This is a genomic window from Streptococcus sp. 27098_8_148 (assembly GCF_041432105.1).
Classification (GTDB): Bacteria; Bacillota; Bacilli; order Lactobacillales; family Streptococcaceae; genus Streptococcus; species Streptococcus parasanguinis_AE.
The window spans coordinates 1-40921 of the sequence record NZ_JAPVYY010000014.1 but is presented as its reverse complement, the minus strand read 5'-3'; the positions used below and the strand labels follow the sequence as shown (position 1 = coordinate 40921).

Here is a 40921-nt window from a genome sequence, read left to right as displayed (position 1 = left end):
ATTATCCAGCCTCTTTTTTATCCAGTGGATCTGCGCCAAATGTGGTATAATGGAAGGTAAGAATTTATTGGATAGCGGAGAGTTTCCATGCAGCATTCACCCTGGCATGAAGCCATCAAATCCCATCTTCCAGAAGGGTATTTTCACCAGATCAATGACTTTATGAATGAAGTCTACAGCAAAGGAGTGGTTTATCCACCGCGTGACAAGGTCTTTAAGGCCTTGCAGATGACAGAGATGGATCATGTCAAGGTCTTGATCTTAGGGCAAGATCCCTACCATGGACCGGATCAAGCGCAGGGCTTAAGTTTTTCTGTTCCAGATCATGTACCAGCGCCGCCTTCTTTGCAAAATATTCTCAAAGAATTGCGCTCAGATATCGGAGAGAAGCGTTCCCATGATCTGACCTCTTGGGCAGAGCAAGGCGTGCTCTTGCTCAATGCCTGTTTGACAGTGCCAGCTGGTCAGGCCAATGGTCATGCAGGCCAAATTTGGGAGCCTTTCACAGATGCTGTGATCAAGGTGGTCAATGAGTTGGACGAGGCAGTTGTCTTTATCCTCTGGGGATCTTATGCCCGTAAGAAAAGGCCTCTGATTACCAACGATCGACATTTAGTCCTTGAATCAGCTCACCCAAGTCCCTTATCGGCCTACCGAGGATTCTTTGGTTCCCAACCCTTTTCAAAAACCAATCAATTTTTGAAAGAGGCGGGACGCGAGCCGATTGATTGGTTAAGATAGGAGAAAGAAATGCCACAATTAGCAACGATTTGTTACATTGACAATGGGAAAGAATTTCTCATGTTGCATCGCAATAAAAAGCCCAATGATGTCCATGAAGGTAAATGGATCGGAGTTGGAGGAAAATTAGAACGCGGGGAAACCCCACAGGAGTGTGCTGCGCGTGAGATTTTTGAGGAGACCGGCCTTAGAGCCAAGCCAGTTTTGAAAGGGATTATTACCTTTCCGGAGTTTACTCCAGATTTGGACTGGTACACCTATGTCTTCAAGGTAACAGATTTTGAGGGAGAACTGATCGAGTGTAACGAAGGGACCTTGGAGTGGGTGCCTTATGATCAAGTCCTCTCAAAACCAACCTGGGAAGGGGACCACACCTTTGTTGAGTGGTTGTTGGAGGATAAACCCTTCTTTTCAGCAATGTTTCGCTATGACGGCGACCGCTTGTTAGAGTCGCATGTTGATTTTTATGAATAAAGGAGAATGCAATGGTTGTCATTAAAAATGGTCGCGTAATGGATCCCAAAACTGGCTTGGATCAAGTCTGTGATCTTCGCATTGAAGGAAAGAAAATTGTAGAGATCGCTGAAAACCTCCCAACGGATGGACAAGAAGTCCTTGATGCTACTGGTCTGGTTGTAGCTCCTGGATTGATCGATGTACACGTGCATTTCCGTGAACCCGGTCAAACTCATAAAGAAGACATCCATACGGGTGCCTTAGCCGCGGCTGCTGGTGGTTTTACCAGAGTGGTCATGATGGCCAATACCAATCCGACCATTTCAGATATTGCGACCTTAGAGGAAGTCTTAGCTTCTGCAGCCAAGGAAAATCTTCACATTCATACAGTTGCGACAGTGACTAAGAACTTTGACGGTCAACACCTGACAGATTTTGAAGGACTGCTTAAGGCTGGTGCAGTAGGGTTTTCAGATGACGGGATTCCCCTTCAAAGCACTAAGGTTGTCCGCCAAGCCTTGGAAGAAGCTAAGCGTTTAGGAACCTTTATTAGTCTGCATGAAGAAGACCCTGAGTTGAATGGTATTCTTGGTTTGAATGAGAACATTGCCAAGGAACACTTCCATGTCTGTGGTGCGACGGGTGTAGCCGAATATTCAATGGCTGCGCGTGATGCCATGATTGCTCATGCGACAGGTGCCCACCTCCATATCCAACACCTTTCCAAGGAAGAAAGTGTCAAGGTGGTGGGATTTGCCCAAGGATTAGGAGCTCATGTAACGGCAGAAGTGGCACCTCAACACTTTTCGAAAACAGAAAGTCTGCTCTTGACTAAAGGAAGCAATGCTAAGATGAATCCACCTCTTCGCTTGGAATCTGACCGTCTAGCAGTGATTGAAGGCTTGAAATCAGGCGTTATCTCTGTGATTGCGACGGACCACGCGCCTCACCATGCGGATGAGAAGAATGTCCCTGATATTACCAAAGCACCATCTGGCATGACTGGGCTTGAAACTTCGCTTTCTCTTGGTTTGACCTACTTGGTGCATGCTGGCCATTTAAGCTTGATGCAATTGCTTGAAAAGATGTCCTATAATCCAGCACGTCTCTATGATTTTGATGCTGGCTATATCGCAGTGGATGGACCGGCAGATTTAACCATCTTTGATCCAGAAGCAGATCGTCTGGTATCGGATCATTTCGCTTCAAAAGCTGGAAATTCACCATTTGTGGGCGAAACATTAAAAGGGAAAGTTGCTTATACAATCTGTGATGGACAAGTGATTTTTCAAGGATAAGCGATCGTATTTATATGAATTTTAAAAAAATGATGCAAGGCTTGGTTTTCTTTTTAACCAGCCTTCTTGTCTTTGTCTTTCTATTTCGTGCTTTGCTACCAACTGCATCTCCTCGCATGACCAAGCCCAAAACAGCTGCGAAAGAAATCACCTATACTTATGTAGCTCTAGGGGATTCACTGACCGAAGGAGTAGGGGATAGCACCAAGCAAGGGGGCTTTGTCCCCATCCTTGCCCAAAGCCTATCCAATGAAAATGACGGCCAGTATCAGCCTGTCAACTATGGAGTAGCTGGAAATACAAGCGCTCAGATCTTAGATCGTCTCAAGAAGCAAACAGATCTTCAGAAGGATCTCAAAAAGGCGCGTGTCATGACCTTAACGGTTGGGGGAAATGATCTGCGCAAAGTTGTTGTCGATCATCTGAGTGATTTTTCTCTGTCAGATATCCAAAAGCCGCTCAAGAATTATACAGCGAACCTCAAAGAAATTATTACAAAGGCCAGAAAGGACAATCCCCATCTTCCCATTTATGTAGTGGGGATCTACAATCCTCTTTACCTGAATTTTCCTGAATTAACTAGTATCCAGACGGCTGTAGATCGTTGGAATGAGACGACGGAAGAAACCATCGCGCAATATGATCAAGTCTATTTCGTCCCGATCAATGATCTGCTCTATAAAGGAATTGATGGCAAAATGGGCGTATCAGAAATCAGTGACGGGAAGACAACCGTTATCAATGATGCCCTGTATGAAGAGGATAGTTTCCACCCTAACAATACGGGCTATGAAAAGATGAAACAAGCAATATTGGAGAAAATCAATGCCACGAAGAAAACTTGGAGTCAAAAATAATCCCATCAAAGAAAAGGTCCCCTTCCTTCAAAAAATCAATATTTGGAAATGGTTATTTTTAGGTTTGGTCAGCCTTCTCTTAGCCTTCGCTATAGTTGTGCAAGGACGCTTAGCGATGCCAAGAGAAGATGTTAGTCAGCTTCATCAAGCAGTTGGCACCAAAGATGTCAAAGTTGGGACCATGACAACGACTCGGGATCAACTCAATGATACCATCAAATCGCTTCTGAAAAAATATAAGTTGTCCGACTACAAGGTTTATGCAGACAATCAGCAAATCCTCTTAGAAGGGCAGTTGAGTCTCTTAGGGAAGGATTATCCCTTATACATTTACTTTCAACCATCCAAATTGGAAAATGGGAACATCCTCTTGACGGTGAAAGATTTTTCAGTTGGAACCTTTCAAATTCCACAAAGGATGGTCTTGCAGCTCTTGAGTAAAAATAAAAATATCCCAAAATTTGTTCAGATCTCACCCAAGCAGTCTACCATCACCATTGTATTGCCAGAAATTGACAATGACTTTGGAATCTATGTTAAGGCCAATACCATTGATCTCTATAATGACAAGATCGTTTTTGATTTGTATCAGAAGAAGTAGAGTAACAGGCTCTATTCAGATTGATGGAAAATTGTATTTTACATAAAACAACTAGAATGATGCTGAAAATAAAAACGATAGTTACTATTAGGCTTATTCAATAAATATTGAAACTTTCCGCCGTGAGAAAAGTGCTAGAAACACTTTTGTTTCTAGCACTCGGAATTATTGAGACCTTAGGCTCAATAATTAGTCATGGAACTTCTTTGAAGTTCGCTGACGTCCGTCTTCACCTAAGGAAAGTTTTTAAGATGACTTTATCTTCAATCTAATTAGAATTGAAAGCTCTATTTTGTTCTATTCAAAAAATTCAGAATATTGTAGAAAATTCTTGACATTGCTTTTTCCCTATGCTAGAATACTAGACAAGACATTGAACAAAGGAGAAAGTCAAACATGAAAACAGCTAAGTTTATTCAATTTGCTTTGTTGTTGAGGTATAAGGGCTAGTGCAGAAGCATTAGTCCTGTTTGGCTTACCAAGCGGGCAAAAACATCTCGCTTGGTTGACCGAGTGAGATGTTTTTCTTTATATCCACTACATAGAAATGAGGAGACCCTATGCGTAAAGTTGAATTTTTAGATACCAGCCTTCGGGACGGTGAACAGACTCCAGGAGTCAATTTCTCAATTAAAGAAAAGATTGCCATTGCCAAGCAATTGGAAAAATGGGGCATTTCTGCTATTGAAGCAGGTTTTCCTGCAGCTAGTCCTGATTCCTTCACAGCTGTTCAAGAGATTGCCAAGGTCTTGACCAAGACAGCCGTGACAGGTTTGGCCCGTTCTGTCAAATCAGATATTGATGCTTGTTATGAAGCCTTGAAGGATGCTAAGTATCCACAAATTCACGTCTTTATCGCAACCAGTCCGATTCACCGGGAGTTTAAACTCAACAAGACCAAGGAAGAAATTCTTGAAGCGATCAAAGAGCACGTTTCTTACGCTCGCTCAAAATTTGAAATTGTTGAATTCTCGCCAGAAGATGCGACCCGGACGGAATTGGATTTCCTCTTGCAAGTCGTACAGACTGCAGTCGATGCAGGGGCCAGCTATATCAACATTCCTGATACAGTCGGTTTCACGACACCAGCGGAGTACGGTGCCATTTTCAAATACATGATTGACCATGTCAAGACAGATCGCGAGATTATCTATTCCCCTCATTGCCATGATGATCTGGGAATGGCGGTGGCGAATAGCCTCGCTGCTGTTAAAAATGGTGCCCGTCGTGTCGAAGGAACCATTAATGGGATCGGGGAGCGGGCCGGCAATGCGGCACTTGAAGAAGTAGCAGTTGCTCTCAATATTCGCGAAGACTATTTCCAAGTGGAAAGTCCGATTGTCCTTAATGAAACCATCAACACTTCTGAGTTGGTCTCTCGTTACTCTGGGATTCCAATTCCTAAAAATAAGGCGGTTGTTGGTGGCAATGCCTTCTCACACGAGTCTGGGATCCACCAAGACGGAGTTCTTAAAAATCCTCTTACCTATGAAATCATCACCCCTGAGTTGGTGGGTGTCAAGAGCAATAGCCTCCCTCTTGGAAAATTGTCTGGTCGCCATGCCTTTGTCGAAAAACTGCATGAGCTGGGACTGGAATTTACAGAAGAAGACATCAAGCCATTGTTTGCTAAGTTCAAATCTCTGGCAGACAAGAAACACGAGATCACAGATGCCGATATCCGCGCCCTTGTTGCCGGTACAGCAGTGGAAAATCCAGAAGGATTCCAATTTAACGATCTTCGCTTGACAACCAATGCAGACGAAACGATTACAGCAGCGGTTAGCCTCCGCAATGAAGAAGGGGAAGTGCTTGAGTTCCTTGCCAATGGTCAAGGGTCGGTTGAAGCGATCTTTAATGCGATTGATAAATTCTTCAACCAAACTGTTCGCTTGACCTCATACAATATCGATGCAGTGACAGATGGGATTGATGCCCAAGCCCGCGTCTTGGTATCCGTGGAAAATGTCGATACCGATACGATTTTCAATGCCTCTGGTTTGGACTTTGACGTATTGAAAGCCTCTGCCATTGCTTATATCAATGCCAACACGCTGGTTCAAAAAGAGAATGCTGGTGAGATGGGACGAGCTGTCTCCTACCGTGATCTTCCACAAGCCTAAGAGGAAATGAACATGACAAAGAAAATTGTAACACTTGCAGGAGATGGGATTGGCCCTGAGATCATGGCAGCTGGACTAGAGGTCCTCGCAGCCGTTGCTCCCAAAATTGGCTTTGATTATAGCCTAGAAGACAAACCTTTTGGGGGTGCTGGGATTGATGCCGCTGGCCACCCACTTCCCCAAGATACTCTAAAAGCAGCTAAAGGAGCGGATGCTATTCTTCTCGCAGCCATCGGGAGCCCTGAGTATGACAATGCTCCTGTTCGTCCAGAACAAGGCCTGCTCGCTATTCGCAAGGAATTAAATCTTTTTGCCAATATTCGTCCTGTACGGGTTTTCGACGCCTTGAAACACTTGTCTCCTTTGAAGCCCGAGCGTATCGAGGGGGTCGACTTCGTGGTCGTGCGTGAATTGACAGGTGGGATTTATTTTGGAGAGCATATCTTGAAAGAAGATACAGCACGCGATATCAATGATTACAGTGCAGAAGAAATCCGTCGGATTATGCGCCAAGCCTTCAAGATTGCGCAAGGACGTGGTAAGAAAGTGACCAGTATCGATAAGCAAAATGTCCTTGCAACTTCTAAATTGTGGCGCCAAGTGGCAGAAGAAGTTGCCAAAGAATTTCCAGATGTGACTTTAGAGCACCAGCTTGTCGATAGTGCGGCCATGATCATGATTACCAATCCAGCCCGCTTTGATGTTGTAGTGACAGAGAATCTATTTGGAGATATCCTATCTGACGAATCCAGCGTCCTTCCTGGAACACTAGGCGTGATGCCGTCTGCCAGTCATTCTGACCAAGGACCAAGCATGTACGAACCGATTCATGGTTCAGCACCTGATATTGCTGGTCAAGGCATTGCCAATCCGATTTCCATGATCCTGTCCGTTGCCATGATGCTCCGAGACAGTTTTGGAGAAACAGCAGGTGCAGAAATGATCGAAGAAGCTGTCAATCAAACCTTGAATCAAGGAATCTTGACGCGAGATCTAGGTGGTCAGGCTTCTACTGCTGAGATGACTGCAGCCATTATTGGGAATCTCTAAGATGACTTGGAGAGATCGCTGTTTAGTTGTTATTGCTATTTGGAATAGTATCGTATTTCTGACCTATGGTTTAGATAAACGAAAAGCTATCCAAAACAGGTGGCGGATTCCTGAAAAGGTCCTGTTAGTCGAGAGCTGGGTGCTTGGTGGATTCGGAGCTCTACTAGGTGGATATCTCTTTCACCACAAGGTGCGGAAATGGTATTTTCAAGCCACCTGGTGGGGCAGTAGCCTTCTTTTAGCAGGTGCCCTCTTTCTAATCCTTCAATGGATTTCTTAACAAGAAGATAAATGGAGAAAGACGATGAGTGGAAAATCAATCTTTGATAAACTTTGGGACCGCCACGTGATTACAGGAGTGGAAGGGCAACCCCAACTCATGTATGTGGACCAACACTACATCCACGAAGTGACGAGTCCGCAAGCCTTTCAAGGATTACGGGATGCAGGACGCAAGGTCCGACGACCTGATTTAACCTTTGGAACCTTTGATCACAATGTTCCAACGGTCAATATTTTTGATATCCGAGATGTGATTTCAAAAGCCCAGATTGATAAATTAGCTGAGAATGTGGTGGACTTTGGGATTGATCATGCTGCCCATGGTTCTGCTAAGCAAGGAATCGTTCATATGGTGGGCCCTGAAACCGGTCGGACCCAGCCTGGGAAATTTATTGTCTGTGGAGACAGCCATACCGCAACCCACGGAGCCTTTGGTGCCATTGCTTTTGGAATTGGAACCAGTGAAGTGGAGCATGTCTTTGCTACCCAAACCATCTGGCAAGTCAAACCAAAGAAAATGTTGGTTGAATTCACTGGAACCCCACAAAAAGGGATCTATTCAAAGGATTACATCCTAGCTTTGATAGCGCGCTACGGGGTTGCTTGTGGAGTTGGCTATGTCGTAGAGTATCGGGGAGAAGCAATTGATCGCTTGACCATGGAAGAACGCATGACCATCTGCAATATGTCGATCGAGTTCGGGTCCAAAATGGGGATCATGAATCCAGATGAGACGACCTTTGACTACCTCCGGGGACGCGAATGTGTGCCAGATGATTTTGAGACCGCAGTAGCTGATTGGAAGACTCTGGTTAGTGATGACGACGCCGTTTATGATAAGGTCATCCGTATGGATGTATCTGATCTCGCTCCGATGGTGACTTGGGGGACCAATCCTTCTATGGGAGTGGACTTCGAGACTCCTTTTCCAGAGATTCGCGACATGAATGATGAACGGGCTTATCATTATATGGATCTAGAACCTGGTCAAAAACCAGCAGACATTGAATTAGGCTATATCTTTATCGGTTCTTGTACCAATGCGCGTCTCAGCGATTTGGAGTTGGCAGCCAAGTTTGTGAAAGGCAAAAAAATTGCGCCAAACTTAACTGCTATTGTGGTACCTGGCTCTCGTCCGGTTAAGCAAGCCGCTGAAAAATTAGGTTTAGACAAGATCTTCATGGATGCGGGCTTTGAATGGCGTGATCCAGGATGCTCCATGTGTCTAGGAATGAACCCAGACAAGGTTCCAGATGGGGTCCACTGTGCTTCTACTAGCAACCGGAACTTTGAAGATCGTCAAGGATTTGGAGCCAAGACCCATCTCTGTAGCCCAGCAATGGCCGCTGCAGCAGCAATCGCCGGTCGCTTTGTCGACGTGCGCCAAATGCCAGAAGTCGAGTAAATGGAGGAAGCATGGAGAAATTTACCATTTATACGGGAACAACAGTTCCTTTGATGAACGATAATATTGATACCGACCAAATCCTCCCCAAGCAATTTTTAAAGTTAATTGATAAAAAAGGTTTTGGGAAATACCTCATGTATGCTTGGCGCTATTTGGATGACCAGTATACCGAGGATCCAGATTTTATCTTTAACAAACCAGAATACCGCAAGTCGACCATTTTGATCACTGGTGACAATTTTGGGGCTGGTTCCTCTCGGGAGCACGCGGCCTGGGCTTTAGCTGATTATGGCTTTAAAGTCGTTATCGCCGGATCTTTCGGAGATATCCATTACAATAATGAGCTTAATAATGGCATGCTGCCGATTGTCCAACCGCTAGAGGTTCGTCAAAAATTGGCAAGTTTGAAGCCGACAGATCTAGTGACGGTGGATTTGGAAGAGCAGAAGATCATCTCACCTGTTGGAGAGTTTCGCTTTGAGATCGATCAAGATTGGAAGCACAAATTGCTCAACGGCTTGGATGATATCGGGATTACGCTTCAGTACGAAGACTTGATCGCAGCTTATGAGAAGAACCGGCCAGCTTACTGGCAATGATAAAATTGTATACTGAATTACGAATTTTCTGAAAATATATTGAATTTGAGACTATTTTTTGATACAATACTAAAAAGAATAGAAAAGGAAAGAGACTTATGACAAAACACATTCAATGGGACGGACAACTTTCACAAGAAGGATTTGACATTCTTAAAGGAGAGGGTGGCTGTATCGTCTGCCCTACCAAAGTTGGCTACATCATCATGACCAGTGACAAGGCTGGCTTGGAACGTAAATTCGAAGCCAAAGAACGCAACCGCAACAAACCAGGTGTGGTTCTTTGCGGAAGCATGGATGAACTTCGTGCCCTTGCGCAATTGAATCCTGAAATCGAAGCCTTCTACCAAAAACATTGGGATGAAGATATCTTGCTTGGTTGTATCCTTCCTTGGCGTGAAGATGCTTATGCAAAATTGCAAGCTTTCGGAGATGGACGTGAAGAACTCATGACAGACGTTCGTGGAACTTCATGCTTTGTCATCAAATTTGGTAAAGCTGGTGAGCAAATCGCCAAAGAAATGTGGGAAAAAGAAGGCAAGATGGTTTACGCTTCTTCAGCCAACCCTTCCGGTAAAGGAAACCGCGGGAAGGTCGAAGGAATTGGTGAGCGCATCGAAGGTGCCGTGGACTTGGTCATCGAAGCAGATGATTATGTAGCTTCTATCCAACCAGACAAGACCATTGAAACTCGCTATGAACAAGGTGTGATGGTCTCTATGGTTGATGCCGAAGGAAAACTGATTCCAGAACAAGGAGCAGGTAGCCGTTCTGTCAATACGTGTCCAGTTGTGATCCGTAAAGGATTGGATATCGATAAGATCATGATGCACTTATCTGATCATTTCAACTCTTGGAACTACCGCCAAGGGGAATACTATTAAGAAACAGAAAATAGCATTCCATTTGGAATGCTTTTTTTGTGAAAGGATAAAAGATGGTATAATAGTGTCAAACAATGTTCCGATAAAAGGGGAAGTGGTATGGTCTCCAGAAAAGCATTTATCGATAAAGCCAATCAGGAAGGATTTTCCTTCAACATCCAAATCCCATGGTGGACGTACAATAACTTCAAGTCATTAGTTTGGAGAAAAAGGCTCTCTGAGGAGCAACTCTATCAGATCTTTCTTTTACTTTGTAGAGAGGTAGAAGACCGGCAAATGCAGGCAGTAGCCGATAAGAGAAAGTATCAGACCGGATTTTATATAGTCGCATGCAATGGTCGCGAATTTCGCTTTGAGTTTGCTTTTAAAAAGAACCAACAACTAAGAGTTTATAATCTTTTTGAGACCGTCAATGGTCGCAAGAAACTCACCCTGATGGACCTGCTTGATTACATAATGGATTGACGATGTATAGAAACAATAAGGGTTCACTAAAGATTGATAAAAGAAAGAGTAGTTCTATGATTTCAAGAGATGCATTTTTAGAAAGAATCAATCAGGAGGGATTTTCATTTAGTATTGACATCCCGCGCAGAAATTTTTCGGATTTTACATCATTAGTTCGGAGAAGAAGAATTTCAGAAGAAGACCTCTAACAGCTGTTTTATGACTATTGTCAGGAGCTAGAAAACTGTCTAAAAGAAGCGGGAGATAAGCGACGCTTGCTCTTCAATAAGTTTCCAGTTAGCCCCGTTCATGATAAATATAAAACGATATTTGATACAGTAGCACCCAACGGACGCGAATTCCGCTTTGATTTTGTCTTCAGTAACGACAATCGTTTAAAAGTTTATCACATCATCGAAACTGTTAATGGTCGTAGGAAAAAAACACCTATGGAAATACTGATGGACTTAGTCGATGCTTTATAGTGGATACTGATCTAAGAGAAATCTTATGAGATACCTATTTCTTCTTGATTCCATTGGGCCTAGTGACTATAATGAATGAGTTTAATAAAGCTACAGGTAGACTCTTGTTCCTCTGCTTGTTTGCCCTTACTTTTTTATGTTGGTACTATTTGTAATCATCACTGCTCCAGTAGTTTTATTGAACCGACCTTTCCTATTTGATCGCCTAATAGCTAGTAGTTATTGAAGTACGGTTGGGAAATAGACAAAAGACAAAAGGACTCTATTTTTACGTTAGAGACCTTTTTGACAAGTAGGGGTTGAACTGTAAAGCTGGAGAATGGTAGTAAGAGTTTTCTAACTGGTTGAAATTTGGTACACTAGAGCTATGAAGATAGAAGATACTATAAAAAAAGCAATCATTTTAGGCGCTACAGGAGGGATTGGCCGGCAGCTAGCGAAAGAACTGGCACAACGTTTGGAGCATCTGATCTTAGTGAGTCGAGATGCTGACAAACTCTCCCAAGTCCAAAAAGAACTAACTGGGAGTAAGGCGCAGCTTTCAATCCTAACATTAGATATGCTAGATCAAGTGGCTCTAGAAGCTTTTGTAGAGAGTCTAGATGCTGATCTTCTCGTCAATTGTGCGGGACTAGCCTATTTTTCCCTAGGATGTGACCTTGATTCAGCCAGTGAGCAAGACCTCTGGCAGGTCAACTACCATAGTCCAGTCCAGCTAATCAAGCAGGTAGTGCAAAAGAATCAGAAGATCAAGCTGGTCCAGCTGTCTTCGTTGGCAGCTCTTTTTCCTCATCCCTATCTAGCAGCCTACAGTGCTAGCAAGGCTGCCTTGCAGACCTACACTCTTGCTCTCCAGGAGGAACTGAGGCAATCAGATTCCCAGGTCCAGCTAGGTCTCTATATTCTTGGACCAGTCCAAACAGCTATTTTTCCTCCCAAACTAGTAGAAGCATTGGGAGGTGGTAGCTTGCAGATGAAGCCTGAGAAAGCTGCTCAGCAGTTGATCCGATTCATAGAAAGGGATACTTCCTATGCTGTTATCGGCCTTCGCTATCGCTTGCTAGTTTGGCTAGGTCGACTACTTCCCCAAAGGTGGATCATCCGTCTCCTTGCTATATATTTAAAAAAGGGACTTAATTGATGAAATTCATATTTATATTTTTAGGCCTTGCTTATCTTCTCTTATTTCTCATCCGTTGGTTGCTGTCCTTTACTTATTATAAAAAAAGTCAGGTTCATACTGCGGACTTTCCAGAACAGCTTTTTACAGTGGTTCAACCCATCCTTTCTGGGGATCCTCGTTTAGAGAGTGATTTGCGGGCCAATCTCCAGCAAACTGAAGCAGTAGAATTCTACTGGTTGATTGATCAGTCTGATACAGAAGCCCAGCGAGTAGCAGATCAGATTTGCCAAGAGGCTTCCTTTGCCCAACGCATTCGAATTTTTCTCATTGAAGACGTCCCTCAGGGGATTAATCCCAAGAGTTACAAGATTGAGCAGGTTGTAGAGGAGCTGACCCGGCCTTATCTGATTGTTTTGGACGATGATAGTGTGATTGATTTTTCTAAAATGGGTGAGCTGACCGCCTATTTGGGTCAAGAGGTCATTCTGACAGGTATTCCTTATAACCAGGAGAGAAGCAATTTCTGGTCCAAGCTGGTCGCAGCATTCGTTAATGGCAATTCCTTTATTACCTATTTTACAATGGCAGAAGTTGAGGCGAATCACTCCATCAACGGGATGTTCTATATCCTACCGGTAGAACTTGCAAAAGACCAGGGGCTCTTCACAGCGATTAAGGATTTTCTATGTGATGATTTAGCCGTGGCCGATTTTTTAAGGAGTAAAGGAGTATCCATTATCCAAACAAGGGTCACCTGTAATGTTCGAACGACTATCAAGGATGCCAAGCAATATTTGCTCCAGATGAAGCGTTGGCTTCTCTTTAGCTCTATCTATCTCAAAGAACACCTGGATTGGAAGCTGTTTAGTCTCATAGGTTTACCGAGTTTTCTACCTCTTCCAACTTTGATCTTAAGTCTTTTTTTAGGTTGGCCGTATTTTCTTCTAGTCTTGGGCTTACTGGGATTCAAGGCAGTATGGATGCTCCTCTATCGACAAAGCATCCTATCCAATCGCCTACACTTGGATGAAGTCATCTACGAAGTGCTGAATGATCTCCTGCTTCCTTGGCTGTTTATCTATGTTCTAATGACTCCTCCTGTGATTAATTGGCGGGGGCGGAAGATTCGTGTGACGGACGGAAAGATTCGTTATGAGTAAGATGAAGTCCTATCTAGATCGCTTGTCTGCTTTATCTCTTGATCAGACCATGCTAGACTCTAATCGCTTGGTCCTCTTTCTCAGTGGGAGCAGTGACTACTCCTGTGCCGGACTGACAGCTGGGCAGCTAGACCTCCTCCATGCGATTTGTCCATCAGGTTTTAGAGTAGTAGCCAGCAATTTTCCCTTCAATCAAGATTTTGAACATATAAAATTTCCTCAAGTATCCCTAATGTCGGCTTCTGCATCCAATATCATCTACTATTGGCATACCATTTTGAACCCTCGCTTTCAAAAGCTCTTACAACAACACTTGTTTCCCTTGCTGGAAGTGCAGGAGGTGGTTCTTGTTTGTAAGAGTTCAGGGGTCAATATGCTGACGCAGTGGCTTAGAAGTGTAGGGAAGGAGGTATCCTTGCCAAGGTTGCGCGTGATAGCGCTTGGCCCTGTTTCCCAGCTTCTCTTACGTCAAAAGGAGGTAGAGGCATTGGTTATCAAAGGCAAAAAAGATCCTTATTCACGAATTTTGGACCGCCATTCAGCGGATATCCAAGTGGATACGGATCATTATAGCTATGAATACAGAGAAGATGTGAAAGGAATCATTTATGACTGGATTAGACAAAGTGATAAAAATCGATGTGATTAGCGTCCCCTTTAGTGGTCATTTATTTCCGACTTTGACTTTGGTCAAGCCCTTGCTGGAGGATCCTCGTTTTCAGGTTCGAGTCATCACAGGTTTTCAAAAAAAGGAATTGGTCGAGCAGATTGGCTTCGACTGCCTTGCCTTGTTTCCTGACCGTCCGACAGTCATGGAAGATATAGCTAATACAGCCAAGCAAGCAAATCTCTTTATCATGTACCAACAACTAAGGGCTAATAGTAAACTGATTCCTGAAGTTTTCAACGAGATAAATCGAATTTGGGACTCTGAAGGACAACCAGATTTGATTATTGCAGATTTTGTAGCCGCTCCTGCTGGAGTTTTAGCAGATCGTTTGGGCATTCCCTGGATTACGACCATTCCAAGTCCAGTAGCGATCGAAAGTCGCACGACTACACCTGCATATCTAGGAGGCTGGAAACCGCACCAGGGGACCTTCTACAAGTGGAGAGATGCTCTGGGTAGGCAAGTCATCCGTCTAGCAAAGAAGGTTGGATTAGCGCTGGTTAAGAAGAATCTCGATACCCTACAGGATTTTAAACTCTACCGTGAAGATGGGACAGAAGGGGTCTATTCTCCCTATTCAATCTTGGCTCTGGGCATGAAAGAGTTGGAGTTTCGAGATGATTTTCCATCCCAGCTTAAATGGGTTGGTTATCGCTGTCTCTCTTTTGACCACCTTCCTCAAGAACAGAAACAGTATTTTATGAGTTCTAAAAAGCGAGTCCTTGTTACCTGTGGCACTCATTTAAAATGGGAAAAAGAGCGGATGGTGGAGTTGGCAAAGCTTTTGAGCCAAGAACATCCTGACTATGTCTTTTACGTAACCCTAGGCGACCCTAGTGGTTTGGAGCATCCACCAAGGATGTTGTCAGATAATCTTCTGATTTTTGATTACCTCCCTTATTCAGATGTTCTGGATCAAATGGACTTTGCTATTCATCATGCAGGTGCTGGGATTTTGATGGGGTGTATCGAAGAGGGGATTCCTAGTCTGATTTTGCCCCAGGACTATGACCAGTTTGACAATGCGGTTCGGGCTGAGTTATTCCAAGTAGGATTGGTATCTCGTAAAAAGACAGATTCCGAAGTCTTGCGTTTATTTAATGAATTGGTTTCGCAGGAGGATTGGAATCATCTAAAGGTCCTCGCTCAACGATGCAAAGCTTATCAACCGACAGAGATACTTTATCAAGAAATCGAGAGACTCTTGAAAGTAAAGTTATAGAAGAAAGAGGAGGAAGAGACTCCTATTTGCTTTCTTCCAGAGATCTTCTATTTAATGAATATAAAAAACTAGAGCATGCGCTCTAGTTTTTTGGTTGTTGATGGGTGATGTTTTTTCCCCATGGGATGAGATTTTCTTTTTTCTCCTTGATCCGTTGGATATTGTCCTTGTGACGAAGAATGATCAAGGTTGCTAGGGCCAAGACAATGACTGTAAAAAGCGGATCATAGCTGTGCAAGATCCATCCAGTCAAAGGAAGAAGGAGGACCGAAAGAATGGCGAGTAGCGCAACGGTAACACTCGAAAACGAAATCATACTGGTTAAATACAGGCTGGCTACAAAATAAACTGCTAAAATGAGTAGCAGGATAGGCGAGAAACCAAGTAAGACACCAGCACTCGTCGCCACTGCCTTTCCACCCTTAAATCCAGCAAAAATTGGGAAAGTGTGCCCCAAAACGGCTAAGAGACCAAAGACCATCGGCGAGATCCCCTGAATTCCAAAGAAAGTCGGAAGGAGAACGGCCAAAGTTCCTTTCAAGAAATCAATCGCAAAGACAATGATCCCAGCTTTCTTCCCTAAAATCCGAAAGGTATTGGTCGTTCCAGTATTGCCCGAGCCATGTTCCCGTAAATTAATATGGAAAAAGATTTTCCCAATCCATAATCCCGAAGGAATGGAGCCTAACAGATAGGCTAAAATTAAAACACTTATTTCTTTTATCATACTTTCATTATATCAAAAAGCCAACGATAGAAAAAGCAATTTCTGGAGTTCAAGTGTGACATCTGAAGAAAGTGTCCAGCCAGCTTTTTTTACTGAGATATAGAAATCTCCATATAAAGAGAAAAAATTTTGCAAAATTTCCTAAAAAACTGTAATATAGAAAAGATGAACAAACAGGAGGTTCCTTGTGGCAAAAAAGGAAATCAATATTAATAATTATAATGACGATGCCATTCAGGTACTAGAAGGGTTGGATGCAGTCCGTAAACGTCCAGGGATGTATATCGGATCGACCGATGGAAACGGCTTGCATCACATGGTCTGGGAGATCGTGGACAATGCGGTCGATGAAGCCTTGTCTGGCTTTGGCTCACAAATCGATGTCTCGATTAATAAAGATGGTTCTCTATCGGTAGAAGACCAAGGACGTGGAATGCCGACTGGGATGCATGCTATGGGCAAACCAACCGTTGAAGTGATTTTTACGGTCCTCCACGCCGGAGGGAAGTTTGGTCAAGGAGGTTATAAGACATCTGGAGGTCTTCACGGAGTGGGATCTTCGGTCGTAAACGCCCTCTCTAGCTGGCTTGAGGTTGAGATTACCCGTGATGGAGCGGTCTATAAGCAACGCTTTGAAGATGGTGGGAAACCAGTTACCACTCTTGAGAAGATAGGAACGGCTCCTAAGTCTAAGACAGGGACCAAGGTCACCTTCATGCCGGATCCAACCATCTTTTCAACGACGGATTTCAAATTTAATACCATTGCTGAGCGGATCAAAGAATCAGCCTTCTTGCTTAAGGACGTGACGCTGACGCTGACCAACCTCCGCAAGGAAGAAGACAACCATGTGGCCTTTCATTATGAAAATGGTGTCCAAGATTTTGTAGAGTACTTGAACGAAGATAAGGAAACTTTGACACCTGTTCTCTACTTTAGTGGCGAATCAGATGGTTTTCAGGTAGAAGTGGCCATGCAATACAATGATGGTTACTCAGATAATATCTTGTCCTTCGTTAATAATGTCCGTACCAAAGATGGGGGAACCCATGAGACAGGTCTTAAGACAGCCATTACCAAGGCCATGAACGACTATGCAAGAAAGACGGGTCTTCTCAAAGAAAAAGACAAGAACCTAGAGGGATCAGACTACCGCGAAGGTTTGTCTGCTGTTCTTTCGATCTTGGTTCCAGAAGCCCATTTGCAATTCGAAGGGCAAACCAAAGACAAATTAGGAAGTCCCTTGGCTCGTCCAGTTGTCGATAGCATTGTTTCTGATAAATTGACCTTCTTCCTCATGGAAAATGGGGAGTTGGCTTCTAATCTGATTCGTAAGGCTATAAAGGCCCGGGATGCGCGTGAAGCCGCTCGAAAAGCGCGGGATGAAAGTCGAAATGGCAAGAAGAGCAAAAAGGACAAGGGACTTCTGTCTGGTAAATTGACACCTGCCCAGTCTAAAAATCCTAAGAAAAACGAACTCTATCTAGTCGAAGGAGACTCAGCCGGCGGTTCTGCCAAACAAGGACGGGACCGGAAGTTCCAAGCGATTCTTCCACTTCGTGGGAAGGTTCTTAATACTGAGAAGGCCAATATGAGTGATATCCTCAAGAACGAGGAAATCAACACCATGATTTACACCATCGGTGCTGGTGTTGGGGCAGATTTCTCAGTGGAAGATGCTAACTATGATAAGATCATCATCATGACCGATGCGGATACGGATGGGGCCCACATTCAAACCCTCCTCTTAACTTTCTTCTATCGCTATATGCGCCCTTTGGTAGAAGCAGGACATGTCTACATTGCCCTTCCTCCTCTTTATAAGATGTCTAAGGGCAAAGGCAAGAAAGAAGAAGTAGCCTATGCATGGACAGATAGCGAATTAGAAGAGTTGCGTCGGACCTTTGGTCGTGGAGCAACCCTCCAACGTTACAAAGGGTTGGGGGAGATGAATGCGGACCAGCTTTGGGAAACCACCATGAACCCAGAAACTCGTACCCTGATCCGTGTTACCATTGATGATTTAGCGCGTGCAGAACGCCGTGTCTCAGTCCTCATGGGTGATAAGGCAGCCCCTCGTCGCCAATGGATTGAAGATAACGTTAAGTTTACCTTAGAAGAGAATACAATTTTTTAATCACTTTCTACTATAAAGTAAATAAGCTGGGATGTAGAAATGGTAAGGAATCGACATGAGAACTGAAAATGAACTGATGAATCTGATTTTGCAGATAGCTGATTCTATAGAAGTAGAAGCAATTGCCTTATCCGGATCACGAACGAATCCTCAGGCACCCAAAGACGAGTTTCAAGATTATGATGTGGTCTATATAGTTGATGATCTGGAAGACCTGATTTCAGATTTATCCTGGTTGGATCAGTACGGAAATAGACTCATCGAACAGCACAACCGACTGGGACACCGTCGTCTGTATCTCATGCTTTTTGAAGATGGGAATCGTATTGATTTAACCCTCTGCCCCAAGGAGTATATCCAAGAGTGGGTGGACAGCGAAGCAAATTTTGAAGTTATAAAAGACGACAAAGGCTTGTTTGAAGCCTATCAGCCTAATTCCAAGCGCTACTGGACTTGTCCTCCTACTGAAGAGGAATTTGCAGCCACCTGCAATGAATTTTGGTGGGTATCGGCTTATATCGTAAAGGCCATTCGAAGAAATCAGCTCATCTATGCGACCGACCACCTCTATGGCATTTGTCAGCAAGAACTCCTCAAGGTCTTAGCTTGGCAGGTGACAAGCGATAGGGGAGTAGTTGATATCGGAAAGAACTACAAGTACCTCTTCCAGTATCTACCAGCTGAGCAAGAGAAGGAGTTCTCAGCTTTGCTTGATTTATCCAGTTTCGATAAAATCACTCAGTCTTTATCTGCTACCATGGGGCTATTCAATCTAGAAGCTCAAATTCTGGCCCAAAAGATGGGGTTTACTTACGATAAGGAAGTAGCAGAGAAAATGATTTCTTATGCTAAAGAGAAACTTTCGAATCATTAATGAATCTATTTTATACTACAGAAAGAATCATTTGGTTACATAATGTAACTGAATCCTCTTTCTACAAAAGACTACTCAACATTCTTTGAAAGGAGTTGAACACGCCCTAAATGCTGTGTGAAAAAGATAAATTCTCTTGTGAGCGTCGCTCACTGTAAGAATTTCCTATTTTCACTTTGCATTTTACGGGCTTTGTATCCTATATGAGTAATATCCAGAATATGTCCTTAGAGGACATCATGGGAGAGCGCTTTGGTCGCTACTCCAAATACATTATTCAAGAACGGGCTCTTCCTGATATTCGGGATGGCTTGAAACCTGTTCAACGGCGGATCCTTTATTCTATGAATAAGGATGGGAATACCCATGACAAGGGCTACCGCAAGTCGGCCAAGTCTGTCGGAAATATCATGGGGAATTTCCACCCTCACGGGGATAGTTCGATCTATGATGCCATGGTCCGCATGTCTCAAGACTGGAAGAATCGTGAGATTCTTGTTGAGATGCACGGTAATAATGGTTCTATGGACGGTGATCCACCGGCTGCCATGCGTTATACGGAAGCCCGTCTATCTGAAATTGCTGGTTATCTCCTTCAAGATATCGAAAAGAACACCGTACCATTTGCCTGGAACTTTGACGATACAGAAAAAGAGCCAACTGTTTTGCCGGCAGCCTTTCCAAACCTATTGGTCAATGGAGCTACAGGGATTTCTGCTGGTTATGCGACAGATATTCCTCCCCATAACCTTGCTGAAGTCATCGATGCGGTGGTCTACATGATCGACCATCCTTCTGCTAAGGTAGAAAAACTTATGGAGTTTCTACCTGGACCTGATTTCCCAACTGGTGCCATTATCCAAGGACGGGATGAAATCAAGAAAGCCTATGAAACTGGTAAGGGACGGGTGGTTGTCCGCTCTAAGACAGATATCGAGCAACTCAAAGGCGGCAAGCAGCAAATTGTCGTCACTGAGATTCCTTATGAGATCAACAAGGCGGTCTTGGTCAAGAAAATTGACGATGTTCGTGTCAATAACAAGGTGGCTGGTATTGCAGAAGTTCGGGATGAGTCTGACCGAGACGGTCTTCGCATTGCCATTGAGCTCAAGAAAGATGCCAATGCAGATCTAATTTTGAACTACTTGTTCAAGTACACAGATTTGCAGGTCAACTACAACTTCAATATGGTGGCAATTGACAACTATACCCCTCGTCAAGTGGGGATTGTACCGATCCTGTCTAGATACATCGCCCACCGTCGGGATATCATTGTCGCTCGCTCTCGCTTTGATAAGGAAAAGGCGGAACGACGCCTCCACATTGTAGAGGGATTGATCCGCGTGATTTCCATCCTCGATGAAGTGATTGCCTTGATTCGTGCTTCTGAAAACAAGTCAGATGCTAAGGAAAACCTTAAGATCAGCTATGATTTCACAGAAGAGCAAGCAGAAGCTATTGTCACCTTGCAATTGTACCGCTTAACCAATACGGATATCGTCACCTTGGAAGAAGAGCATGCTAGTCTCAAGGAGCAAATCGCGACCTTGGCAGCCATCATTGGGGATGAACGGACCATGTTCAATCTCATGAAAAAGGAATTGCGTGAAGTTAAGAAGCTCTTTGGCAATCCGCGTCGTAGTGAGTTGCAAGATACTGCTAAAACGATCGAGATTGATACAGCCAGTCTCATTGTCGAAGAAGAAACATTCGTTAGCGTGACCCTTGCTGGTTATATCAAACGGACCTCTCCTCGTTCGTTCAATGCCTCAACACTGGAAGAAGTTGGAAAACGAGATGATGACGAGTTGATTTTCGTAGAGCCTGCTAAGACCACCCAGCATCTTTTACTCTTTACCAACTTGGGAAATGCCATTTATCGACCAATTCATGAATTGACAGATACCAAGTGGAAGGATATTGGAGAGCACTTGAGTCAAACTTTGACCAATTTCGAGCAAGAGGAAGAAATTCTCTTTGCGGAGATTGTGGATCAGTTTGAGGGTGTGACCTATTTTGCAGCAACTCAACAAGGGCAAATCAAGCGTTTTGAACGCAAGGAATTGAGCCCATGGCGGACTTATCGTTCTAAATCGACTAAGTACGCTAAGCTAAAAGACCAAGAGGACCGTATTGTAGCTGTTGCGCCAGTTGTCCTTGAAGACATCATGATTATCACCAAAAATGGGTATGGGTTGCGCTTTAATATTGAAGAGGTCCCTGTCGTAGGAGCCAAAGCAGCAGGGGTTAAAGCTATTAACCTCAAAGACGGGGATCAAGTCGCTGCTGCCTTTAAGTCGACGACTCAAAGCATGTACATTCTGACCCAGCGAGGCAGTCTCAAACGGATGTTGCAAGACGATATTCCTGTGACCAGTCGGGCTAAACGGGGACTACAGGTCTTGCGTGAGTTGAAAAATAAACCACACCGCGTCTTCAAGGCAGGTCCAGTCTTCACTGACCAGGGAGATTTTGATCTCTTTACGAGCCAAGAAGAAGTGGCAGAGCAAGATCAAATCCTTCAGATCACTTCCACAACGGGGCAGGTGACAGAAGTTGATTTGACACAATTAAGCATTTCTGAAAGAACAAGCAATGGATCCTTTGTCAACGATACCATTTCGGATCAAGAAGTTTTTTCAGCTACTATCAAATAAAAGAAATCGTCGGTCCATTCTAGGACTGACTTTCTTTAAAAATAAATTTTCTGAAAATTGAAAATTTCGCTTGAAATTCTCATGAAATGGTGTACAATAGTGTACATAGATTGAGAAACTGAATCGACCTGCATCAGATCGACAAGGAATAGAAAAAATTAAAAGGAGCACTATCATGACAGTATCACTTGATTGGGAAAACCTTGGCTTTTCATATATGAAATTACCCTATCGCTATTTGGCACATTATCGCAATGGAGCTTGGGAAAAAGGGGAATTGACAGAAGATGCGACCTTGCATTTGTCCGAATCTTCTCCAAGTTTGCATTACGGTCAGCAAGCCTTTGAAGGGTTGAAAGCCTACCGTACAAAAGATGGAAGCGTCCAATTGTTCCGTCCAGATCAAAACGCTAAACGTTTGCAACGCACGGCTGATCGGTTGCTGATGCCTCAAGTTCCAACGGATATGTTTGTGGATGCTTGTAAGGCAGTTGTAAAAGCAAATGAAGAGTATGTTCCACCATATGGTACAGGAGCTACCCTTTACCTTCGTCCTCTGTTGATCGGTATTGGAGATATTATTGGTGTAAAACCTGCAGATGAGTATATCTTTACCATCTTTGCAATGCCTGTCGGTAACTACTTTAAAGGTGGTTTGGTTCCAACGAACTTCTTGATTCAAGATGAGTATGACCGTGCTGCACCAAATGGTACAGGGGCTGCAAAAGTTGGTGGGAACTACGCAGCTAGTATGTTGCCAGGTAAGATTGCGCATGATCGTAACTTCTCTGACGTGATTTACCTCGATCCAGCGACTCACACCAAGATTGAAGAAGTTGGTTCTGCAAACTTCTTTGGTATCACTGCTAATAATGAATTTGTGACGCCATTGAGTCCTTCTATTTTGCCATCGATCACCAAGTACTCTTTGCTTTACTTGGCAGAACACCGTCTTGGAATGACACCAATTGAAGTGGATGTCTTTATCAATGATTTGGATCGCTTCGTAGAAGCAGGAGCTTGTGGTACCGCAGCTGTCATCTCTCCGATCGGAGGCGTTCAACACGGGGATGACTTCCATGTCTTCTATTCTGAAACAGAAGTAGGTCCTGTCACACGGAAGCTTTATGACGAGTTGACCGGTATCCAATTTGGTGATGTCGAAGCACCAGAAGGATGGATTGTCAAAGTCGATTAAACCTATAGAGTCTGAGATCAAAGTGTCCAGGTTTCAATGAGAACAAGTCTTAACGAAAAGACGCAGTAGCTAATGTTTCTCTTCATTCGCTTTTAGGAATAGAAGAGTGACAAATGACTCTTGCGGGGGTGGGATAAAGAAGGAATTTCTAACTAAATTCTTTCTGACCCACTCCCTTTTCTCTTGCGTCATCAAGAGAATTTTTGTAAAATAGAAAAAGTGAAAAGAGGGTTGAAATGAGTAAAAAAGATAAGAAAATTGAGATTCAAATCGTTGATAGTAAAGTAACTGTTGGAAAAGACACTTTTGATGGTTTCACTTTGTCCATTGGAAAGAAAACGATTGGTGAAATTGCAGACATGGCTGGTCAATTTGCCATTATCAAAAATGGAAATGTGGATTCTCTTTACAAAAAACTTGAAAAAGCCGTTGAAATTTTAATAGAAAATTATAATTTGAATAAATAAGGGCTTGCAATCATAATAAATCAATGGTATAATAGATCCTGTCGATTTATATGGAGAGATAGCGAAGAGGCTAAACGCGGCGGACTGTAAATCCGCTCCTTCGGGTTCGGGGGTTCGAATCCCTCTCTCTCCATTAGCGTTCATTGTGACGATGATAAAGTGACTGATGTCAGCGCTCTTTTTGGGGTATAGCCAAGCGGTAAGGCAAGGGACTTTGACTCCCTCATGCGTTGGTTCGAATCCAGCTACCCCAGTTCTTAGGTAATATCAGATAAGTGATAAAATATCTATCTAGGTATTTTATTTCTTTATAGGATGAGTCGTTAAAGATTGTAGTTGATCTCATTGCGAGTGCTTGCTTAGGAAAAATAATTATAAGTATGTCAAGTTTTAGAAAACTTGATTGTTGGAGGATTTTTTAGATGAATGAATTTGAAGATTTGCTAAACAGTGTTAGCCAAGTTGAACCAGGTGACGTTGTTACTGCTGAAGTATTGACAGTTGACGCGAACCAAGCTAACGTTGCAATCTCTGGAACTGGTGTCGAAGGTGTCTTGACTCTTCGCGAATTGACAAACGATCGTGATGCTGACATCAACGACTTGGTAAAACCAGGTGAAACACTTGAATTGCTTGTTCTTCGTCAAGTAGTTGGTAAAGATACTGATACAGTAACTTACCTTGTATCTAAAAAACGTTTGGAAGCTCGCAAAGCATGGGACAAATTGGTTGGACGTGAAGAAGAAGTTGTTACTGTTAAAGGAACTCGCGCTGTTAAAGGCGGACTTTCAGTAGAATTTGAAGGACTTCGTGGATTTATTCCAGCTTCAATGCTTGATACTCGTTTTGTACGTAACACTGAACGTTTCGTAGGTCAAGAATTTGATGCTAAAATCAAAGAAGTAGATCCAAAAGAAAACCGCTTTATCCTTTCACGTCGTGAAGTTGTTGAAGCTGAATCAGCTGCAGCACGCGCAGAAGTATTTGGTAAATTGAACGTTGGTGATGTCGTAACTGGTAAAGTTGCACGTATCACAAGCTTCGGTGCTTTCATCGACCTTGGTGGTGTTGATGGATTGGTTCACTTGACAGAATTGTCACACGAACGCAACGTATCACCTAAATCAGTTGTAACTGTTGGTGAAGAAATCCAAGTGAAAGTTCTTGACTTGAACGAAGAAGAAGGTCGTGTATCACTTTCATTGAAAGCTACAACACCTGGACCTTGGGATGGCGTTGAACAAAAATTGGCTGCTGGTGATGTTATCGAAGGAACTGTTAAACGTTTGACTGACTTCGGTGCATTCGTTGAAGTATTGCCAGGTATCGACGGACTTGTACACATCTCACAAATTTCACACAAACGTGTTGAAAATCCAAAAGATGTTCTTAAAGTTGGACAAGAAGTAACTGTTAAAGTTCTTGAAGTAAATGCTGCAGATGAACGTGTATCACTTTCTATCAAAGCCCTTGAAGAACGTCCAGCTCAAGAAGAAGGCGAAAAACAAGAAAAACGTCAATCTCGCCCACGTCGTCCAAAACAAGAAAAACGCGACTTTGATCTTCCAGAAACTCAAACTGGATTCTCAATGGCTGACTTGTTTGGCGATATCGAATTGTAATATTCAAAAAGCTTACCTCTCGGTAAGCTTTTTTTACTTGTAAAATTCTCGAGAATTTGATATACTGTAACAGTTGCCACCCTTAGTGTAATGGATATCACGTAAGATTCCGGTTCTTGAGATGGGGGTTCGATTCCCTCAGGGTGGATGATTCATAACGAGGCTCCTCGGAGTCTTTTTTGCTTTTTCTTGGAGGAACATGCAATGACAGTAAAATTAATCGCCCATACCTTGATTGAGAAAGACGGGAAGTATCTGCTTATCAAACGCTCGAAAATAAAGCGAGGTCTCCCTAATGTCTATCCATCTTATTGGGATATTCCAGGTGGAAGTGTAGAAGAGAATGAATTGCCCAGAGAGGCTGCTCTACGTGAGGCTATGGAGGAGGTTAATCAAAAGCTTCGGATTAATAAGATTATCCACGAAGATAGTCAATTTGATGCCAGCAAAGATACTGTCTTTACACGCCTAGTTTATGCTGGCGAGATTTTGGAAGAGCGTGATTTTATATTAGATCCAGAAGAGCATACAGACTTTAAATGGATTTCTTCTTTGAAAGACATAGAGAGCAATCTCGTTGTGCCTTATTTGCTTGAAATCCTTGCTGACAAATCCAAATAAAGCAGCTAAAAAACATCCCCTTTTTAATAAGGAGATGTTTTTTTCTTAGTTTTTAGAAGCTTCTTGGAATTCAGGGTTTTTCCATGCTTCATCAATGATTGCTTGCAATTCATCAGCAGAAGCTTTCATTTTTTGTTGTTCCGCATCGTTCAATGGGATGTTCACTGGACGTACAATACCGTGTGCACCTACGATGGCAGGTTGACCGATAAAGACGTTGCTAACACCATATTGACCTTCTTGGAATACAGAAAGTGGAAGTACTGCATTTTCGTCATCAAGGATTGCTTTAGTGATACGAGCAAGGGCAACAGCGATACCGTAGTATGTAGCACCTTTTTTATTGATGATGGTGTAAGCAGCATCACGAACACCTTCGAACAATTCGATTAATTCAGTTTCTTGAACGTTTTGAGTGTCTTTAAGGAATTCTTCAAGGTTTACACCAGCGATGTTAGCGTGTGACCATACAGCGAATTCTGAGTCCCCGTGTTCACCCATGATGTAGGCGTGCACTGAACGAGCATCAACGTCCAATTTTTCAGCAAGTGCTTGACGGAAACGAGCTGAGTCAAGAGAAGTACCAGAACCGATAACGCGTTCTTTAGGGAATCCTGAGAATTTCCATGTAGAGTATGTCAAAACGTCAACTGGGTTAGCAGCTACAAGGAAGATACCGTTGAATCCTGATTCAATAACTTGTGTTACGATTGACTTGTTAATGGCAAGGTTTTTACCAACAAGATCAAGGCGAGTTTCACCTGGTTTTTGAGGAGCACCTGCAGTAATTACAACAAGGTCAGCATCCGCACAGTCAGCGTACTCAGCCGCATAGATCTTCTTAGGTGAAGTGAAGGCAAGGGCGTGGCTAAGGTCAAGCGCATCTCCGACAGCTTTTTCGTGCAATTGAGGAATTTCGATAATTCCAAGCTCTTGTGCAATTCCTTGGTTGACAAGTGCAAATGCATAAGATGAACCTACGGCACCGTCACCGACAAGGATAACTTTTTTGTGTTGTTTAGTCAAATCCATGAGTCTAAACGTCTCCTTCATTTTTTTTTGAGATAGATTCTCATACGATTTCATTCTACCACTTTTGAAAGTCTTTGTCATCTGAAACAGTATGAATCCTTGATGTAAACGTTTTTACGTTTGTGTTCCTAAGAAGAAAAATAGGCTAAAATGTGTTATAATAGTATGGTGAATTAAGTAAAGAGAGGCATTTTTTGAATGCAGGATAATAATCTAATTGATGTGAATTTAACATCAGAAATGAAGACGAGTTTTATCGATTATGCCATGAGTGTTATCGTTGCTCGTGCCCTCCCTGATGTTCGGGATGGTTTAAAACCCGTTCACCGTCGTATTTTGTACGGAATGAATGAATTGGGTGTTTCGCCAGATAAACCACATAAGAAGTCAGCCCGTATCACAGGGGATGTTATGGGTAAATACCACCCACACGGTGATTCCTCTATTTATGAAGCCATGGTTCGGATGGCGCAATGGTGGAGTTATCGCTACATGTTAGTGGACGGTCATGGAAACTTTGGTTCCATGGACGGTGATGGTGCCGCTGCACAACGGTATACAGAAGCCCGTATGAGTAAGATCGCTCTTGAAATGTTGCGGGATATCAATAAAAATACAGTTGATTTCGTTGATAACTATGATGCCAGTGAGCGCGAACCTCTAGTCTTACCTGCACGTTTCCCTAACCTTCTGGTTAATGGTGCTACAGGGATTGCCGTTGGGATGGCAACCAATATTCCTCCACACAATCTGGGAGAAACCATTGATGCAGTGAAGCTGATGATGGATAATCCTGAGGTAACGACCCGTGAACTCATGGAAGTTCTTCCTGGTCCAGATTTTCCGACAGGTGCTTTGGTCATGGGGAAATCAGGTATCCACAAAGCCTATGAAACCGGAAAAGGATCAATCGTTCTTCGTTCTCGTACAGAGATTGAAGTAACCAAGAGTGGCCGTGAACGGATTGTTGTCACTGAGTTCCCTTATATGGTCAATAAAACCAAGGTGCACGAGCACATCGTTCGCTTGGTGCAAGAAAAACGGATCGAAGGGATTACAGCTGTACGGGATGAATCAAACCGTGAAGGGGTTCGTTTTGTCATTGAGGTCCGCCGAGATGCTTCGGCCAACGTTATTTTGAACAACCTCTTTAAGATGACACAAATGCAAACCAATTTTGGATTCAATATGTTGGCGATCCAAAATGGTGTTCCAAAGATTCTTTCTCTTCGCCAAATTTTAGGGGCTTATATTGAGCACCAGAAAGAAGTGGTGACTCGCCGGACTATCTTTGATAAAGAAAAAGCGGAAGCACGTGCCCATATTTTAGAAGGTTTGCTCATCGCCTTGGATCACATCGATGAAGTGATCCGGATTATCCGCAATAGCCAGACAGACGCTGAAGCACAAGCTGAATTGATGGCTAAATTCAAGCTTTCTGAACGTCAAAGTCAAGCCATTTTGGACATGCGTCTTCGTCGTTTGACTGGTTTGGAACGAGACAAGATCCAAAGTGAATACGATGATTTGGTTGCCTTGATTGCTGATTTGGCTGACATTTTGGCGAAGCCAGAACGTGTGGCGACCATCATCAAGGAAGAACTGGAAGAAGTCAAACGCAAGTTTGGCGATGCTCGCCGAACTGAGTTGATGATCGGAGAAGTCCTTTCTCTTGAAGATGAGGACTTGATTGAAGAAACAGATGTCTTGATCACCCTTTCTAACAAAGGCTACATCAAACGTTTGGATCAAGCGGAATTTACGGCTCAAAAACGTGGTGGACGTGGTGTTCAGGGAACTGGTGTCAAAGATGATGACTTTGTCCGTGAACTGGTCTCTACGAGCACCCATGATCATTTGCTCTTCTTTACCAATAAAGGGCGTGTCTATCGTCTGAAAGGTTATGAGATTCCAGAATATGGCCGGACAGCCAAAGGATTACCAATCGTCAACCTCTTAAAATTGGACGAAGGTGAATCGATTCAAACCATTATCAATGTGGAGCAAGATCGCAGTGACGAAGCATATCTCTTCTTTACGACGCGACAAGGTTTGGTCAAGCGGACCAATGTAGCTGAATTTTCAAATATTCGTCAGAACGGTCTCAAAGCTCTAAATCTGCGCGATGAGGATGAATTGATCAATGTCTTCCTTACAGATGGCAATGCTGACGTCATTATCGGTACCAAGTATGGTTATTCTGTCCGCTTTAATGAGGCTGTAGTCCGGAATATGGGACGTTCTGCCACAGGTGTACGTGGTGTGAATCTCCGCGAAGGAGATAAGGTTGTTGGGGCTAGCGTCGTTACGGATCAAGATGAAGTATTGATCATCACTGAAAAAGGGTATGGTAAGCGGACAATGGCTGGCGAATATCCAACCAAAGGCCGTGGCGGTAAAGGAATCAAGACAGCCAATATCACAGAGAAAAATGGTCCCTTAGCTGGTCTTTTAACTGTTAAAGGGGATGAAGATCTGATGATCATTACCGATACCGGAGTTATGATCCGCACAAGTGTTGGGAATATCTCTCAAACGCGTCGTTCAACTCAGGGTGTGAAAGTTATGAGACTGGATCAGGATGCGAAAATTGTGACCTTTACAACAGTCCAACCCGAAGAAAAAGATGAAGAAGTAGTGGAAGAAAACGAATAGATAAGGGGACAGCATGTCACGCAAAAGAAAAAAGAAAAAGAGTTTACGCAATACTCTTATCAACATCGTTGCAACACTTTTGATTATTCTCTCGCTTCTCTTGATTTTCAATGCTCCGATCCGAAACATGATTATGGTTTGGCATACCAACCAATACCAGGTTAGCAAGGTCGATAAAAAAACCATTGATAAGAATAAAGAAGTGAAGACGAGCTTTGATTTCCAACATGTCCAGTCACTCTCGACGGAAGCCGTCATCAATGCCCAATGGCAAGCTCAAAAGCTACCAGTAATTGGGGGGATTTCGATTCCTGAATTAAACATGAACCTTCCGATCTTTAAGGGGCTTGAAAATGTAGCCCTCTACTACGGAGCAGGGACCATGAAGGAAAACCAAGTCATGGGGCAAGGCAATTATTCTCTTGCTAGTCACCACGTATTTGGCCTAACTGGAGCAAATGCCATGTTATTCTCACCATTAGAGAAAGCCAAGGCTGGTATGAAGATCTACATCACGGACAAAGAAAAAATCTATACTTATGTCATCTCGTCAGTTGAGACAGTGACTCCAGATCGTGTAGATGTCATTCAAGATCGTGAAGGCGTTAATGAGATCACCTTGGTGACCTGTGAGGATGCTGCAGCGACTTACCGTACGATTGTAAAAGGAAATTTGGAAACCTCTGTTGACTATGACAAGGCTCCAAAAGACATCCTGGATTCATTCAGCAAGTCTTATAATCAAATGCAACTTTAAGAAAATAAAGCCCGAGACAGAAATGTCTGGGCTTTTTCTATGTAGGAAGCTAGGAGAAATTCTTGTAAAATTGTAAGAGATTGGTAATATAATGTAAGGAACTTGTCATAATATTAAGGGAAAATCAGTATATAATAAAGGGGAAAGAGTATGATAAGGAGGTAGAATAGTGACAAAAGAGCGAATTTACCATCTCTTGCATCATTTCTATAATCTCTTAGTAAACGATTTTCCACGAAATGGTTTAATTACGAAAGGAATCTATGAAGTAGAGCAGGTCTACCAAGCTTTAGAGGCCATTCCTCAGAGCCAGGAGTACTTGATTCGCTGTGAAATTCAACAGTTTTTAAAAGAGCTTGAACAAGTTCAAACAGGTTACCAGATCCGCTTTAATAAAGATGAAGTCTTAGTGTTAGATGATTTGAAGGAAGAAATTGCCTGTAAATAATGCAAGGTCGTCGTTTTCTCTATTTATTACGAATTAATAAGTGAGGAGGAAATTATGTACGACATATCATTTATTGAACCATCTTTGCTTCCTAGAGAACGTTTGGTTTCTGAAGGGGTAGATAAGCTGAGTCATCAAGAATTGCTATCCATTCTCTTACGGACAGGCAATAAGAAAAAAAGCGTTTATGAGATTGCACAAGGTCTTTTGAGTTCGGTTAATAGTTTAAAGGAGTTAAGTCAATTAACCCTAGAGGAGCTACAGGAAATCTCAGGTATTGGCCGGGTGAAGGCCATCGAACTTCAGGCTGTGATTGAGTTTGGACGAAGGATTCATAAAGACGAATTGATGAGTTCTGAACAGATCATGAGCAGCCAGAAATTGGCCCATAAAATTCAACAGGAAATCGGCCATAAGAAACAGGAGCACCTGGTTGCCCTCTATTTAAATACGCAGAATGAAATTATTCATCAGCAGACCATTTTTATTGGAACCGTGAATCGAAGTATTGCGGAGCCACGTGAAATCCTGCATTATGCACTGAAGCACATGGCAACCTCTATCATCTTGGCGCACAATCATCCATCTGGTGCCGTATTTCCCAGTAAAAATGATGATGAAGTAACGCAACGAGTTTTAGAGGCCTGTGAAGTGATGGGTTTAACCCTATTGGATCACTTGATTGTATCTGAAGAAAACTATTATAGTTACCGTGAAGAAACCGATTATTTGGCATAAAAAAGAGAGTGGGACAGAAATCGTTAATTCGTTAGAATTCGATTTCGTCGTCCCACCTCCGCACAGTTGAGTAGGGCTGTAAAAGCTGTTAAAATCAGCGTAGTAGAGCCCACTCAATCACTGCGTCTTGCTCGACAATCCAAAAATAATTGAGAGGCTAGGACTTTTGTCCCAGCCTCTTTTCTTGTTAATGTATAAGTCTTTATTCTTCGTTTTTTCGCATGAAATAAAGGAGTGTTTGCAATTCACTGGTGAGATCGACATATTGAACGACGACATCTTTAGGGACTGTTAGATGTACTGGTGAGAAGCTGAGAATTCCCTTGACACCAGCGTCTACCAAAAGACTAGCAACTTCTTGAGCCTTGACGCTAGGAACAGTAAGGATGGCTGTTTGAATGCCTTCTTGTTTGAGCTTTTCTTTGATGGTGGAAATACCGTAAATGGGAATTCCGTCCTTACTTTTGGTATTGATCAGCTCATGATCGTCTAGATCAAACGCCATGACAATTTTCATCTTATTGCGTTCATGGAAGCGATAGTTGAGAAGCGCACTTCCCATATTTCCGATCCCCACAATAGCGACATTGGTAATGGCATTGTCATTTAAGAGATCGGCAAAGAAGTTCATCAGTTTTTTTACGTCATAACCAAATCCACGTCTTCCTAATTCACCAAAATATGAGAAATCTCGGCGAACAGTAGCAGAGTCAATCCCTATTGCATCAGCAATTTGCTTGGAATTGGCGCGCTCTATTTTTTCAGAGTTAAAACGTTTAAAAATGCGGTAGTAGAGCGATAAGCGTTTTGCTGTTGCGCGTGGAATTGGAGTATTTTTATCATGTTTCACAATATCACAACCTTTCCCTCTTATTGTATAGGAAGATTGTGAAAAAATCAACTATCTAGAGTGTTTTTTCAAAAATATTTTTGTCTAAAGAAAAAGCTGATGGCGATGGAGAGTTCCATCAGCATCAGCTTAGTTTTCAGCTTGTTCTACCTTTTTCAAAAAAGCATAGAGTCCATCGACTCGTCCTGTATAGGGGAGTTTTTCCCCCTTGTATTCAATGGATACGATTGAGTAAGAGTCAGGCAAGGTTACACAGCCTGAAAAAGCTAGGATACAGGCTGCAAGGTCAGGATAAGTAGTCGTTCGTTCTACTTGATAAGCATCGATATAAGTTAGGGTTACCATATTAGGCCTCTGTTTTGTTGAAAATTTCTCTTTCGACAAGACTATCCATTAGGAAATAGAATTTTTGTTGGATAATGTTATTTTCTGGATTTTTAAAGATATTAACCAGGCGAAGCCCAGACTTGTCTGTAATATTGATCTTAAAACCTGTAAAATCTTTATTGAAAATGATTTTAAGTAGGAAGCCTTCGCCACTATTTGGAACGGCTTCGAGCAAACGATTTAACTCGTAATTTCCAACTTTTGTAACAGCGAATGTATTGTCACGTAAGGTATATTTTTTAACATTTGGGTGTAGACTATAGGTATATTTGCAGTCTTTCAATGAAACACTTGTTTCAAAAGCCATATTGTTCTCCTATGATAAAATTTCTTTAAGTTTTGAGAGGAAGTCTTGAACCTCCTCTACGGTATTGAGTTCTGAAAAACTAATTCGAAGGGATTCTTTTAGGCGTGAGCTATCTTTTCCATAGAGTGCCTCAAGGACATGGCTGGGTTGAACTGTACCAGCGGTACAAGCAGAACCTGTAGAGACAGAAATTCCAGCAAGATCGAGTCGCATCAGTAAAACGTCATTTTGGACACCCGGAAAGCCAAGGTTCCAAACAAATGGAAGATGATCGTCATTCGCATTTACGTAGTAGTCGTAGGCTGCTAAACCATTGACTAGCTCTTGGCCGAGTTTTTGAACCTGGTTGAAATTTTCTTCTTGGTGAAGTGTAGCTTGCTGAAGGGCGGTTGCCATCCCGACAATAGAAATAAGATTTTCCGTGCTGGCTCTCATCTTATTTTCCTGATCCCCACCATGTAAGAGATTATCAAAATCTGGGGCGGCTGCATAAAGGAAGCCGACGCCCTTTGGTCCATGGAATTTGTGGGCAGAAGCACTGAGAAAATCAATTCCCAACTCTTCGGGATAGACAGGGACCTTTCCAATTGCTTGAACCGCATCAACGTGAAAGGCAGCTGGATGATCTTTTAAGAGTTCTCCGATTTCTTTAATCGGTAGAAGATCGCCTGTCTCGTTATTGGCAAACATGGTAGAGACAAGAATGGTATCCGGTCTAAGTGCAGCCTTGATATCACTAGCCTGAATGCGTCCATCTCTTGGTTGGACGATCGTCACTTCAAATCCGAAACGTTCTACAAGGTATTCGATGGGTTCTAGAACCGCATGGTGTTCCAAAGCGGTCGTAATGATGTGTTTGCCATCTGCTTGGTGTTTCAAGCAGTAGCCTTTTATAACGGTATTATTACTTTCTGATCCACCTGAAGTGAAGAAAATACGATTTGGAAGAGTATGGAGAGACTGAGCAATCTGCTCGCGAGATTCCCGGAGAAGTTTACTAGCCATCCGTCCATGAGCATGAAGGCTCGATGGATTTCCAAAAGTGGTCTTCATAGTTTCAGACATTTTATCAATGACTTCAGGTAGAAGGGGAGTTGTTGCGGCATTATCAAAATATATCACATTAAGACCTTATTTCTTGTGGTAGGCAAATAGAGGACTAACAGGTTTTCTTTCTTGAATGCGAACAATAGCTTCAGCGATCAGTTCGCTAGCTGTCAGATAGTTAATATTTTTAGGAGTTGGTCCGTTTGGAGCAACAGAATCGGTTACTAAGATTTCTTTGATCGGAGCTTGGTCTAATAACTCGACAGCACCTTTTACAAATAAACCATGGCTTGATACAGCATAAATTTCAGTAGCACCTTCGCGTTCGACGATTTTCGCAGCTTCTGAGAATGTCTTACCAGTATTGAGGATATCGTCAATCAAGATCGCTTTCTTGTCTTTGACATCCCCGATAATATAGCCATAATCACGGTTCGCATCATCTTGCTCGTAATCAATGATCGCAATCGGTGCATCAAGATATTCTGCTAAACTGCGAGCTCGTTTGACACCAGAGTTTTTAGGGCTGACGACTACGACATCAGGACCAGTTAGACCTTTGTTGATGTAGTGTTCTGCAAAAAGTGGAACGGTAAAGAGGTTATCCACGGCAATATCGAAGAAACCTTGGACTTGCACTGCATGGAGATCCAGAGTGACGACACGATCCACCCCAGCTTTGACCAACATATTTGCGACAAGCTTAGCAGTAATTGGTTCGCGAGGAGCAGCAGTCCGGTCTTGGCGAGCATAACCGAAGTAAGGCATGACCACATTGACAGTATTTGCGCTGGCCCGTTGGCAAGCATCCACCATAATTAAGAGTTCCATCAAGTGATTGTTGACAGGGAAACTGGTTGATTGAATGATATAAATATCATATCCACGAACACTTTCCTCAATATTGACTTGGATTTCACCATCTGAGAATTGACGGGATGAAATTTTCCCAAGTGGAACCCCAGCATGATCCGCGATTTTTTGCGCAATCTCTGGATTTGAATTGAGAGAGAAGAGCTTCATATTTTTTTTATCTGACATGTGATTCCAACCTCATTTAGATTTTTGATCTTAGCACTATTTTAGCAAAAATTTGCGATAATTTCAGCTATTTTACAATCTTTCCGCCAATCTTGCGATTTTATTTTTTGCAGCTTTGTAGACGATTCCATGCTCTTTGATGAACTGATGGAAATTTTCTTCCTGCTCAGCGGTTTCGACCTCGATTTCTAATTCATAATCTTCAGTGTCTAGATAGAGACTGTGGTCTAGTGCCACCAATCCTGCAGCTGTTTCTTTTTCGAATCGTTCTGTTGTAAGGCTTCCCCAGACAGCGAGTTGCTCAACAGAGATTTCTTTAGAGATTAAGAGGTTTTTGATTTCTCCGTCAGGAAACTGTTGGTGTTGAAGGATCGCCTCGGTTTCTTCGGGGCTGAGGTTTTGATTGTACTCGAAATGGCCAACTGCCTCAGGGACTTTGAGAGTCAACTCAGCTTGATCTGTGAAAGTACGCACCCGCAAGGCCATTTTTTCCTTACGGATGAGCTGGTCGTGTGTATCGATATAGTGATTGGTTTGGACAACCAATTCTGTATCAGCAAAAAGTGGAAGGAGGGATTGGTATTCCTCCTTATCTAGCAAGGTTTTGTATTCAATTTCTAAATGGTTCATTTTGTAGTCCTTTGCTTTTTTTCAAAAGCGATTCATGATATAATAAGAGATGTGTTTATTGTATACAAAAATGGTTCAGATTACAAGGTGGTAGGATGGCAATTGATTGGGAAAACTTCTTAGATCCCTATATCCAAGCAGTTGGGGAATTAAAAATCAAACTGCGTGGGATTCGTAAGCAATATCGTAAGCAACAAAAGCATTCTCCAATTGAGTTTGTCACAGGACGGGTCAAGCCGATTGAGAGCATTCGCGAAAAGATGATCCGAAGAAATATTTCTGAAGAAAATCTGGCTCAGGATATGCAAGATATTGCTGGTCTTCGCATCATGGTCCAGTTTGTGGATGATGTGGATGAGATCCTAGAGGTTCTGAGACAACGGCAGGATATGCGCGTGGTCCAAGAGCGAGACTACATCCGCCACAAGAAATCAAGTGGCTACCGGAGTTACCACGTCGTGGTCGAGTACCCGGTTGATACCATTGATGGAAATGAAACGATCTTAGCAGAGATTCAAATTCGGACCTTGTCCATGAATTTTTGGGCAACCATTGAACACTCGCTCAATTATAAATATAAAGGAGACTTTCCAGACGAGATCAAAAAACGCTTAGAGACGACAGCAAACCTGGCCTATCTTTTGGATGAAGAGATGGGGGCAATTCGGGATGCGATTCAGGAGGCTCAAGCCCTGTTTGATCCACTTCATCGTAAGTTAAATGATGGCGTTGGAAATAGTGATGACACAGATGAAGACTACAGGTAAAAAAGTATCCATTATTCGCAATCGCAAGCGTCAAAGTGAAGAGGTTTTTCAGCAGTTGCGCTACAAGCTTCGGAAAAATAATTTTATTTTGACGGAGAAGCACCCGGATATTGTGATTTCAATTGGTGGCGATGGAATGTTGCTATCGGCCTTTCACAAGTATGAACACCAGTTGGATCGGGTGCGATTTGTTGGCGTCCATACCGGACACTTAGGATTCTATACAGATTACTTAGACAGTGAAATCGATAAGCTGGTTGAAAATTTAAAATATGATACAGGAGCTAAGGTTTCTTACCCTATTTTGAATGTCAAGATTACTTTCGAAAATGGGGAAACCCGTACCATGAGAGCTTTGAACGAAGCGACGATTAAGAGAAGCGACCGGACCATGGTTGCCGATCTTACGATTAATGGAGTGGATTTTGAGCGCTTCAGAGGAGACGGCATTACTGTTTCGACTCCGACAGGAAGTACGGCATACAACAAATCCTTGGGAGGAGCAGTCCTTCACCCAACTATTGAGGCGCTGCAGATTGCTGAAATCGCCAGTCTCAACAACCGTGTTTATCGTACCTTGGGTTCTTCTGTCATTGTCCCTAAAAAGGATAAGATCGAGATTACACCGACGAGACCTGGCTTTCACATTATCTCTGTTGACAATTCAACCTATTCTTACCGCAATATTGCAAAGGTAGAATACCAGATTGACAACCATAAGATCAATTTTGTGGCAAGCTCCAGTCACACCAGCTTCTGGAATCGGGTCAAGGATGCCTTTATCGGAGATGATAGAGAATGAGATTTGAATTCATTGTCGATGAGCATGTCAAGGTCAAGACCTTCCTGAAAAAGCATGAGGTTTCTAAGGGGCTCTTAGCAAAGATTAAGTTTCGTGGTGGCCAGATCCTTGTCAATGGACGTCCGGAGAATGCGATTTATTTGTTGGATATTGGGGATCGCTTGGTCATTGATATTCCGGCAGAAGAAGGTTTTGAAACCCTAAAACCCATGGATCGGCCTTTGGATATTTTGTTTGAAGATGATCATTTTTTGGTCTTAAACAAACCCTTTGGGATTGCTTCTATTCCAAGTGCGATTCATTCCAATACCTTAGCCAATTTTGTAAAAGGCTACTATGTGAAGCAGGGCTACGAGAACCAGCAGGTTCACATTGTCACTCGCCTGGACAAGGACACTAGTGGCGTTATGCTCTTTGCCAAACATGGTTATGCTCATGCTCGATTAGATAAGCAATTGCAGTCTAAATCGATTCAGAAACGCTATTATGCCTTGGTCAAGGGATCTGGGAAGCTTGATCCTGTCGGAGAGATTATTGCTCCGATTGCGCGTGATGAAGATTCAATTATCACCCGCAAGGTAGCTAAAGGTGGCAAGTATGCTCATACTAGCTACCAGGTTGTTCAATCTTTTGGTGATATTCACCTAGTGGATATTCAGTTACACACAGGTCGAACCCACCAGATCCGCGTTCATTTTTCCCATATTGGTTTTCCGCTCTTGGGAGATGATCTCTATGGCGGCAGTTTAGAAGACGGCATTGAGCGCCAAGCCCTTCATTGTCATCGTCTATCCTATTATCATCCATTTCTAGAGGAAGAATTGGTCATAGAAAGTCCACTACCTCCAGATTTCCAAGCTGTATTAACACAGCTTCAAACAAGTTATTAATTATTAAAAGGAGTAAAACTAATGGAAGTTTTCGAAAATCTCAAAGCCAACCTCGTTGGTAAGAATGCACGTATTGTATTACCAGAAGGTGAAGAACCTCGTATCCTCCAAGCGACAAAACGCATTGTGAACGAGACAGAAGTAACCCCTGTCTTGCTTGGTAATCCGGATAAAATTCGGATTTATCTTGAAATCGAAGGGGTTTTGGATGGATATGAAGTCATCGATCCTCATTCTTATCCAGGTTTTGAAGAAATGGTAGCTTCCTTGGTAGAACGTCGTAAGGGCAAAATGACAGAAGAAGAAGCACGTCAAGTCTTGAAAGACGACGTTAACTATTTTGGTGTCATGTTGGTACACATGGGAATTGTTGATGGGATGGTATCTGGTGCGATTCACTCAACAGCCGCAACTGTTCGTCCGGCCTTGCAAATTATCAAAACTCGTCCAAATGTAAAACGTACTTCAGGGGCTTTCCTTATGGTTCGTGGATCTGAACGCTACTTGTTTGGGGACTGTGCCATCAACATCAATCCAGATGCTGAAGGATTAGCCGAAATTGCCATCAATTCAGCTATCACTGCCAAGATGTTTGGTATTGATCCAAAAATTGCTATGTTGAGCTATTCAACAAAAGGATCTGGTTTCGGTGAAAGTGTTGATAAGGTTGTTGAAGCGACTAAGCTTGCCCATGAACTTCGTCCAGACCTTGAAATTGACGGGGAATTGCAATTTGACGCAGCCTTTGTCCCTGCAACTGCAGCCTTGAAGGCTCCAGGAAGCAAGGTAGCAGGTCAAGCCAATGTCTTTATCTTCCCTGGTATTGAAGCAGGTAATATTGGATACAAGATGGCAGAACGTCTTGGTGGCTTTGCAGCGGTAGGTCCAGTCTTGCAAGGGTTGAACAAACCAGTCAACGACCTTTCTCGTGGATGTAATGCAGATGACGTTTACAAATTAACCTTGATTACAGCAGCTCAAGCTGTGGAACAATAAGAAATACATTTAGAGAGCGGGACAGAAATCGGTAATTCGTTAAAATTCGATTTCGTCGTTCCACCTCCGCACAGTTGAGTAGGGCTGAAAAAGCTGATGAAATCAGCGTAGTAGTGCCCACTCAACCACTGCGTCTTGCTCGACAATTCAAAAATAATTGAGAGGCTAGGACTTTTGTCCCAGCCTCTTTTTCTTTATAAAATCAGAATTTCTAAACTCAGAATTTCTAAACTCTAACTCATTCTATGGTATACTAGGAATATGTTAGATTTAAAAGATTACGGGATTACCATGTGGGAGGAGGAAAAAATTGCTTCCTTCCGAGAGAAGTTATTAGCCTGGTATGATGCCCATAAACGGGATCTCCCCTGGAGAAGGACCCAGGATCCTTATAAAATTTGGATCTCAGAAATTATGCTCCAGCAAACACGTGTCGATACGGTTATTCCTTATTATGAGCGTTTTTTAGACTGGTTTCCGACGGTCGCTGATTTGGCTCAGGCTCCAGAAGAAAAACTCTTAAAAGCTTGGGAAGGCTTGGGGTATTACTCACGTGTCCGTAACATGCAGAAAGCTGCCCAGCAGATAATGGAAAATCACGGAGGAGTGTTCCCATCAAGCTATGACGAAATCTCTAAACTGAAGGGAATTGGGCCTTATACAGCTGGTGCTATCGCTAGTATTGCCTTTGGATTACCAGAGCCAGCAGTGGATGGCAATGTCATGCGTGTTCTAGCTCGCTTGTTTGAGGTGGACTACGATATCGGAGTTCCAACCAATCGCAAGATTTTTCAAGCCATGATGGAAATCTTGATCGATCCGGCCCAGCCGGGTGATTTCAATCAGGCCTTGATGGATTTGGGCTCCGATATTGAGTCCCCAGTCAATCCACGTCCGGAAGAGAGTCCTGTTAAGGAATTTAGTGCGGCCTACCAACATGGGACAATGGATCGTTATCCCATTAAGGCTCCCAAGAAGAAACCGGTACCTGTCTATCTCACAGCCTTTATTATCAAGGATAGTCAAGGCCACTATTTGTTGGAGAAAAATGAGCGAGAAGGACTCTTGTCAGGTTTCTGGCATTTCCCCTTGATCGAAGTGGATAGCCTATCTGAGAACCTAGGCCAATTATCTCTATTGGATGGGAAGGGGGAAGCAGAGAGTAACCCAGAAATTATTTCTTTTGAACAGGACTATGACTTGGCCATTGATTGGCAGGACAGATCGTATCCTATCGTTCAGCATATCTTTTCGCATCGCAAATGGCAGGTTCAGATCCGATTCGGCCTGGTAAAAGAAGGAGTGCAGCCAGCAAGTGAATCGACTGTTTGGTTAACACCAGAAGAATTTTCGGACTATCCTTTTGCTAAACCTCAGCAGAAGATTTGGACATCTTTTTCGGAAAATGAAAAATAGCTAGAGACTGATCTCTAGCTATTTTTTTATAAATGAGCGAATGCTTTGATTTCTTCTTCAGACATAGATGAGTCGCAACGAACAGTGACTTCACCGGCTTCGACATGTAAAAATCCTGGGACAGTTGGGATACCGTAAGTTGAGCGGAAGGCTTGTAATGCGTCTAGCTGACTTGGTTCTTCACTATTAATGAAGTAGATATGAGCTTTTGTTTCAGCTACGACAGTTGCTAACTTAGCAGCGAACTTCCGGCAGTAAGGACAAGTCTTGCGTCCGATAAAGAAGGTTGCTGTTTCTTTTTGATCGATCGCTTCTTGCGCACGCGCGACAGTTGTGACTTCAAGATCTTTAATATCTTCTAAAAATTGTTCCATGAGATTACCTCGCTTTCTTCTAAGTCTAGTATGCCATATTTTCTATAAAATCGCTGGTATTTGCTACGAAAGAAA

41 protein-coding genes and 3 tRNA genes are annotated in these 40921 nt (G+C 42.9%); 35 read left to right on the top strand and 9 right to left on the bottom strand.

Annotated elements, in window-relative coordinates; translation table 11 throughout:
• The first annotated feature begins 87 nt into the window (after window positions 1-87).
• From O3646_RS09590 to O3646_RS09515, 16 genes are all read left to right on the top strand, one after another.
• On the top strand, window positions 88-741 hold the full coding sequence (locus O3646_RS09590; RefSeq protein ID WP_155167760.1) for a uracil-DNA glycosylase: 654 nt from the start codon (window positions 88-90) through the stop codon (window positions 739-741).
• A 9-nt stretch (window positions 742-750) separates the two neighbouring features.
• Complete coding sequence (locus O3646_RS09585) at window positions 751-1215, top strand: 8-oxo-dGTP diphosphatase (RefSeq protein WP_003003493.1); 465 nt, start codon at window positions 751-753, stop codon at window positions 1213-1215.
• An 11-nt stretch (window positions 1216-1226) separates the two neighbouring features.
• Entirely contained in the window at window positions 1227-2495 is a 1269-nt protein-coding gene (locus O3646_RS09580; protein ID WP_129824798.1) for a dihydroorotase, read from the top strand.
• A 14-nt stretch (window positions 2496-2509) separates the two neighbouring features.
• Window positions 2510-3352, top strand: a complete 843-nt coding sequence (locus tag O3646_RS09575) for an SGNH/GDSL hydrolase family protein (RefSeq protein WP_129824799.1) — start codon at window positions 2510-2512, stop codon at window positions 3350-3352.
• Window positions 3321-3953, top strand: coding sequence for a YpmS family protein (locus O3646_RS09570; protein WP_129824800.1), 633 nt, complete (start codon window positions 3321-3323; stop codon window positions 3951-3953). Before O3646_RS09575 ends, O3646_RS09570 begins: the two co-directional genes overlap by 32 nt.
• A gap of 560 nt (window positions 3954-4513) precedes the next feature.
• The gene (locus O3646_RS09565) at window positions 4514-6076 is read left to right on the top strand and encodes a 2-isopropylmalate synthase (RefSeq protein ID WP_371610810.1); all 1563 of its coding nucleotides are present in this window, start codon (window positions 4514-4516) and stop codon (window positions 6074-6076) included.
• Between the two features lie 12 nt (window positions 6077-6088).
• Window positions 6089-7126 carry a 3-isopropylmalate dehydrogenase gene (leuB, locus tag O3646_RS09560; protein WP_125826329.1) on the top strand — a complete coding sequence of 346 codons (1038 nt, stop codon included), beginning with the start codon at window positions 6089-6091 and terminating at the stop codon, window positions 7124-7126.
• A gap of 1 nt (window position 7127) precedes the next feature.
• Window positions 7128-7406 (top strand): DUF1294 domain-containing protein, encoded by a 279-nt coding sequence (locus tag O3646_RS09555; RefSeq protein WP_371610809.1) that lies wholly within the window; start codon window positions 7128-7130, stop codon window positions 7404-7406.
• A gap of 24 nt (window positions 7407-7430) precedes the next feature.
• A complete protein-coding gene (leuC, locus tag O3646_RS09550; protein ID WP_118228218.1) occupies window positions 7431-8813 on the top strand; it encodes a 3-isopropylmalate dehydratase large subunit in 1383 nt (460 codons plus the stop codon).
• An 11-nt stretch (window positions 8814-8824) separates the two neighbouring features.
• Window positions 8825-9415, top strand: a complete 591-nt coding sequence (gene leuD, locus O3646_RS09545; protein WP_129824803.1) for a 3-isopropylmalate dehydratase small subunit — start codon at window positions 8825-8827, stop codon at window positions 9413-9415.
• A 98-nt stretch (window positions 9416-9513) separates the two neighbouring features.
• The gene (locus O3646_RS09540; RefSeq protein ID WP_003003291.1) at window positions 9514-10299 is read left to right on the top strand and encodes an L-threonylcarbamoyladenylate synthase; all 786 of its coding nucleotides are present in this window, start codon (window positions 9514-9516) and stop codon (window positions 10297-10299) included.
• Window positions 10300-10398: 99 nt separating this feature from the next.
• Entirely contained in the window at window positions 10399-10764 is a 366-nt protein-coding gene (locus O3646_RS09535; RefSeq protein WP_129824804.1) for a hypothetical protein, read from the top strand.
• An 834-nt stretch (window positions 10765-11598) separates the two neighbouring features.
• The gene (locus O3646_RS09530) at window positions 11599-12372 is read left to right on the top strand and encodes an SDR family NAD(P)-dependent oxidoreductase (protein WP_371610808.1); all 774 of its coding nucleotides are present in this window, start codon (window positions 11599-11601) and stop codon (window positions 12370-12372) included.
• A complete protein-coding gene (locus O3646_RS09525) occupies window positions 12372-13514 on the top strand; it encodes a glycosyltransferase (RefSeq protein ID WP_155167758.1) in 1143 nt (380 codons plus the stop codon). The genes O3646_RS09530 and O3646_RS09525 overlap by 1 nt, the downstream gene beginning before the upstream one ends.
• The gene (locus tag O3646_RS09520) at window positions 13507-14163 is read left to right on the top strand and encodes a hypothetical protein (protein ID WP_155167757.1); all 657 of its coding nucleotides are present in this window, start codon (window positions 13507-13509) and stop codon (window positions 14161-14163) included. Before O3646_RS09525 ends, O3646_RS09520 begins: the two co-directional genes overlap by 8 nt.
• Window positions 14123-15406 carry a glycosyltransferase gene (locus O3646_RS09515; protein WP_129824808.1) on the top strand — a complete coding sequence of 428 codons (1284 nt, stop codon included), beginning with the start codon at window positions 14123-14125 and terminating at the stop codon, window positions 15404-15406. Before O3646_RS09520 ends, O3646_RS09515 begins: the two co-directional genes overlap by 41 nt.
• Before the next feature lie 82 nt (window positions 15407-15488).
• Here the strand turns inward: O3646_RS09515 and plsY are convergent, their stop codons facing one another.
• The gene (gene plsY / locus O3646_RS09510) at window positions 15489-16133 is read right to left on the bottom strand and encodes a glycerol-3-phosphate 1-O-acyltransferase PlsY (RefSeq protein WP_049473029.1); all 645 of its coding nucleotides are present in this window, start codon (window positions 16131-16133) and stop codon (window positions 15489-15491) included.
• A gap of 187 nt (window positions 16134-16320) precedes the next feature.
• Between plsY and parE the strand changes: the two genes are divergently transcribed.
• The 10 genes from parE (at window position 16321) to O3646_RS09460 (ending at window position 25709) form a co-directional block, all read left to right on the top strand.
• A complete protein-coding gene (gene parE / locus O3646_RS09505) occupies window positions 16321-18270 on the top strand; it encodes a DNA topoisomerase IV subunit B (RefSeq protein WP_371610807.1) in 1950 nt (649 codons plus the stop codon).
• Between the two features lie 55 nt (window positions 18271-18325).
• Window positions 18326-19144: an aminoglycoside 6-adenylyltransferase gene (locus O3646_RS09500; RefSeq protein ID WP_371610806.1), complete on the top strand. Its 819-nt coding sequence runs from the start codon at window positions 18326-18328 to the stop codon at window positions 19142-19144.
• Window positions 19145-19347: 203 nt separating this feature from the next.
• On the top strand, window positions 19348-21801 hold the full coding sequence (gene parC / locus O3646_RS09495) for a DNA topoisomerase IV subunit A (protein ID WP_371610805.1): 2454 nt from the start codon (window positions 19348-19350) through the stop codon (window positions 21799-21801).
• 175 nt (window positions 21802-21976) lie between these two features.
• Window positions 21977-22999 (top strand): branched-chain amino acid aminotransferase, encoded by a 1023-nt coding sequence (locus tag O3646_RS09490; protein ID WP_371610804.1) that lies wholly within the window; start codon window positions 21977-21979, stop codon window positions 22997-22999.
• 236 nt (window positions 23000-23235) lie between these two features.
• A complete protein-coding gene (locus O3646_RS09485) occupies window positions 23236-23466 on the top strand; it encodes a DUF2969 domain-containing protein (protein ID WP_003003589.1) in 231 nt (76 codons plus the stop codon).
• 52 nt (window positions 23467-23518) lie between these two features.
• Window positions 23519-23599, top strand: a tRNA-Tyr gene (locus O3646_RS09480).
• 49 nt (window positions 23600-23648) lie between these two features.
• Window positions 23649-23720 (top strand) — tRNA-Gln (locus tag O3646_RS09475).
• Window positions 23721-23888: 168 nt separating this feature from the next.
• On the top strand, window positions 23889-25088 hold the full coding sequence (rpsA, locus tag O3646_RS09470; protein WP_003011990.1) for a 30S ribosomal protein S1: 1200 nt from the start codon (window positions 23889-23891) through the stop codon (window positions 25086-25088).
• Window positions 25089-25164: 76 nt separating this feature from the next.
• A tRNA-Arg gene (locus tag O3646_RS09465) sits at window positions 25165-25236 on the top strand.
• A gap of 56 nt (window positions 25237-25292) precedes the next feature.
• The gene (locus O3646_RS09460) at window positions 25293-25709 is read left to right on the top strand and encodes an NUDIX hydrolase (RefSeq protein WP_021153136.1); all 417 of its coding nucleotides are present in this window, start codon (window positions 25293-25295) and stop codon (window positions 25707-25709) included.
• A 45-nt stretch (window positions 25710-25754) separates the two neighbouring features.
• On the opposite strand, the gene O3646_RS09455 is transcribed toward O3646_RS09460, so the two are convergent.
• Window positions 25755-26741, bottom strand: coding sequence for an L-lactate dehydrogenase (locus O3646_RS09455; RefSeq protein ID WP_021153137.1), 987 nt, complete (start codon window positions 26739-26741; stop codon window positions 25755-25757).
• 198 nt (window positions 26742-26939) lie between these two features.
• Here O3646_RS09455 and gyrA point away from each other — a divergent pair, with 198 nt between their 5' ends.
• The 4 genes from gyrA to radC all read left to right on the top strand — a co-directional run bounded on the left by gyrA (window position 26940) and on the right by radC (window position 31339).
• Window positions 26940-29396: a DNA gyrase subunit A gene (gene gyrA / locus O3646_RS09450; RefSeq protein ID WP_368397461.1), complete on the top strand. Its 2457-nt coding sequence runs from the start codon at window positions 26940-26942 to the stop codon at window positions 29394-29396.
• Window positions 29397-29409: 13 nt separating this feature from the next.
• The gene (locus O3646_RS09445) at window positions 29410-30153 is read left to right on the top strand and encodes a class A sortase (protein ID WP_014713268.1); all 744 of its coding nucleotides are present in this window, start codon (window positions 29410-29412) and stop codon (window positions 30151-30153) included.
• A 169-nt stretch (window positions 30154-30322) separates the two neighbouring features.
• On the top strand, window positions 30323-30601 hold the full coding sequence (locus tag O3646_RS09440; protein ID WP_049474901.1) for a hypothetical protein: 279 nt from the start codon (window positions 30323-30325) through the stop codon (window positions 30599-30601).
• A 54-nt stretch (window positions 30602-30655) separates the two neighbouring features.
• Entirely contained in the window at window positions 30656-31339 is a 684-nt protein-coding gene (gene radC, locus O3646_RS09435) for a DNA repair protein RadC (protein WP_287312491.1), read from the top strand.
• A 202-nt stretch (window positions 31340-31541) separates the two neighbouring features.
• Here the strand turns inward: radC and O3646_RS09430 are convergent, their stop codons facing one another.
• The 6 genes from O3646_RS09430 to O3646_RS09405 form a co-directional block, all read right to left on the bottom strand.
• The gene (locus O3646_RS09430) at window positions 31542-32189 is read right to left on the bottom strand and encodes a redox-sensing transcriptional repressor Rex (protein ID WP_049472498.1); all 648 of its coding nucleotides are present in this window, start codon (window positions 32187-32189) and stop codon (window positions 31542-31544) included.
• 129 nt (window positions 32190-32318) lie between these two features.
• The gene (locus O3646_RS09425; protein ID WP_049490891.1) at window positions 32319-32534 is read right to left on the bottom strand and encodes a DUF4649 family protein; all 216 of its coding nucleotides are present in this window, start codon (window positions 32532-32534) and stop codon (window positions 32319-32321) included.
• A 1-nt stretch (window position 32535) separates the two neighbouring features.
• Window positions 32536-32883: a DUF1831 domain-containing protein gene (locus tag O3646_RS09420; protein ID WP_371610803.1), complete on the bottom strand. Its 348-nt coding sequence runs from the start codon at window positions 32881-32883 to the stop codon at window positions 32536-32538.
• A 9-nt stretch (window positions 32884-32892) separates the two neighbouring features.
• Window positions 32893-34005, bottom strand: a complete 1113-nt coding sequence (locus O3646_RS09415; protein WP_049490893.1) for a cysteine desulfurase family protein — start codon at window positions 34003-34005, stop codon at window positions 32893-32895.
• A gap of 9 nt (window positions 34006-34014) precedes the next feature.
• Entirely contained in the window at window positions 34015-34971 is a 957-nt protein-coding gene (locus O3646_RS09410) for a ribose-phosphate diphosphokinase (RefSeq protein ID WP_049490894.1), read from the bottom strand.
• 72 nt (window positions 34972-35043) lie between these two features.
• Complete coding sequence (locus O3646_RS09405) at window positions 35044-35601, bottom strand: CYTH domain-containing protein (RefSeq protein ID WP_049490895.1); 558 nt, start codon at window positions 35599-35601, stop codon at window positions 35044-35046.
• 95 nt (window positions 35602-35696) lie between these two features.
• Here O3646_RS09405 and O3646_RS09400 point away from each other — a divergent pair, with 95 nt between their 5' ends.
• The 5 genes from O3646_RS09400 (at window position 35697) to mutY (ending at window position 40472) form a co-directional block, all read left to right on the top strand.
• Window positions 35697-36368: a GTP pyrophosphokinase family protein gene (locus O3646_RS09400; protein ID WP_003003504.1), complete on the top strand. Its 672-nt coding sequence runs from the start codon at window positions 35697-35699 to the stop codon at window positions 36366-36368.
• Complete coding sequence (locus O3646_RS09395) at window positions 36352-37170, top strand: NAD kinase (protein ID WP_282188909.1); 819 nt, start codon at window positions 36352-36354, stop codon at window positions 37168-37170. The genes O3646_RS09400 and O3646_RS09395 overlap by 17 nt, the downstream gene beginning before the upstream one ends.
• Window positions 37167-38060, top strand: a complete 894-nt coding sequence (locus O3646_RS09390; protein ID WP_118095122.1) for an RluA family pseudouridine synthase — start codon at window positions 37167-37169, stop codon at window positions 38058-38060. The genes O3646_RS09395 and O3646_RS09390 overlap by 4 nt, the downstream gene beginning before the upstream one ends.
• 21 nt (window positions 38061-38081) lie before the next feature.
• Window positions 38082-39056: a phosphate acetyltransferase gene (pta, locus tag O3646_RS09385; protein ID WP_021153149.1), complete on the top strand. Its 975-nt coding sequence runs from the start codon at window positions 38082-38084 to the stop codon at window positions 39054-39056.
• Between the two features lie 261 nt (window positions 39057-39317).
• On the top strand, window positions 39318-40472 hold the full coding sequence (gene mutY / locus O3646_RS09380; protein WP_371610802.1) for an A/G-specific adenine glycosylase: 1155 nt from the start codon (window positions 39318-39320) through the stop codon (window positions 40470-40472).
• 26 nt (window positions 40473-40498) lie between these two features.
• On the opposite strand, the gene O3646_RS09375 is transcribed toward mutY, so the two are convergent.
• A complete protein-coding gene (locus tag O3646_RS09375) occupies window positions 40499-40846 on the bottom strand; it encodes a PedC/BrcD family bacteriocin maturation disulfide isomerase (RefSeq protein WP_061563945.1) in 348 nt (115 codons plus the stop codon).
• Between the last annotated feature and the right edge of the window lie 75 nt (window positions 40847-40921).

Coding starts and splice junctions, on each gene's coding strand:
- O3646_RS09590 (WP_155167760.1), top strand. CDS start 88: ATGCAGCATTCACCCTGGCATGAAGCCATCAAATCCCATCTTCCAGAA.
- O3646_RS09585 (WP_003003493.1), top strand. CDS start 751: ATGCCACAATTAGCAACGATTTGTTACATTGACAATGGGAAAGAATTT.
- O3646_RS09580 (WP_129824798.1), top strand. CDS start 1,227: ATGGTTGTCATTAAAAATGGTCGCGTAATGGATCCCAAAACTGGCTTG.
- O3646_RS09575 (WP_129824799.1), top strand. CDS start 2,510: ATGAATTTTAAAAAAATGATGCAAGGCTTGGTTTTCTTTTTAACCAGC.
- O3646_RS09570 (WP_129824800.1), top strand. CDS start 3,321: ATGCCACGAAGAAAACTTGGAGTCAAAAATAATCCCATCAAAGAAAAG.
- O3646_RS09565 (WP_371610810.1), top strand. CDS start 4,514: ATGCGTAAAGTTGAATTTTTAGATACCAGCCTTCGGGACGGTGAACAG.
- leuB (WP_125826329.1), top strand. CDS start 6,089: ATGACAAAGAAAATTGTAACACTTGCAGGAGATGGGATTGGCCCTGAG.
- O3646_RS09555 (WP_371610809.1), top strand. CDS start 7,128: ATGACTTGGAGAGATCGCTGTTTAGTTGTTATTGCTATTTGGAATAGT.
- leuC (WP_118228218.1), top strand. CDS start 7,431: ATGAGTGGAAAATCAATCTTTGATAAACTTTGGGACCGCCACGTGATT.
- leuD (WP_129824803.1), top strand. CDS start 8,825: ATGGAGAAATTTACCATTTATACGGGAACAACAGTTCCTTTGATGAAC.
- O3646_RS09540 (WP_003003291.1), top strand. CDS start 9,514: ATGACAAAACACATTCAATGGGACGGACAACTTTCACAAGAAGGATTT.
- O3646_RS09535 (WP_129824804.1), top strand. CDS start 10,399: ATGGTCTCCAGAAAAGCATTTATCGATAAAGCCAATCAGGAAGGATTT.
- O3646_RS09530 (WP_371610808.1), top strand. CDS start 11,599: ATGAAGATAGAAGATACTATAAAAAAAGCAATCATTTTAGGCGCTACA.
- O3646_RS09525 (WP_155167758.1), top strand. CDS start 12,372: ATGAAATTCATATTTATATTTTTAGGCCTTGCTTATCTTCTCTTATTT.
- O3646_RS09520 (WP_155167757.1), top strand. CDS start 13,507: ATGAGTAAGATGAAGTCCTATCTAGATCGCTTGTCTGCTTTATCTCTT.
- O3646_RS09515 (WP_129824808.1), top strand. CDS start 14,123: ATGACTGGATTAGACAAAGTGATAAAAATCGATGTGATTAGCGTCCCC.
- plsY (WP_049473029.1), bottom strand. CDS start 16,133: ATGATAAAAGAAATAAGTGTTTTAATTTTAGCCTATCTGTTAGGCTCC.
- O3646_RS09500 (WP_371610806.1), top strand. CDS start 18,326: ATGAGAACTGAAAATGAACTGATGAATCTGATTTTGCAGATAGCTGAT.
- parC (WP_371610805.1), top strand. CDS start 19,348: ATGAGTAATATCCAGAATATGTCCTTAGAGGACATCATGGGAGAGCGC.
- O3646_RS09490 (WP_371610804.1), top strand. CDS start 21,977: ATGACAGTATCACTTGATTGGGAAAACCTTGGCTTTTCATATATGAAA.
- O3646_RS09485 (WP_003003589.1), top strand. CDS start 23,236: ATGAGTAAAAAAGATAAGAAAATTGAGATTCAAATCGTTGATAGTAAA.
- rpsA (WP_003011990.1), top strand. CDS start 23,889: ATGAATGAATTTGAAGATTTGCTAAACAGTGTTAGCCAAGTTGAACCA.
- O3646_RS09460 (WP_021153136.1), top strand. CDS start 25,293: ATGACAGTAAAATTAATCGCCCATACCTTGATTGAGAAAGACGGGAAG.
- O3646_RS09455 (WP_021153137.1), bottom strand. CDS start 26,741: ATGGATTTGACTAAACAACACAAAAAAGTTATCCTTGTCGGTGACGGT.
- gyrA (WP_368397461.1), top strand. CDS start 26,940: ATGCAGGATAATAATCTAATTGATGTGAATTTAACATCAGAAATGAAG.
- O3646_RS09445 (WP_014713268.1), top strand. CDS start 29,410: ATGTCACGCAAAAGAAAAAAGAAAAAGAGTTTACGCAATACTCTTATC.
- radC (WP_287312491.1), top strand. CDS start 30,656: ATGTACGACATATCATTTATTGAACCATCTTTGCTTCCTAGAGAACGT.
- O3646_RS09425 (WP_049490891.1), bottom strand. CDS start 32,534: ATGGTAACCCTAACTTATATCGATGCTTATCAAGTAGAACGAACGACT.
- O3646_RS09420 (WP_371610803.1), bottom strand. CDS start 32,883: ATGGCTTTTGAAACAAGTGTTTCATTGAAAGACTGCAAATATACCTAT.
- O3646_RS09410 (WP_049490894.1), bottom strand. CDS start 34,971: ATGTCAGATAAAAAAAATATGAAGCTCTTCTCTCTCAATTCAAATCCA.
- O3646_RS09405 (WP_049490895.1), bottom strand. CDS start 35,601: ATGAACCATTTAGAAATTGAATACAAAACCTTGCTAGATAAGGAGGAA.
- O3646_RS09400 (WP_003003504.1), top strand. CDS start 35,697: ATGGCAATTGATTGGGAAAACTTCTTAGATCCCTATATCCAAGCAGTT.
- O3646_RS09395 (WP_282188909.1), top strand. CDS start 36,352: ATGAAGACTACAGGTAAAAAAGTATCCATTATTCGCAATCGCAAGCGT.
- O3646_RS09390 (WP_118095122.1), top strand. CDS start 37,167: ATGAGATTTGAATTCATTGTCGATGAGCATGTCAAGGTCAAGACCTTC.
- pta (WP_021153149.1), top strand. CDS start 38,082: ATGGAAGTTTTCGAAAATCTCAAAGCCAACCTCGTTGGTAAGAATGCA.
- mutY (WP_371610802.1), top strand. CDS start 39,318: ATGTTAGATTTAAAAGATTACGGGATTACCATGTGGGAGGAGGAAAAA.
- O3646_RS09375 (WP_061563945.1), bottom strand. CDS start 40,846: ATGGAACAATTTTTAGAAGATATTAAAGATCTTGAAGTCACAACTGTC.